Origin of the sequence: Labrys sedimenti (assembly GCF_034424805.1) — a bacterium.
Lineage (GTDB): Bacteria > Pseudomonadota > Alphaproteobacteria > Rhizobiales > Labraceae > Labrys > Labrys sedimenti.
Map to the genome: position 1 here is coordinate 56,776 of NZ_JAXOUF010000018.1, position 46,195 is coordinate 102,970.

General features: G+C 63.4%; 39 protein-coding genes. 18 read left to right on the top strand and 21 right to left on the bottom strand.

The genetic code is table 11. From position 1 onward, the window contains the following. Positions 1 to 49 precede the first annotated feature (49 nt). From U1R88_RS29045 to U1R88_RS29055, 3 genes are all read left to right on the top strand, one after another. The gene (locus U1R88_RS29045; RefSeq protein ID WP_322434410.1) at positions 50 to 1,549 is read left to right on the top strand and encodes an aldehyde dehydrogenase family protein; all 1,500 of its coding nucleotides are present in this window, start codon (positions 50 to 52) and stop codon (positions 1,547 to 1,549) included. Continuing rightward, entirely contained in the window at positions 1,549 to 3,147 is a 1,599-nt protein-coding gene (locus tag U1R88_RS29050) for a GMC family oxidoreductase (protein ID WP_322434411.1), read from the top strand. Before U1R88_RS29045 ends, U1R88_RS29050 begins: the two co-directional genes overlap by 1 nt. A gap of 112 nt (positions 3,148 to 3,259) precedes the next feature. Next, the gene (locus tag U1R88_RS29055) at positions 3,260 to 6,862 is read left to right on the top strand and encodes a DEAD/DEAH box helicase (RefSeq protein ID WP_322434412.1); all 3,603 of its coding nucleotides are present in this window, start codon (positions 3,260 to 3,262) and stop codon (positions 6,860 to 6,862) included. A 17-nt stretch (positions 6,863 to 6,879) separates the two neighbouring features. Here the strand turns inward: U1R88_RS29055 and U1R88_RS29060 are convergent, their stop codons facing one another. Further along, entirely contained in the window at positions 6,880 to 7,698 is an 819-nt protein-coding gene (locus U1R88_RS29060) for an aldo/keto reductase (protein WP_322434413.1), read from the bottom strand. 172 nt (positions 7,699 to 7,870) lie between these two features. Here U1R88_RS29060 and U1R88_RS29065 point away from each other — a divergent pair, with 172 nt between their 5' ends. Together U1R88_RS29065 and U1R88_RS29070 are read left to right on the top strand one after the other, a co-directional pair. Further along, positions 7,871 to 9,463 (top strand): acyl CoA:acetate/3-ketoacid CoA transferase, encoded by a 1,593-nt coding sequence (locus U1R88_RS29065; protein ID WP_322434414.1) that lies wholly within the window; start codon positions 7,871 to 7,873, stop codon positions 9,461 to 9,463. Next, positions 9,463 to 10,233 carry an enoyl-CoA hydratase/isomerase family protein gene (locus tag U1R88_RS29070; RefSeq protein ID WP_322434415.1) on the top strand — a complete coding sequence of 257 codons (771 nt, stop codon included), beginning with the start codon at positions 9,463 to 9,465 and terminating at the stop codon, positions 10,231 to 10,233. Before U1R88_RS29065 ends, U1R88_RS29070 begins: the two co-directional genes overlap by 1 nt. 195 nt (positions 10,234 to 10,428) lie before the next feature. Here the strand turns inward: U1R88_RS29070 and U1R88_RS29075 are convergent, their stop codons facing one another. Then, positions 10,429 to 10,902, bottom strand: a complete 474-nt coding sequence (locus tag U1R88_RS29075; protein ID WP_322434416.1) for a MaoC family dehydratase — start codon at positions 10,900 to 10,902, stop codon at positions 10,429 to 10,431. Continuing rightward, positions 10,899 to 11,915: an aldo/keto reductase gene (locus U1R88_RS29080; protein WP_322434417.1), complete on the bottom strand. Its 1,017-nt coding sequence runs from the start codon at positions 11,913 to 11,915 to the stop codon at positions 10,899 to 10,901. Before U1R88_RS29080 ends, U1R88_RS29075 begins: the two co-directional genes overlap by 4 nt. A gap of 134 nt (positions 11,916 to 12,049) precedes the next feature. Here U1R88_RS29080 and U1R88_RS29085 point away from each other — a divergent pair, with 134 nt between their 5' ends. The 5 genes from U1R88_RS29085 to U1R88_RS29105 all read left to right on the top strand — a co-directional run bounded on the left by U1R88_RS29085 (position 12,050) and on the right by U1R88_RS29105 (position 17,126). Continuing rightward, the gene (locus tag U1R88_RS29085; RefSeq protein ID WP_322434418.1) at positions 12,050 to 13,195 is read left to right on the top strand and encodes an acyl-CoA dehydrogenase family protein; all 1,146 of its coding nucleotides are present in this window, start codon (positions 12,050 to 12,052) and stop codon (positions 13,193 to 13,195) included. Further along, positions 13,192 to 13,974, top strand: a complete 783-nt coding sequence (locus U1R88_RS29090; protein ID WP_322434419.1) for a 3-ketoacyl-ACP reductase — start codon at positions 13,192 to 13,194, stop codon at positions 13,972 to 13,974. Before U1R88_RS29085 ends, U1R88_RS29090 begins: the two co-directional genes overlap by 4 nt. A gap of 10 nt (positions 13,975 to 13,984) precedes the next feature. Further along, positions 13,985 to 15,130, top strand: a complete 1,146-nt coding sequence (locus tag U1R88_RS29095; RefSeq protein ID WP_322434420.1) for a dihydrodipicolinate synthase family protein — start codon at positions 13,985 to 13,987, stop codon at positions 15,128 to 15,130. A gap of 9 nt (positions 15,131 to 15,139) precedes the next feature. After that, a complete protein-coding gene (locus tag U1R88_RS29100) occupies positions 15,140 to 16,000 on the top strand; it encodes a sugar phosphate isomerase/epimerase family protein (RefSeq protein WP_322434421.1) in 861 nt (286 codons plus the stop codon). A 346-nt stretch (positions 16,001 to 16,346) separates the two neighbouring features. Continuing rightward, on the top strand, positions 16,347 to 17,126 hold the full coding sequence (locus U1R88_RS29105) for a tellurite resistance TerB family protein (protein ID WP_336624886.1): 780 nt from the start codon (positions 16,347 to 16,349) through the stop codon (positions 17,124 to 17,126). A 45-nt stretch (positions 17,127 to 17,171) separates the two neighbouring features. On the opposite strand, the gene U1R88_RS29110 is transcribed toward U1R88_RS29105, so the two are convergent. Continuing rightward, positions 17,172 to 18,110, bottom strand: coding sequence for an AEC family transporter (locus U1R88_RS29110; RefSeq protein ID WP_322434445.1), 939 nt, complete (start codon positions 18,108 to 18,110; stop codon positions 17,172 to 17,174). A gap of 93 nt (positions 18,111 to 18,203) precedes the next feature. On the opposite strand from U1R88_RS29110, the gene U1R88_RS29115 reads away from it, so the two are divergent. Continuing rightward, complete coding sequence (locus U1R88_RS29115; protein ID WP_322434423.1) at positions 18,204 to 19,121, top strand: LysR family transcriptional regulator; 918 nt, start codon at positions 18,204 to 18,206, stop codon at positions 19,119 to 19,121. Positions 19,122 to 19,297: 176 nt separating this feature from the next. Here the strand turns inward: U1R88_RS29115 and ureG are convergent, their stop codons facing one another. The 15 genes from ureG to U1R88_RS29190 form a co-directional block, all read right to left on the bottom strand. Further along, complete coding sequence (ureG, locus tag U1R88_RS29120) at positions 19,298 to 19,933, bottom strand: urease accessory protein UreG (protein ID WP_322434424.1); 636 nt, start codon at positions 19,931 to 19,933, stop codon at positions 19,298 to 19,300. Continuing rightward, on the bottom strand, positions 19,930 to 20,589 hold the full coding sequence (locus U1R88_RS29125; protein WP_322434425.1) for an urease accessory protein UreF: 660 nt from the start codon (positions 20,587 to 20,589) through the stop codon (positions 19,930 to 19,932). The genes ureG and U1R88_RS29125 overlap by 4 nt, the downstream gene beginning before the upstream one ends. Beyond that, positions 20,576 to 21,037 (bottom strand): urease accessory protein UreE, encoded by a 462-nt coding sequence (locus U1R88_RS29130; protein ID WP_322434426.1) that lies wholly within the window; start codon positions 21,035 to 21,037, stop codon positions 20,576 to 20,578. Before U1R88_RS29130 ends, U1R88_RS29125 begins: the two co-directional genes overlap by 14 nt. A 2-nt stretch (positions 21,038 to 21,039) precedes the next feature. After that, the gene (gene ureC, locus U1R88_RS29135) at positions 21,040 to 22,752 is read right to left on the bottom strand and encodes an urease subunit alpha (RefSeq protein WP_322434427.1); all 1,713 of its coding nucleotides are present in this window, start codon (positions 22,750 to 22,752) and stop codon (positions 21,040 to 21,042) included. Beyond that, positions 22,752 to 23,057 (bottom strand): urease subunit beta, encoded by a 306-nt coding sequence (locus U1R88_RS29140; RefSeq protein WP_322434428.1) that lies wholly within the window; start codon positions 23,055 to 23,057, stop codon positions 22,752 to 22,754. Before U1R88_RS29140 ends, ureC begins: the two co-directional genes overlap by 1 nt. A gap of 3 nt (positions 23,058 to 23,060) precedes the next feature. After that, positions 23,061 to 23,645, bottom strand: a complete 585-nt coding sequence (locus U1R88_RS29145; protein WP_322434429.1) for a HupE/UreJ family protein — start codon at positions 23,643 to 23,645, stop codon at positions 23,061 to 23,063. Between the two features lie 17 nt (positions 23,646 to 23,662). After that, positions 23,663 to 23,965 (bottom strand): urease subunit gamma, encoded by a 303-nt coding sequence (locus U1R88_RS29150; RefSeq protein ID WP_068281452.1) that lies wholly within the window; start codon positions 23,963 to 23,965, stop codon positions 23,663 to 23,665. A gap of 14 nt (positions 23,966 to 23,979) precedes the next feature. Beyond that, positions 23,980 to 24,822, bottom strand: a complete 843-nt coding sequence (locus U1R88_RS29155; RefSeq protein ID WP_322434430.1) for an urease accessory protein UreD — start codon at positions 24,820 to 24,822, stop codon at positions 23,980 to 23,982. Continuing rightward, positions 24,797 to 25,492 carry an urea ABC transporter ATP-binding subunit UrtE gene (gene urtE / locus U1R88_RS29160; protein ID WP_322434446.1) on the bottom strand — a complete coding sequence of 232 codons (696 nt, stop codon included), beginning with the start codon at positions 25,490 to 25,492 and terminating at the stop codon, positions 24,797 to 24,799. Before urtE ends, U1R88_RS29155 begins: the two co-directional genes overlap by 26 nt. A gap of 8 nt (positions 25,493 to 25,500) precedes the next feature. Further along, a complete protein-coding gene (urtD, locus tag U1R88_RS29165) occupies positions 25,501 to 26,250 on the bottom strand; it encodes an urea ABC transporter ATP-binding protein UrtD (protein WP_322434431.1) in 750 nt (249 codons plus the stop codon). Beyond that, positions 26,247 to 27,410 (bottom strand): urea ABC transporter permease subunit UrtC, encoded by a 1,164-nt coding sequence (urtC, locus tag U1R88_RS29170; protein WP_425545496.1) that lies wholly within the window; start codon positions 27,408 to 27,410, stop codon positions 26,247 to 26,249. Before urtC ends, urtD begins: the two co-directional genes overlap by 4 nt. After that, a complete protein-coding gene (gene urtB / locus U1R88_RS29175) occupies positions 27,410 to 29,026 on the bottom strand; it encodes an urea ABC transporter permease subunit UrtB (RefSeq protein ID WP_322434433.1) in 1,617 nt (538 codons plus the stop codon). The genes urtC and urtB overlap by 1 nt, the downstream gene beginning before the upstream one ends. 177 nt (positions 29,027 to 29,203) lie before the next feature. Next, positions 29,204 to 30,451 carry an urea ABC transporter substrate-binding protein gene (urtA, locus tag U1R88_RS29180; RefSeq protein ID WP_322434447.1) on the bottom strand — a complete coding sequence of 416 codons (1,248 nt, stop codon included), beginning with the start codon at positions 30,449 to 30,451 and terminating at the stop codon, positions 29,204 to 29,206. A gap of 282 nt (positions 30,452 to 30,733) precedes the next feature. Next, positions 30,734 to 33,019, bottom strand: a complete 2,286-nt coding sequence (locus U1R88_RS29185) for a penicillin acylase family protein (protein WP_322434434.1) — start codon at positions 33,017 to 33,019, stop codon at positions 30,734 to 30,736. Between the two features lie 500 nt (positions 33,020 to 33,519). Next, positions 33,520 to 34,776: an ROK family transcriptional regulator gene (locus U1R88_RS29190; RefSeq protein ID WP_322434435.1), complete on the bottom strand. Its 1,257-nt coding sequence runs from the start codon at positions 34,774 to 34,776 to the stop codon at positions 33,520 to 33,522. Positions 34,777 to 35,107: 331 nt separating this feature from the next. On the opposite strand from U1R88_RS29190, the gene U1R88_RS29195 reads away from it, so the two are divergent. The 4 genes from U1R88_RS29195 to edd all read left to right on the top strand — a co-directional run bounded on the left by U1R88_RS29195 (position 35,108) and on the right by edd (position 40,055). Continuing rightward, positions 35,108 to 36,142, top strand: coding sequence for a sugar ABC transporter substrate-binding protein (locus U1R88_RS29195; RefSeq protein WP_068281446.1), 1,035 nt, complete (start codon positions 35,108 to 35,110; stop codon positions 36,140 to 36,142). Positions 36,143 to 36,246: 104 nt separating this feature from the next. Beyond that, the gene (locus U1R88_RS29200; protein WP_322434436.1) at positions 36,247 to 37,329 is read left to right on the top strand and encodes an ABC transporter permease; all 1,083 of its coding nucleotides are present in this window, start codon (positions 36,247 to 36,249) and stop codon (positions 37,327 to 37,329) included. Beyond that, positions 37,329 to 38,111: an ATP-binding cassette domain-containing protein gene (locus U1R88_RS29205; RefSeq protein WP_322434437.1), complete on the top strand. Its 783-nt coding sequence runs from the start codon at positions 37,329 to 37,331 to the stop codon at positions 38,109 to 38,111. Before U1R88_RS29200 ends, U1R88_RS29205 begins: the two co-directional genes overlap by 1 nt. A 132-nt stretch (positions 38,112 to 38,243) precedes the next feature. Next, the gene (gene edd / locus U1R88_RS29210; RefSeq protein WP_322434438.1) at positions 38,244 to 40,055 is read left to right on the top strand and encodes a phosphogluconate dehydratase; all 1,812 of its coding nucleotides are present in this window, start codon (positions 38,244 to 38,246) and stop codon (positions 40,053 to 40,055) included. Between the two features lie 222 nt (positions 40,056 to 40,277). Here the strand turns inward: edd and U1R88_RS29215 are convergent, their stop codons facing one another. Further along, a complete protein-coding gene (locus tag U1R88_RS29215; RefSeq protein WP_322434439.1) occupies positions 40,278 to 41,162 on the bottom strand; it encodes a transporter substrate-binding domain-containing protein in 885 nt (294 codons plus the stop codon). An 80-nt stretch (positions 41,163 to 41,242) separates the two neighbouring features. Then, entirely contained in the window at positions 41,243 to 42,085 is an 843-nt protein-coding gene (locus U1R88_RS29220) for a HalD/BesD family halogenase (protein WP_322434440.1), read from the bottom strand. Positions 42,086 to 42,134: 49 nt separating this feature from the next. Here U1R88_RS29220 and U1R88_RS29225 point away from each other — a divergent pair, with 49 nt between their 5' ends. The 3 genes from U1R88_RS29225 (at position 42,135) to U1R88_RS29235 (ending at position 45,995) form a co-directional block, all read left to right on the top strand. Then, entirely contained in the window at positions 42,135 to 43,031 is an 897-nt protein-coding gene (locus U1R88_RS29225; RefSeq protein ID WP_322434441.1) for a LysR substrate-binding domain-containing protein, read from the top strand. 211 nt (positions 43,032 to 43,242) lie between these two features. After that, positions 43,243 to 44,376, top strand: a complete 1,134-nt coding sequence (locus U1R88_RS29230) for an HlyD family secretion protein (protein WP_322434442.1) — start codon at positions 43,243 to 43,245, stop codon at positions 44,374 to 44,376. After that, positions 44,373 to 45,995, top strand: coding sequence for an MFS transporter (locus U1R88_RS29235; protein ID WP_322434443.1), 1,623 nt, complete (start codon positions 44,373 to 44,375; stop codon positions 45,993 to 45,995). The genes U1R88_RS29230 and U1R88_RS29235 overlap by 4 nt, the downstream gene beginning before the upstream one ends. Positions 45,996 to 46,195: the final 200 nt, after the last annotated feature.

The window sequence follows — 46,195 nt, forward strand, 5'->3', positions numbered from 1 at the left end:
GCGCCCTCGGCGCACCCATAATTGCTCATCAATCAAAAGGATTCACGACATGGATCAGGTCGCCGGTAGACAGTCGCTTCCCGACAGTCCCAGGACGTTCGGCTTTTTTGTCGATGGGAAGCGGATGGAGGCGGGAGACCGGGCCTATTTCGAACGCCGCAGCCCGGGCCACGACGTGCCGGTGACACGCATTCCAAAATGCACCAGGGAAGACCTGGACCTTGCCGTCAAGGCTGCGCGGCGTGCTTTCGAGGACGGGCGCTGGTCGAGGATCCCGGCCGTCGAGCGGGCGAACGTGCTCCTGCGCGCCGCCCAGATCCTGCGCAGCCGTGCCGCGGAACTGGCCTATTGGGAAACCCTGGAGAACGGCAAGCCCATCAGCCAGGCGCGGGCGGAAGTGGATGGCTGCGCCGGTATGTTCGAATATGCGGCCGGTCTCGCCAGGACGCTGCATGGCGATGCCTTCAACAATCTGGGCGACGGCATGTTCGGCCTGGTCACCCGGGAGCCGATCGGCGTGGTCGGCCTGATCACGCCGTGGAACTTCCCCTTCCTGATCCTGTGCGAAAGGGTGCCCTACATCCTCGCGGCTGGCTGCACCATCGTCGCAAAGCCCTCCGAGGTGACGTCGGCCACGACCCTCCTGCTGGCCGAGATCCTGTCGGAAGCGGGGCTCCCTGACGGCTGCTACAATGTCGTCACCGGCTCGGGCAGCGTCATCGGCCAGGCCATGACCGAGCATCTGGATATCGACATGGTGTCCTTCACCGGCTCAACCGCCGTGGGGCGGCGCTGCGTCGAGGCCGCCGGCGGCAATTTCAAGAAGCTCGGCCTGGAACTCGGAGGCAAGAATCCGCAGATCGTCTTCGCGGATGCGGATCTGGAGGATGCCGCCGATGGCGTGGCCTTTGGCATCGGCTTCAACACCGGGCAGTGCTGCGTGAGCGGCAGCCGCCTGATCGTCGAACGCTCGGTAGCGAGCGAGTTCGAGAAGCTGATCGCCGCCAAGCTGGCCAAGGTCAAGGTTGGCGATCCGCTCGATCCGAGCACCCAGATCGGCGCCGTCACGACGACGGCCCAGAACACCACCATTCTCGACTATATTGCCAGGGGCAAGGAGGAAGGCGCGCGCCTGGTCTGCGGCGGCGGTGCGCTTGACTTTGGCCGCGGCCGATATATCGCGCCCACCCTGTTCGGAAATGTTACCGGCGCGATGGCGATCGCCCGCGACGAGATTTTCGGCCCCGTGCTTGCGGTCATGCCCTTCGACAGCGAGGATGAAGCGATCGCCATGGCCAATGACACCGTCTATGGCCTGGCCGCGAGCGTGTGGACCAAGAATATCGACAAGGCCTTGAATGTGACGCGCCGTGTCCGCGCCGGCCGCTTCTGGGTCAACACCACGCTGGCCGGCGGCCCGGAACTTCCCCTCGGAGGGTTCAAGCAGTCGGGCTGGGGACGCGAGGCTGGCTCTTACGGCATCGAGGAGTATACCCAGATCAAGTCCGTCCATATCGAGATTGGCAAGCGCGAGCCTTGGGTGCGCTGATGAAGGAAGTTGGCTACGATTATGTGATCGTCGGCGGCGGCTCGGCGGGCTGCGTGCTCGCGGCGCGCCTCAGCGAGAACCCGGCCGTGCGCGTATTACTGTTGGAGGCCGGCGGCCGCGACAGCAACCCCTACATCCACATGCCGGTCGGCTTCGCCAAGATGACCTCGGGGCCGCTGACCTGGGGCCTCAAGACGGCGCCGCAGCGCCATGCCTGCGGCCGGGAGATCCCCTATGCCCAGGCCAAGGTGATCGGCGGCGGCTCCTCGATCAATGCGGAGATCTACACACGGGGCCACGCCGCCGATTTCGACCGCTGGGCGAGCGAGGAGGGGGCGGCCGGCTGGTCCTTCAAGGAGGTGCTGCCCTATTTCATCCGCTCTGAAGGCAACACCATTCTTTCCGGCGACATGCACGGGGTGGATGGGCCGCTGGGCGTCTCGAACCTGCCCGACCCGCAGCCGATGTCGCGCGCCTTCGTCCAGGCCTGCCAGGAGTTCGGCATGCCCTACAATCCGGATTTCAACGGCAGGGCGCAGGAAGGCGCGGGCATCTACCAGACGACCATCCGCAATGGGCGGCGCTGCTCGGCCGCCGTCGGCTATCTCAGGCCGGCGGCGAAGCGGTCCAATCTCACCGTCGAGACCGGCTGTCTCGTCCGGCGCATCCTGTTCCAGAACGCGCGCGCCATTGGCGTCGAGTTCGTCAGGAATGGCCAGCTCGTCACCGCAAGGGCCGAGAGCGAGGTCCTCGTCACATCAGGCGCGATCGGATCGCCGAAGATCATGATGCTTTCGGGCGTCGGTCCGGCCGATCACCTGAAGAAGCTGGGGATCGACGTGGTCGAGGACCTGCCCGGCGTGGGCGAGAACCTCAACGATCATTTCGGCGTCGATATCGTGGCGGAACTGAAGGGACCGACCAGCCTCGACAAATACAACAAGTGGCATTGGATGCTGTGGGCTGGGCTCCAATACCTGCTCTTCAAGTCCGGGCCGGTGACCTCCAACGTCGTCGAGGGCGGGGCCTTCTGGTATGGCGATGCCGGTGCCACGATACCGGACCTGCAATTCCACTTCCTGGCCGGCGCGGGCGCCGAAGCGGGCGTGCCCACGGTGCCCTCCGGGGCCGGCATCACGCTGAATTCCTACACCCTTCGCCCGAAAAGCCGCGGATCGGTCAGGCTGGCTTCGGCGGACCCGGCCACCAATCCGATCGTCGATCCGAATTTCCTGGCGGAGCCCGACGATGTCCGCGTGTCCGCCGAGGGTGTGCGGATCAGCCGGGAGATCTTCGCCAGGCCCTCCCTGCAGAAGTTCATCAAGCGGCTGCATCTGCCGGGAGACGATATCAGGACCAATGCCCAGTTCGCGGACTATGCGCGCCGCTATGGCAGGACTTCCTATCACCCCAGCGGCACCTGCAAGATGGGCATCGATGCGATGGCCGTGGTCGATCCGCAACTGCGCGTGCGGGGCCTCGAGCGGATCCGCATCTGCGACAGCTCGACCTTCCCCAGCCTCATCGGCTCGAACACCAACGCCGCCGCGATTATGGTCGGCGAGAAAGCAACGGACCTGATCCGCGGGAATATGTAGAGAGGGGAGTACAGACAGCCGTTCGGTTAGCCATTTTACTTGCATAGGAGACAGAAAAGCGAGTTAAATCGTTCGCAACTGTTGAATACAAGAAAGAGTTGTGGCGGAAATCATGAAGCGCCCACTAATTAAGGCTCGCATTACGGATCTCGAAGCATTGTTTGAGCGATCCGGCGCGGATCGTGAGGCACTGGAACAGTTGCTTCATGAGCTCGGATTTCGATCGGTCGATCGGGCGAAGGCCTTGAAGAAGAAAGTGGTTCAGGCACTCGGAGTGTTGCCGAAGGAAAGGAAGGCCCCAAAAGCCGCAAAGCTAGCAAGAACTCAAGCCGCTTCATCCCCCCGACAACAACCCAATAAGCAAACAAAGGAAGTAACGCCGGTAAGGCAAACGGAGCCAGCAAAGGTTGCCGAGACCGGCAGAATGTTGGATGTCGAGCCTGAAGTAATCGTTCGCCCTGCCTTTACACCTGCCCCTCGGGCTCCGCGTCGTCCGGCTGCCGCATATATAGATCAGCCCATCGACATTTTGGCTGCATGGACCGCCCTGGAGGTCCTTTCGCCTTTCACCTACTCCAAGCCATCCGATCTCGTTGAGGGTGATCAGCGACGCGTTGCAGGTTTTGCCGAGCAGCTATTCATGCCTTGGAGCAACGGGGGCGATAAGGCGAAGCCCGGTACCCAGCTCTTCTATCACATCGTGCTCGGTGCGATCCGCATGGAGGAGGCTACCAAAACACTGCTTGAGGTTTACGTCGATGATGAACTCGATCGCCGAACGGAAAGTGGATTCGCAGGTATAGCGACGATAACGATCGACAAGTTTGGCCGTCCCATTCCCGAAAAGGCAGCGGCAGTTTCAAGTTTTGCTTGGGGCTTGCCGCTAGCCTTGCGCGACGGATTGAAGAAGCTCCAGGAATGGCCCACGGTCGAGCGTAAACTCATCGATATGGTCGATGATCAAATCCGTAGGCAAGATTCCGAGGGAAATCTGCTGCCTTTGGATGCCGCTGCGATCGAGCGCGTTTACAAGCTGCTCGTAGAGCGCCTGGAATTACCCGCTCACATGGTGGAGGCGCCCAGTTTTGCTCTGCGTCACTATCACTTTTTTAAGGCGATCGAGCCACCGGATCCTCCTCTCTTGGGCAGCTTCTATCTCGGCGATTTGGCCGCCGCTCGATCGGTCATGGCCGAAAAGAGGCATCGCAATCTCGCCCGTTATCTCGGGCTAGAGAAGCCGTTGACCTGGACCGATATCCTCCGCGACAACAAAGCTCTTGCCGAAGCCGTTACGCCTGGGCGAACACCACTTGGCCGGTGGCCAGGCAACGGTCGCCATTCACTAGCGCTTCTACAGCAAGCGGCTGTCAATCTGGCGGTGTCGAACGATCCGGATGCCACTCTTCTTCCGGTTAATGGCCCTCCAGGTACAGGCAAGACGACATTGCTCAGAGATCTCGTTGCCTCTCTGGTTGTCGGCCGTGCGGAAACGATGTGTGCCTTCGATGATCCCGAGGAGGCATTCTCTCACGTGGGTCAGACAAAGCGCTCCGGCATGGGCTTTAGCCATATATACCAGCCGGACGAGCGGCTTCTCGGCTTTGAGATGCTCGTTGCTTCTTCGAACAACAGGGCCGTCGAAAATGTCAGCAGCGAGTTGCCTCGCCTCAAGGCCATCGCGAAAGATGCGCCCAATCTGCGCTATTTCAAAACCGTCTCCGACAACATCGACGGAAAGGAAGAAACTTGGGGTTTGATCGCGGCGGTACTTGGCAATTCGTCCAACCGCTACAAGTTCAAGGAGGCATTCTGGGGTAATCCCGATCATGGATTTCGTGCCTATCTGCACGAAGCTTCAGGTCAGCCGCAATGGATGGAAGAGGTCGACCCCAAAACGCAGAAGGTTCTGCGCAAGCGTAAGCCCGAAGTTGTTTCCAAGGAGTGCCCACCGACGTCACACGATGCTGCGTTGAAGAAATGGCGCTCAGCTCGCAAGGCGTTCCGGCAAGCACTTGCCGAAGCGCGGGCCTATCGGCTTTTGTTGGAAGAGGCACGGGTAAACGCTGGTTCGATCGAGGCTAAAGCGGCGGCGGTGCGGGGGCGCGAGCAGGACAAGCGCGTCGCGGAACAGGCGGTCGCTGACGCCGAGCGCGAATTCAGTGAGCTTCAGGTCCGAGTCATCTCTGCGCGTGAGGCGGAGCAACGTGCTCGTCAGCAGTCGAACGAGCATCAACGAGCAGCGCCCAACCTTGTGGCTCGGCTGGTAGGCGGAACCACTGCCCGTACCTGGAGTGAGAAGAAGGCGAGTCTCGATCGTGATCTGGACCAGGCCGTTCGACATCAACAGGTGATTTCTGCATCCTTATCCGCAGCTTTTACAAAGCGGGAGGCTGAACGGGAGCGGCTGGTAATCGCTACCACAAGACTGGACGAGGCCACATCGGTATTCACGGCGGCGGAGCAACAAGTTGAGGTCCTGCGAACGCGATGCGGCTCGCGTGCAGTCAATCGTGCTTTCTTCGAGCGCGAGCCTACTGAGATGCATACGACGTCGCCATGGTATGACGATCAAGCTCATCGCGAACGCGACCGTGTTTTTGAATGCGCGATGCAGGTTCACCGGGCCTTCATCGGCGCCGCCGCCAAGCCGATCCGCAATAATCTGGATGTCTTGTTCAAGGCATTTTTCGGCCGCAGCGGCTGGTCCCCTCGCATGGCGCCGTTCATGCCGGGGCTTTGGTCAACGCTGTTTATGGTTGTACCGGTCATATCGACGACCTTCGCATCGATCGAACGCATGATCGGCTACTTGCCTGCGGGGGCGCTCGGCTGGCTACTCATTGACGAGGCGGGGCAGGCCGTTCCGCAGGCGGCGGTCGGCGCCATAATGCGAACCCAGCGCGCGATTGTGGTGGGTGATCCACGTCAAGTTGAGCCTGTAACCAGTCTGCCGACGCAGCTTGCCGAAACGATTTGTGATGAGTTCAGCGTCAATCCCGATAAATGGAACGCGCCTGAAGCCTCTGTTCAAACCGTTGCCGACGCTGCCAGCAGTCGGGGAACCAAGTTTGGCTCGAATGACAACCAGATCAATGTAGGCCTCCCGCTCCTCGTCCACCGCCGTTGCGCCGACCCAATGTTCAGCATTTCTAACGAAATCGCTTACAGCGGATTGATGGTAAAGGCGACGCCAGACAGAGAGTCGGCGATCCGAGATGTCCTCGGCCCATCACATTGGATCGACATTAAACCCGCGAGGACCGAAGATAAATGGAGTGAAGCAGAGGGCCAGGCTGTCATCGACCTCTTAAGGCGGCTTGACAAGGCTGGCGTTCCTGAACTCGATATCTACATTATTTCACCGTTTAGAATCGTTGCTCAGCGGTTGCGAGAACGTATTGGCGTGAGCGGAGTCTTGAAGCCTTGGACGGATAAACCATGGGAGTGGACTCGTGACCGAGTGGGAACCGTCCACACCGTGCAGGGGCGTGAAGCCGACAGTGTGATCTTCGTGTTGGGGGCACCGTTGCCGGCTCAAAATGGTGCGAGGCATTGGGCAGGATCATCGGTGAACTTACTCAATGTCGCGGTTACGCGGGCGCAGGAGAATCTCTACGTTATAGGTGCGCGCTTAGCGTGGACCGATACTGGGTATTTTAGAGCCTTGATATCCAATATCCAACCCGTCCTCCCTACAGCGGGGCGTTCGAACTAGGTGCTTGGGCAGGAGCCTCAATCCCATTCCGGCGCCCAGGGGATGAGGTCACGCCCGACGATGCGCAGGTTCTTCTGCGTTTGTGCGTCGATCCGCGCCATGTCGATGCTCGACAGCGTGAAATCCATGATGTCGAAGTTTGAGCGGATGTTCTCCGGTTTCGTTGACATCGTGTTCAGCGGCACGCCTTTTTGGAGAATCCAGCGCAACACCACCTGTCCCGCCGTCTTCCCGTAGGCTTGGCCGATCTCGGCGAAGAGCGGCTGTTCGAAGACTTTTCCGCGTGCGACCGAGCAATAGGATGAAAGCGGGATGCCGGACTCGTTGGCGGCGGCCAGCAGAATGTCCTGATTGAGGAAGGGGTGAAACTCGACCTGGTTGGTGACAAGCGGCGTGTCGACGATCGATCTCGCCTGCCGCATCATGCGCGCCGTATAGTTCGAGACGCCGATGTGGCGGGCGAGGCCGAGCTCCCGTGCCTTTTGCAGGAGTTCGAGCGAGGGGGCGATATTGCCGTCGGCCGGAGCCCAGTGCAGCAGCAGGACGTCGGCGAAGTCAACTCGAAGGTCCCTCAGGCTTTGTTCGACCGACGGGAGAAAGCGCTCTTCGGAGAAATTGTGGATGCTGACCTTGGTGGTGATGCAAAGCTCGTCCCGCTTCACGCCGCCATTGGCCAGGCTTTCACCGACCTCGGCTTCGTTCTCATACATCTGTGCGGTATCGAAGGCGCGATATCCGGTCGCCAGTGCCGTCTCGATCGCCTGCCGGCAGGTGTCGCCGCGCAGGGGGTAGGTGCCGAAGGAGCGCTGGAACGTTCGCGTGAAATAGATGTTCATCCCTGTCGTTTCCATTTTATCGCACTATCTAGTTACTTATATATCGTGTCCTGGCTGCGGGCAAGCCGCCGAATGCCTCCGGGAGCCGGACGGCGGAGAAAAGGAGTTGAAGGCGCCGACGCTATAAGGTACTAACCATATAGTTACTTATAAAATTCTTCGCGAGGAGACGATGTCCAAAATCAGGAGTGCGCTCGAGGCGGTGCGGCGCATCGGCGACAAGGCGGTGGTTGCCGTGAATTCCTCCAGCGGGCTTTGCTGCCCGGACCTGGTTCTCCAGGCGCTGGGGGAGCGGTATCGCGAAGAGGGGCATCCTCGCCAGCTCACCATGATCCACCCGATTGCCGCAGGCGACATGTTCGGCACTAGGGGTGTCGACCATCTGGCCCAGGACGGCCTCATCGATACGATCATCGGCGGGTCCTATCCGTCGGGACCGTCTTCGGCGGAGCCGCCGCTGATCTGGAAGATGCTCGGCGAGAACAAGATCAGCGCCTACAACGTGCCCAGCGGCATCCTGTTCGACATTCTCCGGGAAGCGGCCGGAAAGCGTCCCGGCGTTCTGACCAAGGTCGGGCTCGACACCTTCGTCGATCCGGCGCTCGATGGCTGCGCCATGAATGATCGCGCCCGCTCCCGGCCGATCGTGCGCAAGATTGAGTTCGAGGGCGACGAATGGCTCTATTTCCCAGCGATCGCACCCGATGTCGCCATCATCCGGGCCTCGACGGCGGATGAACGCGGCAATCTGACCTTCGAGCATGAAGGCGCCTATCTCGGCGCGATGGAGCTGGCGCTGGCTGCGCACAATTCCGGCGGCACCGTCATTGCACAGGTCAAGCGGATCGCCCAAGCGGGTACGCTGCGCCCGCATGACGTCAGGGTGCCCGGCATCCTCGTCGATATCCTCGTCGAGGCGCCGGACCAGTTGCAGACAACGGCAACCGCCTATGACCCGGCGATATCGGGCGAGCTGTTTCGCCCGCTCGATACGTTCACGATCCCTGCCTTCGACGCGGCCAAGGTGATGGCTCGCCGGGTGGCGATGGAACTGGAGAACGGCTGGGCCGTGAATATCGGCTTCGGTATTTCGGCGAACGTTCCACGTATCCTCCTGGAGGAAGGCCGGCATGGCGAGATCACCTGGGTGATCGAGCAGGGCGCCGTCGGCGGCATCCCGCTGCTCGACTTCAAGTTCGGCTGCTCCTCCAACGCCGAGGCGTTCGTGGCCTCGCCGCATCAGTTCACCTATTTCCAGGCCGGCGGCTTCGATGCCTCCCTCCTGTCCTTCCTGCAGATCGGCGAGGATGGTTCCGTCAACGTCTCAAAGCTGGCAGTGCGCCCGCATGTGACGGCCGGCGCCGGAGGCTTTGTCGACATCACCTCGCGCGCCAGGAAGATCGTGTTCTCGGGCTACTTCAACGCCGGCGCGAAATTGTCGGTGGCCGATGGCAAGCTGAGGATCGACAAGGAGGGCAAGGTCGCCAAGCTCGTGCCCGAGGTCGACCAGGTCTCGTTCTCCGGCAAGCGCGCCACGCTGCAGAACCAGGACGTGACCTATGTCACCGAGCGCTGCGTGCTGAAGCTGATCGACGGCCGGCTCACCGTGACGGAGATTGCGCCGGGCGTCGATCTCAAGCGCGATATCCTCGAGCAGGTGGCTTTTCCGCTCGCCGTCGCCGACCCGCTGGTGTCGATGCCGGCAGACCTGTTCGAGCCCGATCGCCGCCGCCGGCAGGCGGTCACCAGAGAGGCGGCCGAGTGATGAGCGGGGATGGTGTTCGGCTGAAGATCGAGGGGCCGGTTGCGAGCATCGTCATCGAACGCGAGGGCAAGCTCAACGCCTTCGATGCTGCCATGGTGGCGGAGCTGCAGCGTCTGTGCGCCCTCATCGAGCACGATACGACCATCCGCGTCGCGATCCTGACGGGGACTGGGACGAGAGCTTTCTCGGCAGGCGGTGACATCGAGGCCTGGAGCCGAGAGACGCCCGAGGATTTCGGCCGGTTCTGGGTGCGCGAGGGGCACGCCGCCTTCGACGCGCTGGCCCGGCTGCGTCAGCCCCTGATCGCCGTGCTGAACGGCCATGCCTTGGGCGGCGGCCTGGAGCTTGCCGCCTGTGCGGACTATCGCATTGCGGAAACCCACGCCAAGATAGGGCAGCCGGAGACCGGGCTCGGCATCATTCCGGGTTGGTCGGGCACCCAGCGCGCGACACGCCGCTTCGGTGCCCAGGCCGTGAGGCGCATGGCGATCTTCGGCGAGATCCTGAGCGCAAAGGATGCACGCGAACTCGGCATCGTGGACGAGGTGGTGGAGAGTGGCCAAGGGCTTGCCCGGGCCATGGAGGTCGCGGGAAAGGTATGCTCGCGTGCGCCCCTGGCAACCGAAATGACGAAGATGCTGGTGAACGCCGCCGAAGCGGAGGAGACGGAACGGGTGTTCGACTGCCTGGCCGGCATGGCCGCCGCGCAGTCGAGTGAACTGCAGGCGGGCCTCGCCGCCTTCCGCGAAAGGCGATCGCCGAAATTCTGACAGCTCGATTTTACCCTCCCCTGGAGGGGGAGGGTCGACGCGAAGCGTCGGGGTGGGTGACGTTCTTGCTGATGACCTCTCTCTTCATCGAGATCTTTGCCGTTTTCACCCTACCCCAGCCGTTCAGGCCGATCCTTCCTCCAGCGGAGGTCAAATCGTGCCGTACTCCGCGAAGAGCGCATCTCCGCGGTAGCCTCAGCGATAGACCATCAGCTGGTTCTCGCCGGACTGGACGATCTCCCCGGTCTGCTTGCGCACGCGAAAGCCCAGTCTGAGAATGCCCCGGTCGAGCCGCGACGTCGTCCGCTTGTCCTTGATGCTCACGTGGGCGGTGATCATGTCGCCGGCCAGGACCGGGCGTTCGAACCGAAAATTCCAGCCCAGCGAGGCCACGGCGAGGAAGCGGGCCTGTGCCTGGTTCTTCAGCCCGTCGACGAGGGACAGGATCAGGAGGCCGTGGGCGACGCGCGAGGGAAAGCCGTGGGCACGCGCCGCGTCGCCATCCATATGGATCTCGAAGCGGTCGCCGGTCAGTTCGGCGAAGGCGTCGATCAGTTCGGTGCCGACATGCCTGGCTGGTGTGTCGAACCAATCCCCGATGGAGACATCGTCATAGCGCAGACCGGTCGCCGCCAGGCGGCGACCGGTGTCGGGTGCGATCTCGTTCATGCCGGCACCGGCGCGTCCTCGCGCAGCAATCGTTTGCTTTTCAGTTCGGCCCAGAAATCCGGCGGAATGGGGTGGCTGAACCATGCCAGGTTCTGGTCGAGTTGCTCCACCGTGCGCGTCCCGGCGCAGAAGGCCGGGATGGCGGGGTGGGCAACCACGAATTGGAGAGCCGCAGCGGCAAGCGGCACCTTGTGGTCCCGGCACACCGCCTCGATCCTGGCGACCTTCTCCATCACCGCGGCCGGGGCGGGGGCGTAGTTGTACTTCGCACCGGGCACCGCGCCGGTTGCCAGGATTCCGGAATTGAAGCCGCCGCCGACCAGCACGGCAGCGCCACGCTCTTGGCAAAGCGGCAGGAAGCCGTCGAGGGCCTCCTGTTCGAGCAGCGTGTAGCGGCCGGCCAGAAGGAAGCAGTCGAAATCGCGCTGCTTGAGCGCCTCATGACAGACTTCCCACTCGTTGACGCCGACACCGATCGCTTTCACTGCGCCTTCCGAGCGCAGGCGCTCCAGGGCGCGCCAGCATCCGTCCATGGCCTGCCTGAAGACCTCCGGCTGGTCGTCGCCGCGGGTGAAACGGTCGATATCGTGAATGAACAGCATGTCGATGCGCTCGAGCGCGAGCCGCTGCAGGGAATCCTCGAACGCCCTCAGCGTGCCGTCATAGCTGTAGTCGAAACTCATCGTGTTGGGGGCCGCATTCACCCAGGGCGAGAAGTCGATTTGGGAGCGCCTGGCCGGGTGCAGGACGCGCCCCACCTTCGAGGCGACCACGAAATCGTCGCGCTTCTTCCAGCGCAGCGCCTGCCCCAGGCGCAGTTCCGAAAGGCCATGACCGTACATCGGTGCGGTGTCGTAGAAGCGCACGCCGGCATTCCAGGCATGCTGTACCATTTCGTCGGCAACCGGTTCGCTGATCTCGCGCAAGAAATTCCCGATCGGCGCCGTACCGAAGGCAAAGGGGGTGACCTCGATGTCGCTGCGGCCGAATTTCCGCTTTTCCGATGGCTTCATGATTTCCTCCGTTGGCATCGCTCTTTGATGGCTTGCCTGACCTGGCCTCGATTCGAGGGGATCGTCAGGCTTGACCCATTTGATCCACGTGCGTTATAGCAGTAACTAGATAGTTACAAAAGGGGAAGAAGCGCATGTACCCAAGCGAAACGCAGATGCAGGTGCGTGACATGGCGCGACAGTTCGCCGACGACGTGATCAAGCCGCTGGCCGAGGAGCTCGATCGCGAGGAGCGCTTCCCTCATGAGATCTATGATCAGATGGGAGAGCTCGGGCTCTTCGGCATCGGCGTTCCCGAAGCCATGGGAGGCCCGGGGTTCGACACGCTGACCTATGCGCTGGTCATGGAAGAGCTTTCGAGAGGCTATGCCTCGGTTGCCGATCAATGCGGCCTGGTGGAACTCATCTGCACGCTGCTGGTGAGGCACGGCACGCCGGCCCAGCGCCAAGCCTGGCTAGCACCGGTGATGCGCGGAACCAAGCGCGTGGCCTATTGCATAACCGAGCCGGAGGCCGGAACGGACGTGTCCGGCATCAGGACCACGGCGGAACGGGACGGAGAAGGTTGGCGTCTCAACGGCGGCAAGATCTGGATCCACAACGCGCCGGTCGCCGATGTCGGTTTCGTCCTGGCCCGGACGGACAAGGATGCAGGCCATCGCGGTATGAGCATCTTCATCGTCGATCTTAACGCCAAGGGCGTCGAGCGCGGCCCCAAGGAGCACAAGATGGGGCAGCGTGCCAGCCAGGTTGGCGCGCTCAATTTCACCGATGTCGTGCTCGGGCCGAATGCGCTGTTGGGAGACCTCGGCAAGGGCTTCCACATGATGATGAGCGTGCTGGACAAGGGCCGCGTCGGCATCGCGGCGCTCGCGGTCGGCATCGGCCAGGCCGGCCTCGAGGCTGCCGTCGACTATGCCCGCCAGCGCAAGCAGTTCGGCAAGGCAATCGCCGAGTTCCAGGGCGTGCAGTGGCTGATTGCCGACATGGCCAAGGATATCGAGGCTGCACGTCTTCTGGTGCACAGCGCGGCTACGAAGATCGATCGCGGGGACAATGCGACCAAGGCCTGTTCGATCGCCAAATGCTTCGCCGGCGACATGGCGGTGACCCGCACGGCCGACGCCGTCCAGGTCTTCGGCGGTTCCGGCTACATCCGCGGCTTCGAGGTCGAGCGCCTGTATCGCGACGCCAAGATCACCCAGATCTATGAAGGCACCAACCAGATCCAGCGCATGATCATCGCCCGCGAGTTGTTCAAGCATGGAGCGCTGGCATGAGTACCCCGATCCGGCAGGCAGCCTTCATCACCGGCTCGAGCCGCGGGATCGGCCTGGCAGCCGCCGTCGAACTGGCCAGGAACGGTTTTGCGATCGCCTTGAACGGACCCGCCGACGATGCGGAGCTGCAGGCGGCCGAGGAACGCGTGCGTGCTCTCGATGTGCCCGTCACCCGCATTGCCGGCGACATAGCCGATATCGGTGCGCATGACGCCATGCTCGACCTGGCCGAAAAGGCTTTGGGCCCACTTTCGACGCTCGTCAACAATGCGGGCGTATCGGTCCTGAGCCGCGGCGATCCTCTCGATGTCAGCGAGGAAAGCTACGATCGTTGCCAGGCGGTCAACGCCAAGGCGCAGTTCTTCCTGTGCCAGAAATGGGCGAGGCGCGTGCTTGCACGCGACCGCAGTGACGGGCGCTTCTATGCCATCGTCAATGTGTCGTCGTCGAATGCCGATGCGGTTGCCGAGCCACGGGCGGAATATTGCGTCTCGAAAGCCGGCTCGGCCATGGTGAGCAAGGTGTTCGCCGTCCGGCTCGGGCGCGAGAACATCGCCGTCTACGATATCAGGCCGGGCCTGATCGAGACCGCCATGACTCAATCGGTGACCGGCCTGTATCAGCGGCGCATCGACGAGGAGGGCCTGACCCTGATGCGGCGCCTGGGCCGGCCGGAGGATGTCGGGGCGGTGATGGCGACGCTCGCCACCGGCAGGCTCCCCTACACGACCGGCCAGGTGATCGCCGTGGATGCCGGCATGCTGGTGCCGAGATTTTGAGGAAACTGCAATGATCCGTCTTCCCGATGTCAACGGCGCTTTCTCCGACTATCGGCTCAGCGGCAAGGTGATCCCGGCCGCCCGCTTGCCTGCCGACGCGGCGCGTGTCGTGTTCTCGGCGGCCCATGTCGTGGCCGATCCGTTCACGGCCAATGATCCTTCCGGCCCGGCCACAGTCGACTGGAAGGCAACGATGGCGTTCCGCCACCATCTGAACGATCTCGGCCTCGGCATTGCCGAGGCGATGGATACAGCCCAGCGCGGCATGGGCCTGGACTGGCCTCGGGCGCTCGAGCTTGTCAGGCGCACCCGCGAGGAGTTGCCGCAGGCGCTGGTCTTCAACGGATGCGGCACAGACCAGCTCGAGCCGAGCCAGGCGAGAGGGCTGGACGACGTTCGTCGCGCTTATTTCGAGCAGGTGGAAGCCATCCAGGCCCTGGGAGGGCGCCTCATCCTGATGGCGAGCCGTGCCCTTGCCGCCGTCGCCGCTTCACCGGAAGACTATGTGAAGGTCTATGGCGATGTGCTGGCGCGTTGCGACCGGCCCGTCATTCTTCACTGGCTCGGCGACATGTTTGACCCGGCGCTGAGGGGTTACTGGGGCAGCGACAGTTTCGAGGCTGCCATGGACGTGGCGCTGCGCGTCATCCAAGAGAACGCGGCGAAAGTCGAGGGCATCAAGATCTCGCTCCTGGACAAGGACAAGGAAATCGCGATGCGGCGTCGTCTTCCCGTCGGCGTCAAGATGTATACGGGCGACGACTTCAACTATCCGGAATTGATCGCCGGCGACGAGGTCGGCTTTTCCCACGCCCTTCTCGGCATTTTTGATCCCCTTGCGCCGTCGGCGGCCTTCGCCATCCAGAAACTGGGGGAGGGTGACATCGGGGCGTTCCATGCGGTGCTGGATCCCACCGTCCCGCTGGCCCGGCTCATCTTCCGCGCGCCCACCCAATTCTACAAGACGGGGATCGTCTTCCTCGCCTGGCTCAATGGCTTCCAGGAGCATTTCGTGATGTTGGGCGGGGCACAGGCCATGCGGCCGCTGCCTTATTTCGTCGAGCTTTTCAAACATGCGGATGCCTGCGGCCTGCTGCGCGACCCGGATCTGGCGGCCGATCGCATGCGCAAGCTGCTTGCCCTCTACGGCGCTTGAGCCGCCACGATGCGCGATTTCTCGACGGATCACTCGGCGCTCGCCCTCAACACCGCGACGCTCGGGCATAATCTGGATGGCCATGGCGCCGGCTGGCCTGTCGAGCGCGTCATCGATGCATGCGCCGAGCGCGGCTTCGGCGGAATCGTGTTCTGGCGCCGGGAAATCGGGGAGCGTGCCGTCGAGATCGGCAACCGGGCCCGCCGGGCGGGCCTCGAAGTGGCGAGCCTATGCCGCAGCCCCTTCCTGGTAGGCCCGATGGCGCCCCGGCCTTTATCCGCTCTTCGAGACGAGTTCCAGGCTTCGATCGACATGGCGGCGGGGCTCGGGACCTCGATCCTCACCATCGTCGTCGGCGGGATCGATCCCGACAGCCTGGGGGTGGAGGAAAGCCTCAAACGCGTGGCCGAACGGGTCGCCGAGGCCGCGCCCTATGCGGCGCAGAGGGGCGTGAGCCTCGCGCTCGAGCCGCTCAACCCGGTCTATGCAGGCAACCGCTCCTGCCTCGCGACGGTGCGGGACGCTGTCGACCTCTGCGACACCGTCGGCGCGGCCAATGTCGGCGTTGCGGTCGATGTCTATCATGTCTGGTGGGACACCTCTCTGGCGCGCGAACTCCGGCGCGCCGGCAAGGACCGTATCCTCGGATATCACCTGTGCGACTGGCTCGCCGAGACAGGCGATGTCCTGCTCGATCGCGGCATGATGGGGGATGGCGTCGCCGATCTCAGATCGTTGCGCGCGGCGGTGGAAGAGGCGGGTTATCGCGGATTTTGCGAAGTCGAAGTCTTTTCGGCCGGGAACTGGTGGAAGCGTGATCCTGCCGAGGTGCTCGACACCTGCGTCGAGCGCTTTCGGTCCGTCTGCTGAAGGTTCCGCCAGTCGGCAATGGCGGCTCGTGGTGCCGTTACATCCCGTCGGCAAGATCGCGCACGAAAAGGCAATTCGCCAACAGGAGGCTCATTTCCAGAAAGCCGGCGATGCGCTGCCCGGATCGTCGCTCGCGCAGGCGGCGATCACACGGCGATGCCTGTCGCCGCAAGAATTTCAGGCAAATCAGCCATTGCTTCGATGGCCGCCCTGTTGACGCTCCTGCTTCGTCTCTTCAAACATCGGATAGCCGCTATCGTCCAGGCCGATGGCTGCGGTCTTTTCTATCCAGGATTGCCGCCGTCTGATCACCTGCCGCCCGGGAGTACGTGTCGAGAGGTCGCCAATGCCCCAGAGAACGGGACCCCCTCGACCGCCTGGACCCTCGCCCGCAAAGGCGGAGCCGCCTTCAGGTGGGGCCGGCGTCAACGGTCTCCTCCTCGTCATCGAATATCAGGACGCGGCTGGCCGCCGACGGTTTCGGCCGGTCACACTCTGGTCGGTCAAGCCGGGGCGCGACGGCGTGCCCCGTCTTCTCGGCTACAGCCACGATCGAGGCGACCTTCGTTCCTTCCGCCTCGACAGGATCCTGTCGATCGCCGACGCCGATGGCGTTCTGCAGGAGCCCCTGGATGAGTTCTATCGGCAGGTGCTCGGCCTGCCCTGGCCACAGGCGCGTGCCGATGCTCCCGTCGGCGAACAGATGGGGCAGCGTTGGGCTGTCATTCGCAGGGTCGCGCGCGAGAGCGGCCTCGTCCTCGCCGTGGCGGTCGCCAGGGCCGACCGGCAAATGTCGGGCGAGGAGGTCAAGGTGATGCTTGATCATGTCGCGGCGGCCTGTGCCGCGGAGGGCATCGACCTGGACCTGGGCGAGATCGAGCGCACCCGCCAATGGATCCGGCGCATGAGGCCATCGACCGACGCGGTGAAGACAAGCTTGCGCGAGCTGGACGCGGCAGCGCCGGCCGTGAAGGCCAGGCTGATCGAAATCTGTCTGGCGGTGGCGGACAGCGATGGTTTTCGTCATCATCGAGAGCTCGCGCTCATCGACGAATTCTCGCGGGCACTTCTCGGCGAAAGCCTGCTTTCGCGCCGCCCGCCGCCGAGCGACGGCAAATCCGGGTGAAACTCGAAATGCCGTCGAGAATCCGGTGCCGGAAGCGCGGCCGGCCTATCGTGAAACCGCAAGATACAAAGAGAGCGTCGCGACGGACAGGATCGTCGTGGCCAGGACGACACGGCTGGTTACCAGGGCCTGGCGTCCATAGAATTCGGCCAGCATGAAGGGGCCCGTCCCGGTTGGCAGGGCTGCGAGCAGGACTGCTATGCGGACCGCCTCCGGCGCCAGGCCGAGGATGGGCGCGGCAATCACCCAGGTCGCGACTGGGTGGGCCACCAGCTTCAGCCCGATCAGCAGAGCTTCGACCTTGCGCCCTGCTTCCGCGGTTTTGCCGGTATTTTCCGCCAGGAAAAGGCCGAGCGCGATGAGCGCGCAGGGTGAGGCGGCGCCGCCGAGCAGTTTGAGAAATCTGTCCAGCGTCTGGGGAAGCGGCCAGCCCGAAATCATCACCACCGCCCCGAGGGCCGGTGCGACCAGCAGGGGATTGCGGATCAAGGCGAGCAGCGTCTTGCGGGCGATATCCCGTCGGCGCGCCTGGGACTGCAGGCTGGCTTCGATCAGGACGATGGCGACGGCAAACAGGACACAGACTGTCACGATGGTCGCGACCAGGGTCGGTGCCATACCGGATTGGCCCACGACTGCGAGGATCAACGGGAAGCCCATGAAGCCGGTATTGGCGTAGCCGGCATTGAGCCCGTCGATGGCCGCATCGGCGAGATGGCTGCCCTGCTTCAAGCGGATCGCCAGCGCCAGGATGAAGATGAGGGCGCAGCCCAGCGCAAAGGCCAGAATGAAGCCGGGCTGCCAGATCCGGGCCGGATTTGCATTGGCCATGATGTCGAACAGCAGCGCCGGCAGCGCCAGATAGACTACCAGCCTGTTCACCTCGCGCGTGGCATGCGGACCAAGAGCGTTGCTGCGCCGCGCGAGCCAGCCCGCGAGGATCAAAGCAAAGACGGGCAGGACGATGAGAAGATTGGAAAGCATGGCACGCCGATTGGGAATGCTGTCTTTCATAGGAGAGATAATCGATATAATCCAATCCAATGGAGAGCCGGTATCAATGCATTGGAGGTATCGATGGATTCGCGCCAGATGCGCTATTTCGTGGCTCTCGCCGAGACACTGCATTTCGGGCGGGCCGCTGCGCGACTGCATATGACCCAACCGCCTTTCAGCCGGCAGATCGCCAATCTCGAGCGCGAACTCGGGGTGCAACTGGTCGAGCGAAACTCGCGCCACGTCATCCTGACCCAGGCTGGGGAGAGGTTCCTGACGGATTCACGCGCGGTCCTTGCCCAGTTCGAGGATGCCTGCCGTGATGCCAGGCTGGTCGCGGAAGGCCAGAAGGGCGAATTGCGCCTGGGCTTCATGATGCATGCCGCCCATCGCATCGTGCCGCAGGTCGTCAGTTGCTATGCCAGGCTGAGACCGGACATTCGCATCGTTCTCCTGGAGACGACGCCGGCCGAGATCGAGCACAGGCTTCTCGGCGGCGAACTCGATGCCGCCATCACCTTTGCCGGCCGGCCATTTCCTCAATTGCGGACGGTACCTGTCATCACGGACCATCTGTGCCTCATCGTTCCGCGCGGGCACCCCTTGGCGGGGAACGAGCTCGTCACCCCTGGCGACCTGGCGACCGAGGAGTTGATCGCGGCGCCCGCAACCGTGGCGCCGACACTGCGCGAGGCTATCGCCGGCTATTTCGAGATGGCCGGCATCGTTCCGCGGTTTCGCTATGAACCCCAGTTGCAGCACACCATCGTCCGCCTCGTGGCTGCACGGCTCGGCGTGGCCCTGGTGCCGGCATCGATATGCGACGGGGCGGTTGTGGATGTCGTGCCGAGAGCGCTCGCGGCGGCGCCGACATTGAAGGTCGTTCTCTCGGTTCCCTGTGAATCCGGCAATCCGGCCGTCGCGCCCTTGATCGACATTGTCCGGGATTGGAAGGAGCCGGCGGCTGCCGAAAGGCCCGTGACCCGGTCGAGGCGCTGAGCTGAATGCCCTATGACGGTAGTCGTCACTACAATTGCGATACCGTTTCCTTCGTCATTGCGAGCGCAGCGAAGCAATCCAGTCTCGGTAAAACGCGCCGCTCGTGGCTTCTGGATTGCTTCGCTGCGCTCGCAATGACTCAAACCCAAGGTCTCCGCCAAGTCACGACTGCAACGCTAGGTCGCCAGCCCGCCTTGTTGCTCGATGAAGGTGATGACATCGGTGAGCCCGACGCGCCGACGCATGTCGGTGAACACGAAGGGTCGCTTGCCGCGTTGCTTCTCGGTATCGGCGCGCATGACATCGAGGTCGGCGCCGACATGGGGAGCCAGATCCATCTTGTTGATGATCAGGAGATCGGAGCGTGTAATGCCGGGGCCGCCCTTGCGCGGGATCTTCTCGCCCGCCGCGACGTCGATGACGTAGAGTGTGATATCGGCGAGGTCCGGCGAGAAGGTTGCCGCCAGATTGTCGCCGCCGGATTCGATGAAGACGACGTCGAGGTCGGGAAAACGCCGGCGCATTTCGGCGATCGCCGCCAGATTGATCGAAGCGTCCTCGCGAATGGCGGTATGGGGGCAGCCACCAGTCTCGACACCGATGATGCGGTCTTGGGGAAGCGCCTGCACCCGGTTGAGGATGAGCTCGTCTTCCTTGGTGAAGATGTCGTTGGTGACGACGGCGACCGAATAGCTCTCGCGCATCGCCTTGCACAGCATTTCGGTCAGGGTGGTCTTGCCGGCGCCGACCGGACCGCCGATGCCTACACGCAAGGGACCGTTGCTGGAATGGGGGCCGTTGGGGGCGTTCATGAGCGGAAGATCCTCGAATATTGGGTTTCGTGCTGCATCGAGACGATGTCGGACATCAGGGTGCAGGCGCCGAGGTCGTCGAGCGCCGCGCGGCAGGCACGCTTTGCCGTAGCCAGCATGATCGGTTCGAGCGCTGCGAGCGCCTGGACCCCGTCGCGCTGCCCGAGCGGAACCAGCCGGATGGCGGCCTGGACCAAATTGGCGGTGAAGGCGTGCAGGAAGCCGGCCAGCGCCTGTTCGAGCCCGATGCCGTGATGCGCGGCAGCCTGGCCGACGGCGATTGGATAGGGCATGGGCTCGATCGCCTCGCCGGTCCAGTGGGAGACGGCTTGCCCGAAGGCCTCGCCCTGCAGCATGGTCTCGTGATGGCGTTCGCGTGTGCCCGCCATGGCCTCGCCAAGCTCCGCGACAGCGGTGCAATCCTCTCCCCGCAAGGCAAGGCGCCAGGCCTCGGCCAGCAGAACGGCATCGTTCCAGCCCGAACCCGACTGGACGATTGCGCTCAGCCAGTCGACCAGCGATGGTCGATCCTCGATCAGGCCATCGTGGACGGCTCGTTCCAGGCCGTGGCTATAGGCGAAAGCGCCGACCGGGAAGGCCGGCGATAGCCAGCTGAGCAATCGCACCAGATGTGCCGTGTCGTCAGTCATGGCCATGCCCGTGATCGTGGCCGTGGGCATGACCGTGATAGGCGCCGTGCACGGGCTGGAAGCCGGCGACCACTTCCTGGATTTCGGCCCCGAGACCCTGCAGCATTGTCCGGATTACGGGATCCCGCTCGATCAGGATGACATCGGTGCCGATCTCGGCGGCAAGATGGCGATTGCCGAGATGCCAGGCCAGATGGGCGAGTGGGCATTGCCGGCCGGCTCGGACCGCGTAGAGTTCCTCGGGCGCTGCGAGGATGGTGAGGGTACGCCCGTCTTTGAGCACGAGGGCATCGCCATCGGCGAGCAGCACGGCTTCGGGCAGGTCGATCATGACGATATCGCCCTGATCGGTGATGAGGCGCTTGCGGCGCAGATGCCGGCCCCTGTGGTCGAGCGTGATCGTGCCCACGGGGAGCCGGCTGTCATGATGGCAATGGGAGGTAGCGTGCAGCATGGTCAGAACAGGAAATAGCGTTGGGCCATCGGCAATTCGGTTGCCGGCGGGCAGGTCAGGAGTTCGCCATCGGCGCGGACTTCATAGGTTTCGGGATCGACCTCCATGCGCGGCAGGGCATCGTTCAGCACCATGGAGTGCTTGGAAATGCCGCCGCGCGTGTTCTCCACCGCCGCCATCGGCTTGGCGACGCCGAGCCGCTCCTTCAGGCCGTTGGCCAGCGCCGCCTGACTGACGAATGTCAGGGAAGAGGCAGCCGGGGCACCGCCGAAGCTACCGAACATCGGGCGGTAATGCATCGGCTGCGGCGTCGGGATCGAGGCGTTGGGATCGCCCATCGGGGCCGCGGCGATCGTACCGCCCACCAGCACCATCTCCGGCTTGACCGCGAAGAAGGCCGGGTTCCACAGGACGAGATCGGCGCGCTTGCCGATTTCGACCGAGCCGACATGGGCCGACAATCCCTGCGCGATGGCGGGGTTGATGGTGTATTTGGCGATATAGCGTCGTACCCTGAGATTGTCGTTGTCGCCGCTCTCGCCGGGCAGGCGCCCGCGCTGCATCTTCATCTTGTGGGCGGTCTGCCAGGTGCGGATCAGGACCTCGCCGACGCGGCCCATGGCCTGGCTGTCGGACGAAATGATCGAGAAGGCGCCGATATCGTGGAGGATGTCCTCCGCCGCGATGGTCTCCTTGCGAATGCGGCTTTCGGCGAAGGCGATGTCCTCGGCGATAGCCGGCGACAGATGATGGCAGACCATCAGCATGTCGAGATGCTCGGCGATGGTGTTCGTGGTGTAGGGCCGGGTCGGGTTGGTCGAGGACGGCAGCACGTTGGGCAGGCCGCAGACCTTGATGATGTCGGGGGCATGGCCGCCACCGGCACCTTCGGTATGAAAGGCATGGATGGTCCGCCCCTTGAAGGCGGCGACCGTGTCCTCCACGAAGCCACTCTCGTTGAGCGTGTCGGTGTGGATCATCACCTGGACGTCGTAGTCGTCGGCGACGCTGAGGCAATTGTCGATGGCTGCCGGCGTCGTCCCCCAGTCCTCATGCAGCTTGAGCGAGCAGGCACCACCCTCGATCATCTCGACCAGCGCCTCCGGCCGGGAGGTATTGCCCTTGCCCGACAACCCCAGGTTGATCGGGAAGGCGTCGAAGGAACGGATCATGCGCGCCAGGTGCCAGGGCCCGGGCGTGCAGGTGGTGGCGAGCGTGCCGTGGGCGGGGCCAGTGCCGCCACCCAGCATGGTGGTGACGCCCGACATCAGGGCTTCCTCGATCTGCTGAGGGCAGATGAAATGGATATGCGCGTCGACGCCGCCGGCCGTGAGGATCTTGCCCTCGCCGGCAATGATCTCCGTGCCGGGACCGATGACGATGGTGACGCCGGGCTGGATGTCGGGATTGCCGGCCTTGCCGATCGCTACGATCAAGCCATCCTTCAGGCCGACATCTGCCTTGACGATACCCCAGTGATCGATGATGAGCGCATTGGTGATGACGGTGTCGACAGCGCCGGCGGCACGGCTCGCCTGGCTCTGGCCCATGCCGTCGCGGATTACCTTGCCGCCGCCGAACTTCACCTCCTCGCCGGGAATGGTGAAGTCCTTTTCGACCTCGATGAAAAGCTCGGTATCGGCAAGCCTGACGCGATCGCCGACGGTCGGCCCATACATCTGGGCATAGGCGGCGCGGGAAAGAGTAGCGGGCATCACAGTGCTCCCATGATCTTGCTCTGAAAGCCGAAGATGACGCGCTTGCCGCCGATCGGGATCAGCCGCACCTGCCGTTGTTGCCCCGGCTCGAAGCGGACGGCCGTGCCGGCGGGAATGTCGAGCCGCATGCCACGCGCCGCCTCCCGGTCGAACAGGAGCGCCGCGTTGACCTCGAAGAAATGATAGTGGGAGCCGACCTGGATCGGCCGATCACCGGAATTGGCGATGACGAGAACGCTCGCCTCCGCGCCGGCGTTCAGCACAATGTCTCCAGCCATCGGCAGGACTTCGCCCGGGATCATGGTCTAGCCTCCCACGATCAGGGCCAAGCCGGCGAGGGCGGTCAGCCCTCCGGCCGAGCGCGTGATGAACCGGCCGGCCTTGTCACCGGCGAGGCGGGCGATCGCGGGCCCAAGCAACACGCCGGCCGCATGCAGCAGGGCCGTCGCCAGGGCAAAGCCGATCAGGAAGGGGGGGGCGCTGGCTTCGCCCAGTTCGCTGCCATGGGCGAAACCATGGAACAGGGCAAAAAACCCCACCACGACCATGCCGATCGGCGTCGGTACCTTGAATGCCATCAGGGCCAGCAAGCCGAGCACCACGACGGAAGCTGCGATCGCCGGCTCGATGAAGGGCAGAGGAATGCCGGTAAGGGACGCGCCGAAGCCTGCCGTCATGACGATGACGAAGGTCGCGGGAACCGCCCAGAGCGCCCGTCCGCCGAGCTGGGCCGCCCACAGGCCGACGGCGACCATCGCCAATATATGGTCCGCGCCCGAAAGGGGGTGCAGGAAGCCCGTGGAGAAGGAGGCATGCTCCGCCGGGTTGATATGGGCCATGGCCGGCGTAGCCATGAGCATGGCGGCGAGAGCGATCAGATATTTCTTCATGGTCTTTCTTCCACAGTCTATCGGATGGGTTCGTGCACGGTGACCAGCTTGGTTCCGTCCGGAAAGGTCGCTTCCACCTGCACGTCGTGGATCATCTCGGCGATGCCGGGCATGACCTGCTCGCGCGTCAGCACATGCGCGCCGGCCTCCATGAGATCGGCGACCGAGCGCCCGTCTCGCGCACCTTCGACCACGAAATCGCTGATGAGGGCGATCGCCTCGGGATGGTTGAGCTTGACGCCGCGTTCGAGGCGCCGGCGCGCCACCATGGCCGCCATGGCTATCAGGAGCTTGTCTTTTTCGCGGGGCGTGAGGTTCATGCGAGTTCCGGTTGTTAGAGCTGCCAAACTTTCGGCAGGGGACGGTCGGCGAGCAGAAAGGACAGGAGGGGCTCGAGGCGATGCCTGAGCGCTAGGCTGTCTTCAGCCAGGAGACGCACCACGAGCTTGCCGCCCCAGGCGCTGGCGCCGCCATGGCTGCCGATGATGTCGCGTACCCGGTCGATCCGCTCCTCCGCTTCCGGGCAGACGGCAAGAACCGTCGCCATGGCCCGGTGCCCTCCCAAAGTCGCGCGGGCGGCAAGGCGACCGGCGATATCGCCCTCCAGGTGGAAATCATCGGCGAAAATCAGTTTTTCGTTGCAGCGGACCCGCCAACGATCCTTCAAGGCGCCACTGCGCACCACTTCGCCCATGGCGGCACGGCCGAAAAGCAGGGCCTCGACGGCAAGCAGTTCAGCGCCTTCGGCCAGGTCGACCTCGAGACGCCGGACGAGGCGGCCACCGTCGAACAGGATGGTTTCCTGCGGCAGCCAGGCGACGCGGGCGCCAGCCTCGGCAGCCAACCGGTTGACGACAACCGTATCCTCGCCTGTCGAGCGGTAGATGCGTTCGCAGGCCTGGGTGGTGATGGTGGCCGAACTCGCCGGCCCCGCCACAACCTCGAAGGTGAGCCTGTCGCCACCAGTCAGACCGCCCGCCGTGTTGATGAGGATAGCCTCCGGCTGCGCTCCAGGCAGTGGCCGCGGCAACCGTACCTTGGCGCATCCTTCCTGATAGAGGGTCGCCAGTCTGGTTGCACCGTCACGCTGGCGAAAGGCCAGGCGGGCGACGCCCTGGGCCCGTTCGAGGCGGAGTGGGGCCTTCCTGACGTCAAAGCAGGAGATGTCGGCGTACATCGGGCTTGTCCAGGTCGGCGGCCTCGCCGGAAAAAACGATCTCGCCGCGATCCATGATGACGACACGATCGGCCAGTTCGCGCGCGAAGTCGAGATATTGCTCGACCAGGAGGATGGTCATGCCCATCTGATCACGCAGGAACGCGATGGCTCGGCCGATATCCTTGATCACGGAAGGCTGGATGCCCTCTGTGGGTTCGTCGAGCAACAGGAGCTTAGGGCGGGTTACTAGCGCCCGGCCGATGGCGAGCTGTTGCTGCTGGCCGCCCGAGAGGTCGCCGCCTCGGCGTTGCAGCATCTGGGCGAGCACGGGGAACAGCTCGAATATATGGCTCGGAATGCTGCGCTCGGCGCGCTTGAGCGGCGCGAACCCGGTCTGCAGGTTTTCCTTCACCGTCAGCAGGGGAAAGATCTCGCGGCCCTGGGGCACGAGGGCGATGCCGAGCCTGGCCCTGTCATGGGCCGGGCTGCGGCCGAGCGGTTTGCCCTCGAAGCTGACGGAGCCGGCGCTCGGTCGGTGCTGGCCGGCGATGGTGCGCATCAGGCTGGTCTTGCCGACCCCGTTGCGCCCGAGGATGCAGGTGACCTTGCCGGTTTCGGCCTGTAGCGACACGCTGCGCAGCGCCTGAGCAGCGCCATAGTGGAGAGTGAGATCACTGACGGACAACATCATGTCCTCTATCTCCCCAGATAGACTTCGACGACCCGTGGGTCGGCCGAGACATGGTCGAACCGCCCCTCGGACAGCACGCTGCCTTCGTGCAGGCAGGTCACCTTCACCCCGAGCTCGCGCACGAAATGCATGTCGTGCTCGACGACGACGACCGAATGCGAACGGGCGATCTGCCGGAGGAGATCGCCGGTCTGTGCTGTCTCGGCATCGGTCATGCCGGCCACGGGCTCGTCGACGAGCAGGAGCTTGGGGTTCTGGGCTAGCAGCATGCCGATCTCCAGCCATTGCTTCTCGCCGTGCGACAGCCCGGCCGCCCTGTCGTCACGCCGCTGTTCGAGACGGACGGTGGCGAGGATCTCGTCGATGCGCTCGCTTTCGGAGCGCGAGCGCTGGTCGAACAGGGCAGCGAAGATGCCGCGCCTGCCCTTGAGGGACAAGGCGATATTGTCCTCGACCGTATGGGTTTCGAATACGGTCGGCTTCTGGAACTTGCGGCCGATGCCGAGATTGGCGATGTCGGTCTCGTCGAGCTTGGTCAAATCATGTTCGCCATCGAAGAAGACCTCGCCGCTATCGGGCCGGGTCTTGCCGGTGATGATGTCCATCATCGTGGTCTTGCCGGCCCCGTTCGGGCCGATGATGGCGCGCATCTCGCCGGGTTCCAGGATGAGCGAGAGATTGTTGATGGCCTTGAAGCCGTCAAAGCTGACGCTGACGCCGTCGAGATAGAGGATGCTCTGCGGTTGCTGGGTCATGAGGCCGCTTCCTCCGCGGTATCGCTTTGGGCGGCCACTAGCGCCTTGCTCGCGGGGACCTTGCGAGGGGACTTGGACCGGCGCCAATGCTCGAAGGCGCCGACCAGGCCCCGCGGCAGCAGCAGCGGCATGGCGACGAAAAGGGCGCCGAGTGCGAACAGCCATAGATCGGGCAAGGCGGCCGTGAACCAGCTCTTCGCCCAGTTGACGCCGATGGCGCCGATCACCGGTCCGATCAGGGTGCCGCGGCCGCCGATGGCGGTCCAGATCACCACCTCGATGGAATTGGCCGGGGAGAACTCGCCGGGATTGATGATGCCCACCTGCGGGACATAGAGCGCGCCGGCGATGCCGGCCATCACCGCCGAGAAGGTGAAGGCGAACAGCTTGATGTTCTCCGGCCGCCAGCCGAGAAAGCGGGAGCGATATTCGGCATCACGAACGGCGACCATCAGCTTGCCGAGCTTGGAGCCGGTGATCATGGCGGCGAGCGCGACGAACAGGGCCAGCATCAGGGCGCTGGCGGCGAACAGACCTGCGCGCGTACCCGGCGCCTGCAGGGAAAAGCCGAGCACATCCTTGAAATCGGTCAGCCCGTTATTGCCGCCGAACCCCATGTCGTTGCGGAAGAAGGCGAGCATGAGCGCATAGGTCATCGCCTGGGTGATGATCGAGAGGTAGACGCCATTGACGCGGCTGCGAAAGGCGAACCAGCCGAAGGCGAAGGCGAGCAGGCCGGGTACGGCCATCGCCATCAGCGCGGCGAACCAGAACTTGTCGAAGCCGTACCAGAACCAGGGCAGTTCCTGCCAGTTCAGGAACACCATGAAGTCGGGCAGGACCGGGTTGCCATAGACGCCGCGATCGCCGATCCCGCGCATCAGATACATGCCCATGGCATAGCCGCCCAGTGCGAAGAAGGCGCCGTGACCGAGCGAGAGAAGCCCGCAATAGCCCCAGACGAGATCGAGCGAGAGGGCGAGCAGGGCATAGGTGAGGTATTTGCCGAGCAACGCCACGAGATAGGCGGGCACATGGAAGGCGCTGTCTGCCGGCACCGCCAGGTGCAGGACCGGCACCAGCACGGCCGCCGCCACGAGAAGCGCCACGAGGATGGACAGGCGGCGGTCGAGGCCGTTCTTGAGGAGGGTTGCGAGGATCATGCTTCCACCGCCCGCCCCTTGGGCGCGAACAGGCCACGGGGGCGCTTCTGGATGAAGAGGATGATGAAGACGAGCACGATGATCTTGCCGAGGACCGCGCCGGCATAGGGTTCGAGGAACTTGTTGGCGATGCCGAGCGTCAATGCGCCCAAGAGCGTGCCCCACAGATTGCCGACGCCGCCGAATACCACGACCATGAAGGAATCGATGATGTAGCCCTGGCCCAGATTGGGCGAGACATTGCCGATCTGGCTAAGGGCGACACCGGCGATGCCGGCGATGCCGGAGCCGAGGCCGAAGGTCAGCGCGTCGACCCTGGGCGTGCGGATGCCCATCGAGGACGCCATGCGCCGGTTCTGGGTCACGGCGCGCATCTGCAAGCCCCAGCGGGTGCGATTGAGGATGAGGCGCAGGGCGATGAACACCGCGATCGAGAAGGCGAAGATCCACAGCCGGTTGGCGGTGATGGTCAGTTCGCCGACGCTGATGCTGCCGGACATCCAGCCAGGATTGGCGACCTCGCGGTTCGTCGGCCCGAAGATCACGCGGATGCTCTGCTGCAGGATCAGCGAGACGCCCCAGGTCGCCAGCAGGGTCTCCAGTGGGCGGTCATAGAGAAAGCGGATGATGCCGCGCTCGATGACGACACCGACGGCGCCCGCAACCAAGAAGGCCAGGGGCAGGGCGATCAGCAGCGACCAGTCGATCAAGCCGGGCGCAGAGGCGCGTATGGCTTCCTGCACGACGAAGGTGGTGTAGGCGCCGATCATCACCATCTCGCCATGCGCCATGTTGATGACGCCGAGCACGCCGAAGGTGATGGCAAGGCCGATGGCGGCCAGCAGCAGCACCGAGGCCAGCGAGACGCCGTACCAGACATTCTGCGCCAGGTCCCACAGCTTCAGGCGCGCATCGATGGTGCGGATGCCGGCGGCGGCCTCATCTTTCAGGGCTCCATCGGCACCGGCTTCGAAACGGCCAAGCAGGGCAGCAGCTTCGCGGGTGCCCAGGGAGGCTACCTGCCCGATGGCCACACTCTTGTCGGCCTGGGGTTTGTCGGAGAACAAGGTCGCGGCAGCCCGCGCCGTCTCCAGCCGGGCCTTGACGGCCGTATCGGTCTCCCTGGCGATGGCGCTGTCGAGAACCGGCAGAGCGCCCGGGTCGGGTGTCTGGGTCAATGTGTCGGCGGCCGCGAGGCGTGCCGCCTTGTCGGGGGAGGCGAGTGTGAGCGAGCCGCTCGCCTCCCTGATCGCCCGCCGGATGGCGTTGTTGACCTTGATCCTGACGAGTTCACTCTTGCCTGCATTTCCCTGCCCGGCGCCGGTGACCGGGTCGGCGACCGTGAGCGGATCGCCGGAACCGGAGGCTATCAGGATCGCCTTGTCGGATTGACGCCAATAGAGATTGCCATCCGCCAGCGCCGCAAGGGGGCGGGCCGCCAGCGCATCCCCGCTCCCGGCCAGTTCACGCACCACCGCCTCGACCTGCTGGAAGTTCGTGGCACCGGCCAGCTTGGCCAGGCCAGCCCTGATGCCGGTTTCATCGGCGTGGCCAAGTCCGGGTATGAGGAGGCAGGCCCACAAGGCCAGGACGAAGAGACGAGACCCGTGCATGACGGAGTGCAACCGGAGGCGGGAATGTTCGCAGGACAGCATATTGGAGCCTTAAACCAAGCTTCGAAAATGCTGAGGCATTCCCGGCTTGAACGCCTGGTGATTTTCGATGCCAAATCAAAGATTTGGCGAAAATCACCAGAAAGGACCAAGAGTCATTGACAATGCTTCTTGGTGTTAGTTCGTGCCCTGGCCGCCGCATTTGCCGGTGACGACGTTGAAATTGCCGCAGGACAGCGGCTTGCGCCAATCGGCGATCAGATCCTTGGAGTCCGGCAGGTAGTCGGACCATTCATCGCCCACCACCAATCCCGAACTCTGCCAGACGGTCTGCATCTGGCCGTCGGCCTGGATTTCGCCGATCAGCACCGGCTTGGTGATGTGATGATTGGGCATCATGGTCGAATAGCTGCCCGAAAGATTGGGCACCGACACCCCGACAATGGCATCGATCACCGCGTCGGGATCGGTGGTGCCGGCCTTCTCCACCGCCTTCACCCACATATTGAAGCCGATGTAATGCGCTTCCATCGGATCGTTGGTGACGCGCTTGTCATTCTTGGTGAAGGCGCGCCAGGTCTTGATGAACTGGGCATTGGCCGGGGTATCGACCGACTGGAAATAGTTCCAGGCCGTGAGGTGGCCGACCAACGGCCCGGTGTCGAGGCCGGCCAGTTCCTCCTCGCCCACCGAGAAGGCGACGACGGGGATGTCCTCGGCCTTGATGCCCTGATTGGCGAGTTCCTTGTAGAAGGGCACGTTGGCGTCGCCATTGATGGTGGAGATGACGGCGGTCTTCTTGCCGGCCGAACCGAATTTCTTGATGTCGGAGACGATGGTCTGCCAGTCGGACTGGCCGAAGGGCGTGTAGTTGACCATGATGTCGTCCTTGGCCACGCCCTTGGATTGGAGATAGGCCTGCAGGATCTTGTTGGTGGTCTGGGGATAGACATAATCGGTCCCCGCCAGCACCCAGCGCTTCACGCCTTCTTGGCTCATCAGATAGTCGACGGCGGGGATGGCCTGCTGGTTCGGCGCCGCGCCGGTATAGAAGACGTTGCGCTCGCTCTCCTGGCCCTCATATTGCACCGGATAGAACAGGAGGCCGTCGAGTTCCTTGAAGACCGGCAGCACGGATTTGCGGCTGACCGAGGTCCAGCAGCCGAACACCGCCGCCACCTTGTCCTTGCCGAGGAGGTCGCGGGCCTTCTCGGCGAAAAGCGGCCAGTTCGAGGCGGGATCGACGACCACGGCCTCCAGCTTGCGCCCGAGCACGCCGCCTTTCTTGTTCTGCTCGTCGATCAGCATGAGCATGGCGTCCTTGAGCGTCGTCTCGGAAATCGCCATCGTGCCGGACAGCGAATGCAGGATGCCGATCTTGATGGTGTTTTCTTCGGCGCTGGCTGCACCGCAGGTGATCAACATCGCGATGATGCCGCCCGACAGGCAATGACCGAGTCTTCCGAGCTTCGACATGACGCCTTCCCTTGCTTCTTGTTGGATCCCGTAGGGCTCCTGCAAGCGGCGTGCCAATCGGGGCGAGGCAGTTCTCGACAGCGCAGAGCCCGCTGGCAGGGGGCCGGGACAGGGCGCTGGAGTGCTTCAAGGGGACGGCAATAATTTAAGCATGCCTAACAATTAGGCGAATTGCTGCCTTTCGGTGCCACCCCGTGGCGCCGAAATGGGTTCGTGGCCTCGTTGCTACCGCTATTTCGCGGGCGTGTAGGTCACGGTTTCGCTCGCCGCATTCTCAATTGCCGGCTTGGAATAGAGCAGGGGCACATATCGCCCGTCGGCCCATAGCGGCGCGAGATCGCGGTAATGCGGGCTGAAGGGATTGCCCGATTGCCCGGGCGTATTGATGGCGCGGCTGGCGTCCCAATTGCCGACATCCAGCACCATCCGGAAGGAAGCCCCGGAGGTCAGGCGGAAGTCCGAGCTGCGATAGCTGGCGGCATGGGGCACGTTGCTGGCGCCGCCAAGCTCGAGCGGGCCGACGCGCATCTGCGCCTGGGTCGAGGGATCGGCCAGAGGCATCAGCGCGTGATCGAATTGGGCATGGTGCAGCCTGCCCCAGCGCCATTGGCCGGCATCCTCGCCGAGAAGCTTGGAAACATCCGCGACCGCGGCGCCGATGCTCCGCAGCAGCAGCGTGTCGCGCGCCTTGGCTGGATCGGGACCAAGCGAGGCGTCCGGCTTTTCCAGAAGCTCGAACATCGCGCCGACACTCGGCTTGGGAATGAGGGCACGAGCGGCTTTAGGCACGCTGGCATTCACCAGGGCCGGGCCGATATGCTTGCTGATCCACACCTCGAACAGAGCAGCGGCCGCGCTGTCGCGGTCGTCGCTCGCATTCCAGTCGTGCAGGAGCTGGAGTCCCTTGGCGATTTGGGGATCGTCTGATTGCAGGGGCTTGAGCAGCGCGATCAGGCGGCGTCCCAGCATGGTGGTGTCGTCGTTCTGCAGGTCCATCGCATCGGCAAGGCTGAATTTCTTCTTGTCCTGCAATACCTCGACGATGCGGTCCCAGCGGGCGGGATTGGCCCAGGAATCGAAGCCGATGCGCCGCTGCTCGATGGGATAGCCGGGGGGCAGGTTCATCTGGTTGGCGGTGGCGAAATAGCCGGTCTTCGGATTGAAGACGCTCGGCAATTCGTCCAGGTGCAAAAAGCCCTGCCATTCATAGCGCCCGTCGCCCGGTACCGGCAGCAGCCCGTCATAGCTGAGGCGGCGCGGCGCCATTCCGCCCGGCTGCCAGCCGATATTGCCCTTGGTGTCGGCATAGATCTGGTTTTCCGAAGGGGTGCCCCAGCGCTTCATGGCAGCCTGGAATTGCGGCCAGTTTTTCGCCGTCATGTAGTCGGAGGAGCCGAAATAGGCCGAGGTTCCCGGCTCGAACCACACGGAGCGAATGGTGAAGGCGAGATTTCGCTTGGTATCGCTGGCAAGCACCGGCCCGTGCCGGGTGAAGCGCATCTCGATATCCTGCGGGGGGCCGCCCTTGATCTCGACCTTTTCGTGCACGATCCGGACCGGTTCCCAGTTCCCGTCGAACTTGACCTGATCGGGATTGCTCGGATTGAGCGCCTCGACATAGAGGTCTTCCTGGTCCATGCCGAAGATCGTCAGGCCGAAGGCGATGCGGCCATTATGGCCGATCGAAATGCCGGGAAGTGCCGGTTCGCCGGCGCCGATCACGTTCATGCCCGGGGCGACGAGGTGAACGATATAGCGCAGGGACGGCACGCTGTGGTCGCGATGCGGATCATTGGCGAGGATCGGCCGCCTAGTTGCCGTGCGCTTGCCGGAGACGACCCAATTGTTGGAGCCGATCGTGTCGACCTTGTCCTGTGCCTGCGCCAGCAGCGTATCGGGATCATACGCCTGTGCCGCCTTCTTGCCCGCACCGAATTTCACCGGATCGGTCGCTAGCGTATAGTCCTTGAGTACGTCCCGCGGGATCGTACAGGGATCCAAGCCGTCGGGAGTCTTGGTCGTCCATGCTGGCTCGAACTGGGCCTGGAGCCTGTCGGCGTCGAGGCCGGCGGCGCAGGCAATTTGCGCGCGCTGCACTTCGAGCTCGACATTGCGCGTCAGGCCATGGCTGCGGATGCGCACGATATCGTCGACATGCCACTGGTCGGGACGCGATCCGGCGATCCTGAATTCCTCCGGCAGGGGCTGGGTGCCGTCCCGTGTTTCCTGGACATAGGCATTGACGCCGGCGATGAAGGCGTTCGCATAGTCCTTTGCATTGGGGCCATAGGACTGCCATTCCTTGTCCATGTCGCCGCGATAGAGGAACAGGCGCGCCGCGCGGTCCTGTTCGACATAGTTCGGCCCGAAATCCCTGGCCAGAAGACCGAGGCCGCGCTTGCGCCACAGATCGATCTGCCACAGGCGGTCGCGCGCGGCATTGTAGCCTTGCATGAAGAACGCGTCGCGCCGGTTGCCGGTATAGAGATGTGCGATGCCCCAATGATCGACGATCATCGTGGCAGGTTGCTGCAAGCCTTGGATATTATGGCTCTGTTGCCGTACCTCTGATGAGATTTCCGCAAGAGCAGGTGAAACCCAGGTGACCAACGCGACGGGGCTCAGAAAGATTGCGAGGCTACGAAGCATATCAATGACCTTATTTTTCTATACGGTACACTTTTTTAAAATTATGATTATTTTTAACGGGACGCGAATAGTGACGTCATTTCTATCGTCAGACAAGAAACTTATCTTCAGCGTCCCAGGAATGTCTGCAGTCATACCGTTGCGTTCTGGCTGACGCCACGTGGACGGTGATAAGCGCGAGGCTGGACCTTCGCCATCCTACATCAATGGTGTTCGCGAGCGCGGCTGGGCCTGGGCATATAGCGCGTAAATTGGCACCAAAAATTTCAAAAAACAATCTATATCAATTGCTTGTTTTTATATCTTAAATCTTCGATTTAGTGTCGCCGCTGTGCGGCGAGATGGTTCATGCCACCTTTCGCGCTGGCTCATCGGCCATGCAGGTCGCCGCTCTTGACCGTGTTGTTCTCCTTGGAACTGTCGGCGAGCAGCAGGAAGCGGGCCGATAGAGGCAGGCTGGCGCCGCCGAGCGCGCGGGCATGGATGCCCACCGTTCCCTCGCGCACATGGGGCGTTCTCAGCCCTTCCACGTCGATCCTGCCGAGTGCTTTGCGTACGGTGCCGACCAGGAGCGCCCGGACATCGGTCGGCATCCAGCCGTCGATGACAGCCGCCTCGAAATCGATCACGGCACAGGAAGAGACGATGGCATAAGCCAGGGCGTCGGCCGCTTGGCCGATCCAGATGTCGACGTCCTCACCCAGGTCGCCCCACGCCTCGGGCGAGGTCCAAAGATGCGCGGCATCGATGCCGCGCGCCTTCAACGCCTTCTCCAGCATGGCGATGGAGGCGACGTCGATGAGCTGCGTCGGCCTGCCGTCGGGGCCGGGAACCGGCATGGAGCCGAGCGCGCCGGCATTGCCGGTCTGTCCGCCGAACAGGCGGCCATTCAGCACGATGCCCCCCCCGGCAAAGGCACCGATATAGAAATAGACGAAGTCGCGCGCGCCCGAGAACTGGCCGAAAACGAGTTCGGCGCCACAGGCGGCGGTGGCATCATTCTCCAGATAGACTGGAAAATCGCAATTCGACTGGAGGTCGGCCTGGATGCTGCGATGGCGCCATTCGTCGAGGACATCGGCTGGGGCGCCCGCCGCATCGGCCCAGTTCCACAATTCGAAGGGCATGGCGATGCCCAGCCCGGCAATACGTCGGTTCGCTGCCGGGCTGAGTGTCGCCCTGATGGATGCGATGCCGTCGAGCGCGAAGCGGATCGTCTCGCCCGGGGCAGGGTAGCGGTAGGATTTGTGCAGCATCGCGCGCACATTGCCCAGAAAATCGATCAGGACCAGATCGGCGCTGCGCCGCCCGATCTTCAGCCCAAGGAAATAGGCGCCTTCCGGATTGAGCGCCATGGGGATCGAGGGCTGGCCAATGCGACCGCGCACCGGCTCCTGGCGCGTCAGCAGGCCCGTTTCCTCCAACTCGCGCATGATCACCGAAACGGTCTGCAGCGACAGGCTGGTCATGCGGGCGATGTCGGATTTGGCCAGGGCGCCATGCTCCCGGACGAGCGAGAGCACGATACGCTCATTGTGGTCGCGCATCCCGCTCTGGTTGGTGCCGCGATGAAAGCGGCTTTCGGCCAGTTCGGACGAACCGGCCTTCTGGGTGCCAGCCTCCATCCCATTTCCTCCCCGTGAGCGGAATTTCTCAATAGTGCCCGCAAACGGGCAAGACCGAGAAATTCTGCAAATGCCTGAAATCCTGCGGCCTCCTCTCGTTCGGGGCCGTGGCTCGAACGAGAGGAGGCCGCATTGGGCGACATTGTTCCTTTCACCCAGAATGGGCGCTTCGTGCAAGGCTGTCAATAAATAACTAAATAAGACTTATTTATTTATTGACAGGGCGACCGGAGATGGTGTTTTTTATATCCAGGCGCCGACACGGCAATGAGGGGCGCCCCGAAAGCGAGGCCCGGCTAGCCGGCCATGCGTTCCAAAAGGGAGGAATATGATGAAGAAACCGGTCCTGAAATCGGCGCTGTTCTGCGCCAGTGTCCTGTCTCTCGGCGCCTTTGCGACCCCAGGCTTGGCAGCCGATGTCGGCGCCTGCCTGATCACAAAGACGGACACCAACCCCTTCTTCGTGAAGATGAAGGAGGGGGCGACCGCCAAGGCCAAGGAGCTGGGCGTCAACCTCAAGGCCTATGCCGGCAAGATCGATGGCGACAATGAGAGCCAGGTGTCGGCCATCGAATCCTGCATCGCCGACGGCGCCAAGGGCATCCTGCTGGTGCCTTCGGACTCCAAGGCCATCGTCGATTCCGTCAAGAAAGCCCGCGCCGCCGGCATCCTGGTCATTGCGCTCGATACGCCGCTGGAGCCGATCGACGCGGCCGACGCCACCTTCGCCACCGACAATTTCAAGGCCGGCGAGCTGATCGGCCAATGGGCCCAGGCGACGCTCGGTGACAAGGCCAAGGAAGCCAAGATCGCCTATCTCGATCTCAATCCGAGCCAACCGACCGTCGACGTCTTGCGCGACCAGGGCTTCATGAGCGGCTTCGGCATTTCCAAGATCGCCAATCCGACCAAGATCCAGGATTGGGGCGATGCCCGCAACGTCTGCCACGACGTGACCAACGGCAATGAAGAGGGCGGCCGGGCCGCCATGGAGAACTGCCTCCAGAAAGACCCGACGATCAATGTCGTCTACACCATCAACGAACCGGCCGCCGCGGGCGCCTATGAGGCGCTCAAGGCCGTCGGCCGCGAGAAGGACGTGCTGCTCGTCTCGGTCGACGGCGGCTGCCCGGGCGTGAAGAACGTCGCGGAGGGCGTCATCGGCGCGACCTCGCAGCAATATCCGCTCAAGATGGCCGCCATGGGCATCGAGGCCATCAAGAAGTTCGCCGATGGCGGCGAAAAGCCCAAGCCCACCGAAGGCAAGGCGTTCTTCGATACCGGCGCCACCCTCGTCACCGACAAGCCGGCCTCCGGCGTCGAATCCATCGATACGAAGAAAGGCAAGGATCTGTGCTGGGGCTGACCTGAGGCCAGCCCGCTAACGTTCGATCTTGTTCTTGCAGGGGAGCGGCCGCCGCGCCGCTCCTTTTACGAGGGGCGACCGCCCCACGGGAGGAGACCAAAGATATGACCGATCCTTCGGCAAATGTCGGGCGTCCGCAGGACTTCGAGAAAGTCCTCTCGGGCAGCGACACAAGCGTAGCCAGCTTCGACGTCCACAACAAATCAGCCCTGGAGAAGGCACAGCACTTCCTGCACGGAAACCCGGCCATGGTGCCGCTGATAGTGCTGGTGCTGTCCACCGCCATCTTCGGCATCCTCCTGGGCAGCAAGTTCTTTTCAGCCTTTTCGCTGACGCTGATCCTGCAGCAGGTGGCCATCACCGGCATCGTCGGCGCAGCCCAGACCCTGGTGATCCTGACGGCCGGCATCGACCTGTCGGTCGGCGCGATCATGGTGCTGTCATCGGTGGTGATGGGGCAGTTCACCTTCCGTTACGGCCTGCCGGCTCCGCTCTCGATCCTGGGCGGCTTCGCCTGCGGCGCGCTCTGCGGCTACATCAACGGGCTGCTCGTCTCCCGCATGAAGCTGCCGCCCTTCATCGTCACGCTGGGCAGTTGGCAGATCATCCTCGCCGCCAATTTCCTCTATTCGGCCAATGAGACGATCCGCAGCCAGGACATCGCGGCCCAGGCCCCGCTGCTGCAGCTCTTCGGCGCCAGCTTCCGCTTTGGCGGCGCGGTCCTGACGGCCGGCGTGATCGCCATGGTGCTGCTGGTCGCGGTGCTATGGTACGTGCTCAACCACACCGCCTGGGGCCGGCACGTCTATGCCGTGGGCGACGACCCCGACGCGGCCGAACTCTCGGGCGTTGGCACCAACAGGATGCTGCTCCAGGTCTACACGCTATCAGGCATCATCTGCGCCTTGGCTGGCTGGGTCTTGATCGGTCGTCTCGGCTCGGTTTCCCCGACCTCCGGCCAATTCGCCAATATCGAGTCGATCACCGCGGTGGTCATCGGCGGCATCTCCCTGTTCGGCGGCCGCGGCTCGATCCTGGGCATGATCTTCGGTGCCCTGATCGTCGGCGTGTTCCAGCTCGGCCTCAGGCTGGTGGGCACCGACCCGCAATGGACCTACCTGCTCATCGGCGTGCTGATCATCGGCGCCGTGACCGTCGACCAGTGGATCAGAAAGGTTGCAGGCTAATGGCACAGGAACCCATTCTCTCAGGGCGTGGTCTGATCAAGCGCTACGGCCGGGTTACCGCTCTCAACAATTGCGACTTCGACCTCTATCCCGGCGAGATCCTTGCCGTGATCGGCGACAACGGCGCCGGCAAATCGTCCCTGATCAAGGCCTTGTCGGGCGCCATCACGCCCGACGAGGGGGAAATCAGGCTCGACGGCAAGGTCGTCAACTTCAAGTCGCCCATCGATGCCCGCGAAGCGGGGATCGAGTGCGTGTACCAGAACCTGGCTCTGTCGCCGGCCCTGTCCATCGCCGACAACATGTTCCTGGGGCGGGAGATCCGCAAACCCGGCATCCTCGGGCAATGGTTCAAGATGCTCGACCGGCCGGCCATGGAAAAGCGGGCTCGCGAGAAGCTGACCGAGCTCGGCCTGATGACCATCCAGAACATCGGCCAGGCGGTCGAGACCCTCTCCGGCGGCCAGCGTCAGGGCGTCGCGGTGGCGCGTGCGGCCGCCTTCGGCTCGAAGGTGGTGATCATGGACGAGCCGACCGCCGCTCTCGGCGTCAAGGAAAGCCGCCGCGTGCTGGAGCTCATCCTCGACGTCAAACGGCGCGGGCTGCCGATCGTGCTGATCTCGCACAACATGCCGCATGTGTTCGAGGTGGCGGACCGCATCCATATCCACCGGCTTGGCCGGCGGCTCTGCGTCATCAATCCGCGTGACTACACGATGTCCGATGCGGTTGCCTTCATGACCGGCGCCAAGGCTCCGCCCGAGGAGCTGGTGGCGGCCTGACGAGACGAAGGCCGGGGGGCGTTGTCCCCTCGGCTGGCGTGTTTCTTGCTTCGTTTCTTTATCGACGAAGCCATCATGAGACGATGCGCCGTACCAACGCCGGCATCGTCTCCCAACCCTAGAAAGGCCACCATGGCGCTGAACCCAACGCTCGCACGGGTCACCGATCGCATCGTGGCGCGGTCCTCCGCCCTTCGCCGTCCCTATCTCGAGCGCATGGCCCGCGCCCGCGCCGCCGGCACCGTGCGCGCCCACCTGTCCTGCGGCAACCAGGCCCATGCCTATGCCGCCATGCCGGTGGACGACAAGGCGGCGCTGGTCAAGGGCGGCGCAGGCAATCTCGGCATCATCACCGCCTATAACGACATGCTCTCGGCCCACCAGCCCTATGAAAGCTACCCCGACCTGATCCGCGCGGCGGCGCGCACGGCCGGCGGCACGGCGCAGGTCGCCGGTGGCGTGCCCGCGATGTGCGACGGCGTCACCCAGGGCCAGGCCGGCATGGAATTGTCGCTGTTCTCGCGCGATGCCATTGCCATGGCGGCCGGCATCGCGCTCAGCCACAACACCTTCGATGCGACCGTCTATCTCGGGGTCTGCGACAAGATCGTGCCGGGCCTCGTCATTGCCGCCGCCGCCTTCGGCCATCTGCCGGCGATCTTCGTGCCCGCCGGGCCGATGACGAGCGGCATCGCCAATGACGAGAAGTCCAAGGTGCGCCAGCTCTTCGCGACAGGCCAATGCGGGCGCGACAAGCTGATGGAAGCGGAGATGGCGGCCTATCACGGGCCGGGCACCTGCACCTTCTACGGCACGGCCAACACCAATCAGATGCTGATGGAGTTCATGGGGCTGCATCTGCCGGGCTCGAGCTTCGTCAACCCCAACACGCCCCTGCGCGATGCGCTCACCGTGGAGGCCGCAAGGCGCGCCTTGGCGATCTCGGCCCTCGGCAATGACTATACGCCAGTTTGCGACGTGCTCGACGAGCGCGCCTTCGTCAATGGCATCGTCGGGCTCAATGCCACCGGTGGTTCCACCAACCTGCTCATCCACATGATCGCCATGGCGCGGGCAGCTGGGATCGTGCTCGACTGGCAAGACTTTGCCGATCTTTCGGACGTGACGCCCCTGATGGCGCGCGTCTATCCGAACGGGCTCGCGGATGTGAACCATTTCCATGCCGCAGGCGGCCTCGGCTTCATGATCGGCGAACTGCTCGAAGCCGGGCTCCTCCACCCCGACACGCGCACAGTGGCCGGGGAGGGGCTGGCCCGCTACACCAGGGAACCCAAGCTCATCCACGGCGCCCTGGTGTGGTCGGAAGGAACGAGCACGTCGCTGAACCCCAAGGTGCTGCGATCGGCCGGCACGCCGTTCCAGCCGACAGGCGGCCTCAAGCGGCTCCGAGGCAATCTCGGCACCGGCGTGATGAAGGTTTCAGCCGTGGCGCCGGAACGCCATGTCGTCGAGGCGCCGGCACGCGTCTTCGCCGATCAGGAGGCGGTCAAGCAGGCTTTCCGTGCCGGCGAGTTCACCGGAGATACCGTGGTGGTGGTGCGTTTCCAGGGGCCGAAGGCCAATGGCATGCCGGAGCTGCATAGCCTGACTCCGATGCTTTCCGTGCTGCAGGACAGGGGGCTGAAGGTCGCCCTGGTCACGGACGGGCGGATGTCGGGCGCTTCCGGCAAGGTGCCCGCGGCGATCCATGTCAGCCCGGAGGCACTCGACGGAGGACCGCTTGCCAGGCTCCGGGACGGCGACCTCGTGCGCGTCGACGCTGTCGCGGGCACGATCGACGTGCTGACGGCGGGAGCGCTCGAGCGGGCGAACATCCAGCCGGATCTCGTCGACAACGAATTCGGCGTCGGCCGCGAGCTCTTCGGCCTGTTTCGCCGGCAGATTTCGGCTGCGGAACATGGCGCCTCGCCCTTGTTTGGATGACTTGCTTCTGAGCCGATTCCTCGCTCCCACCGAGGGGATCAAAAGGCCTGTCATACGCTACCAGCAGGGAACGGCGGTTTTCCACCGGTTGGATGCATGACTCGCCGGGCGCCTGCGAAGCCCCCCGGCACATTGGATTTTGATCGCGGTTTCGAGGCTAACGGAATGCCCGCGTTTGCCGGCACCAGCTTTCGAAAGGCCGGTACCTCGAACGCGGTCGCTTCAGCCCTTGGGCATCGATGTCTCGGGCGTGACGAACGCTGCGGGCGTGATGTCGATCTTGAACCATTTGATGCTCAGATCCTTGGCTGTCCCGTCGGCAATGGCAGAGGCGAGGGCTTTGTCGAACATCGCTCGCAGGTCAGCATCGTCTTTGCGAAAACCCGCGGCTTCTCCTTCCCCCCAGATCGCCCCGGAAATCTGAGGCCCGACAATCATCATCTGGGCGTTCTCGGGGCGGGAGAGAGCCGAGAGGAGATAGGTGACGTCATCGAAGACAACGTCGATCCGTCCGGCGATGAGGTCGAGATCGTGCTCCGAGGCCGTCTTGTATTCCGTGATGCTGGCAATGTCCGAGAAATTGTCCTCGACGAATTTCGTGAAGGCGGTGGAGGTTTGAATGCCGATGTTCTTGCCCTGCAGCGCCGTGCGAAGGCCGTCCAAGGTCGGCTTGTCGTGCGCCGTGTCCCCGGTCAGGATCGCCGTTGAGCCCGTGCCGGCCAGCGTCGCAAGTGGGCCACCCTTGAGACCGGCGAATGCGCCAGGCGTCGAGGCATAGGGTTTGGAGAAATCGATCACCTTCCGTCGCTCATCCGTGATGGCCACGCCGTCCATGATGAGATCGAATTTTCCGGCGTTCAGGCCGGCGATCATACCATCCCAGTCCTGGGCCACAAATTGGCATGTGACCTGCATGCGAGCGCACAAATCCTTGCCGAGTTCGATTTCAAAGCCATCGAGGGAACCGTCGGGCCTGGTGAGGTTCCAGGGCGCGTAGGCACCCTCTGTGGCAATGGTCACCGTCTTCCACTCCCTGGCGTGCGGGGTGGCGGTGGTTGCAATCAAAATCGAGGCCGCGATCGCGGCTTGGCAGATCCGTACTTTCATGGCGGGATGTTCCGGTCGAGCGATGGCAGGGGATCGTGCGCCCGCAAGAGCGAGCGCACCGGACGAGGCAGGGCTTGGGATCAGGCGGCTCGGCCATAAAACCCTATTCTTTCCTCGGTGCTGAACTGAACCCCGGGTCTTTCGTAGTAGGAGAAAACCGCAATCATCCGGTCTCGTTGGCCGCGGACGGGCGTGACGCGGTGCGCCGTATTCTTCCCGCGGAAGACGTTCAAGGTGCCGGCCTTGAGCTTGAGAACTTGAACATTGGGGTCGCGCCCCTCCAGCAGGTTGGCGACACCTTGATAGTTGGGGTCGCCGTCGCGGCGAAGATCCGTTCGGTATTCGAAATCCCCACCCTCGTCGGGCGCCTGCAAAAGCAAGGTCGTGGTGAATTCCGAACGATCGAAATGCCAGTTCAGGGCCTCGCCGTCGCGATAGGCCATGACATTGGCTCGGGCCAGGGGATCAGCCATGACGTGCAGAGCAGGCTTGTCCATGGTGGCTGCCAGGAAAGTCACGAGGGGCCCATACTCATAGATGGCCAGAACGGTACTTCCAGCAATCTGGTCCGCGCAGATGGTGTGACTGACCGTTTCGACCTTGCGAAGGGCGGGGTGATCGGCCGCGAGTTCGGGAATTTCGGGCTTGAAATAGATATTGTGCAGCCTTTTGTGAGTATGGGACTTGCTGTCCATCACAGGCTGCACTTCGGCTGCCGCTTTTTGTGCAATGCCGGGAAGCAGCAATCCTTCCAGATTGAACATGCCGTTGGCGACCAGGCCCGCCTTCGAGCTTTCGACCAAAGCCAGCCATTCCGGGCTGCCTTGCCGGTCGAGGGGATAACGGTCGAGATCAAGAATATGGCGCATGGGGTTCTCCGTGATGCAGGCAGCGGAAGCAGGCCCCAAAAAAATCTTTTTCACAACGCAGGAAATTATTATCCTTGCCTAAGAAAATCTTTCGGAGGCAGCTATGCTGCGATTGCCGCCACTCAATGCCGTCAGAGTCTTTGAGGTGGCCGCCCGTACAGGGCAGTTCACCTTGGCTGCGATCGAACTCGGCGTCTCCTCCGCGGCCGTGAGCCAGCAGATCCGAAATCTGGAGGCGCATTTCGGCAAGCAGCTATTCATGCGCAACGGCAACCGCATCACGCTGACGGATGCAGGGCACGCCATCTATCCCCAAATGTCCCGAGCCCTCGGCGACATCGCGGCGGTAACGGCGCGTCTGCTGGAGGGAGAACTGCGCAGGAGATTGACGGTGAGCGTACCGTTCTCCCTGGCCGAATGCTGGCTTGCCCCCAGGCTGGCCGAGATGGTCGATCAATTCCCCCGCTTGGCGATCGACATTCGTGTCGAGGATGATCCGGTCGACCTCGCTCGGCAGCATATCGATTTGCGGATCAGCTATGGGGATTACCATTATCCGGGCCTGGCTGTGGCGCAACTCGTGCACGACGATGTGGTGCCCGTATGTTCGCCCGCATTCTGGGAGCAGCATGGCCGGGACATTGCCGGGCTGGAGGCGATCCATGACAGCTGCTTCATTCACACCAATTGGGGCCCTAACTATGCTTCGCATCCGACCTGGTCGGATTGGTTTGCGCTACGCGGCAGTTCTCGTCGGCCGGACCCGTCGCTCGGTAGACGGGTCGGGTTGTCGAGCCTCGCCATCACCACCGCGAGGCTTGGGCTGGGTGTCGCACTTGGGCAGCGAGCCTTGTCCCGGGCCGACCTGGAAGCGGGGCGTCTCATGATGTTGTCAGCGGAGTCGGTGCGTCTGGGCTATCCCTATTGCGCTTTCATGCTTCCGGCCAAGGCGAACCGGCAGGACGTTGCCGCGTTGGTCCACCTGCTCAGTAAAACCTGATGGATCCGGGCGCGATCAAGCTCGACAAGACGGGTGTGGGTATTGGAATATTTTGGTATCGCCGTTCATGATCTCTCGTCACGATCAGTAGCGCTCCAGAGCATTTTCCAGAAAGGTCAGTAGACTTTTCGATTGAGAGAATGTTTCAGAACAAGGAGTTAGAGAAAAGTGCGATTCGAAGAAATCGCGCCTTGTCGAGTGTGAGGCACAGATGTCGGATGCCACGGAAAAGTCGACCGTATCCGAAACGCCGCAGCCCGCGCGCAGCCTGCGGTCGCGCTGGCTCTATCCGGCCTTGCGCGTCGGCTTTCTTCTGCTCGCCGCCTGGCTGGTCTGGTATGTCGCCGGCAATTGGAACCGCTGGACCGGTGCGGCCCGCCTCGCGGAGACCGACAATGCCTTCATTGTGGGCGATGTCACGCCCTTGTCGGCCCGTGTCTCCGGCTACATCAAGGAGGTCCCGATCCATGACTACCAGGCGGTGGAGACCGGCGACCTGATCGCCGAGATCGAGCCGTCCGACTATCAGGCCCAGCTCGCGCTGGCGCAGGCCAATCTTGCCGCGGCCGAAGCCAGTCTCGCCAATGTCGCCAATCAGAAGAACGTGCAGAATGCCCTGATCCGTCAGGCCGGTGCCAATATCGATGCGGGCAGCGCGGATGTGCGGCGCTACCAGCTCGAAGCCACGCGCCAGCGCGACCTGCTCAAGACCGGCACGGCCGGCACCCAGCAATCGGTCGAGCAGGCCGATGCCAATGCCCAGCGCGCCCTGGCCCAGAAAGCGCTCTACGAGGCCCAGCTCGACCAGCAGAAGGCCTTGCTTGCCGGGCTCGACGTGCAGGAGCAGCAGGTCAGGGCGCAGATCAAGGCCGCCGAGGCCCAGGTCACCCTCGCCACCAACAATCTGGGCTACACCAAGATCCGTTCGCCGGCGAAAGGGCTCGTCGGCCAGCGCCAGGTTCGCCCAGGCCAGTTCGTCAATGTCGGCACGCAGGTCATCGCCGTGGTGCCGCTGCCCAATATCTGGGTGGTGGCGAACTACAAGGAAACGCAGATGACCAATATCCGTCTTGGTCAGCCCGCCCGTGTCACCGTCGATGCCTTTCCCGATCTGGTCCTGACCGGCCGTGTCGAAGCCTGGTCTCCCGGCACTGGCAGTACCTTCGCGCTGCTGCCTCCCGACAACGCCACCGGCAATTTCACCAAGGTCGTCCAGCGTATTCCGGTGAAGATCGCCCTCGATCCCAATCCGGCGCTGGGAACCCTGATCCGGCCGGGCATGTCGGTGGTCGCTACCGTCGATACAGGCGACAGGTCAGGCGCTGCCGCGGCAGCGTCGCCATGACGACGGTAGCCTCGAGCGCGACAGCCGCACCCCTGACGGCCGCCGGCGCGGCCCTCGAACCCGCGACGCATGCACCGCCGCGGTTCCGGGCCGATACGCTGCTTCCCTATATCGGCATCCTCGGCGTGCTGCTCGGCTCCATCATGTCGACGCTCGGCAGCCGCGTCACCAGCTTCGGCCTTGCCGATTTGCGCGGAGGGCTGCATCTGGGCTTTGACGAAGGGGCGTGGATGACCACCACCTTCGCCGTCGGCCAGATGCTGGTCGGGGTGGCCTGCCCCTATCTCGGCGCGATTTTCGGGGTGCGGCGCATGCTGCTGCTGGGCATCACCCTGCTCTTCGTCGCCAGCCTGCTTGCGCCCCTCTCTCCCAATCTCGGGGCCTTCCTGGCCGCCCAGTTCCTGGCGGGGGTCGGGTCGGGGACGTTCATTCCGCTGACCATCAGCTTCATCGCCCGCAGCCTGCCGCCGCGCCTGATCATCTACGGCATCGCGGTCTATGCCATGAATTCGGAACTCTCGCAGAATGTCGCGGCCTCGCTCGAAGGCTGGTACGCGGACAATCTGTCCTGGCGCTGGATCAGCTGGCAATATTGCGGCCTGCTGCCGCTGATGTTCACCTGCGTATGGTTCGGCATTCCGCGCGAGGATGTGAAGACCGAGCTCCTGCACCATTTCGACTGGCCAGGCCTGGTCTATGCCGGCGCGGGCTTCAGCCTGCTCTATGCAGGGCTCGACCAGGGCAACCGCCTCGACTGGACCAATAGCGGCCTGGTCAACGGCCTGCTGATCGCCGGCGGCCTGGTGACGGCGGCTTTCGTCGTGCGCGAGCTGTGGGTCAGCCGCAGGCCCTTCCTCAACCTGCGGCTTCTGATGCAGCATCATCTCCTGCTGTTGCTGATGCTGCTGGCAGGCTTTCGCTTCATCATCCTGTCGACCGCCTACATCATTCCCAACTATCTGCAGTCGGTGCAGAACTTCAGGGAATTGCAGGTCGGCGCGGTGCTTTTGTGGATCGCCTTGCCCCAGCTCATCATCGTGGTGCCGCTCGGCTATGTCCTCAAGCGCGTCGACGGACGATGGGTGCTGGCTGCCGGCACGGCCCTGGTCGGCATCGCCTGCCTGATGGCGGCGCAGCTCACCAGCGCCTGGGCCACCGACGATTTCCTGCAATCCCAGATCCTGCAGGCCCTCGGCCAGTCCTTCGCCCTCACAGCACTCGTCGTCCTGGCGGTGCAGTCGATCAATCCGGCCGACGCGCTGACGATCGGCGCCCTGCTGCAGATCAGCCGCATGTTCGGCGGCGAGATCGGCACGGCCTTCATGCAGACCTTCGTGCGTGTGCGTGAACAGGTCCATTCCAATCTCATCGGCCTGCATGTCGACAGCCTTGCCGGTGCAACGGTCGACCGCCTCGCGGCCTATCGCAATGCCGTCAGTGCCCATACGGCTGATGTGGCGATCGCCAGCGCCCGGGCGACGAGCCTGTTGTCCTCCGCGATCGCCAAGCAGGCGGCAGTTTTGTCCTATATCGACGGTTTCCTGGCCGCTGCCGGCGGCGCCTTCGTCTGTCTCCTACTGATCGCGCTGCTGCCCCGGCCAAACCGTCTTCCTATCTAGAGGAAGGAAAGGTTTTCCTAGATTTCTACCTGGCTTATCCGAATATCCTGACCTTTTCTGTTAACGGCTTTTTCTTCCCGATCAGAACCTCCAGACGAAATTGCCCCTGACGCTCTGGTCGACGGCCTTTTCGCCGAATTGTCCGCTGTAGGATACGCCGAGGCTGGCCGTGTGCGACAGCGCCACGCTGATGCCGGTGT

Excerpts from the sequence above, each read along its gene's own strand:
- U1R88_RS29045 (WP_322434410.1), top strand. The coding sequence starts at position 50 with ATGGATCAGGTCGCCGGTAGACAGTCGCTTCCCGACAGTCCCAGGACG.
- U1R88_RS29050 (WP_322434411.1), top strand. The coding sequence starts at position 1,549 with ATGAAGGAAGTTGGCTACGATTATGTGATCGTCGGCGGCGGCTCGGCG.
- U1R88_RS29055 (WP_322434412.1), top strand. The coding sequence starts at position 3,260 with ATGAAGCGCCCACTAATTAAGGCTCGCATTACGGATCTCGAAGCATTG.
- U1R88_RS29060 (WP_322434413.1), bottom strand. The coding sequence starts at position 7,698 with ATGAACATCTATTTCACGCGAACGTTCCAGCGCTCCTTCGGCACCTAC.
- U1R88_RS29065 (WP_322434414.1), top strand. The coding sequence starts at position 7,871 with ATGTCCAAAATCAGGAGTGCGCTCGAGGCGGTGCGGCGCATCGGCGAC.
- U1R88_RS29070 (WP_322434415.1), top strand. The coding sequence starts at position 9,463 with ATGAGCGGGGATGGTGTTCGGCTGAAGATCGAGGGGCCGGTTGCGAGC.
- U1R88_RS29075 (WP_322434416.1), bottom strand. The coding sequence starts at position 10,902 with ATGAACGAGATCGCACCCGACACCGGTCGCCGCCTGGCGGCGACCGGT.
- U1R88_RS29080 (WP_322434417.1), bottom strand. The coding sequence starts at position 11,915 with ATGAAGCCATCGGAAAAGCGGAAATTCGGCCGCAGCGACATCGAGGTC.
- U1R88_RS29085 (WP_322434418.1), top strand. The coding sequence starts at position 12,050 with ATGTACCCAAGCGAAACGCAGATGCAGGTGCGTGACATGGCGCGACAG.
- U1R88_RS29090 (WP_322434419.1), top strand. The coding sequence starts at position 13,192 with ATGAGTACCCCGATCCGGCAGGCAGCCTTCATCACCGGCTCGAGCCGC.
- U1R88_RS29095 (WP_322434420.1), top strand. The coding sequence starts at position 13,985 with ATGATCCGTCTTCCCGATGTCAACGGCGCTTTCTCCGACTATCGGCTC.
- U1R88_RS29100 (WP_322434421.1), top strand. The coding sequence starts at position 15,140 with ATGCGCGATTTCTCGACGGATCACTCGGCGCTCGCCCTCAACACCGCG.
- U1R88_RS29105 (WP_336624886.1), top strand. The coding sequence starts at position 16,347 with ATGCCCCAGAGAACGGGACCCCCTCGACCGCCTGGACCCTCGCCCGCA.
- U1R88_RS29110 (WP_322434445.1), bottom strand. The coding sequence starts at position 18,110 with ATGCTTTCCAATCTTCTCATCGTCCTGCCCGTCTTTGCTTTGATCCTC.
- U1R88_RS29115 (WP_322434423.1), top strand. The coding sequence starts at position 18,204 with ATGGATTCGCGCCAGATGCGCTATTTCGTGGCTCTCGCCGAGACACTG.
- ureG (WP_322434424.1), bottom strand. The coding sequence starts at position 19,933 with ATGAACGCCCCCAACGGCCCCCATTCCAGCAACGGTCCCTTGCGTGTA.
- U1R88_RS29125 (WP_322434425.1), bottom strand. The coding sequence starts at position 20,589 with ATGGCCATGACTGACGACACGGCACATCTGGTGCGATTGCTCAGCTGG.
- U1R88_RS29130 (WP_322434426.1), bottom strand. The coding sequence starts at position 21,037 with ATGCTGCACGCTACCTCCCATTGCCATCATGACAGCCGGCTCCCCGTG.
- ureC (WP_322434427.1), bottom strand. The coding sequence starts at position 22,752 with ATGCCCGCTACTCTTTCCCGCGCCGCCTATGCCCAGATGTATGGGCCG.
- U1R88_RS29140 (WP_322434428.1), bottom strand. The coding sequence starts at position 23,057 with ATGATCCCGGGCGAAGTCCTGCCGATGGCTGGAGACATTGTGCTGAAC.
- U1R88_RS29145 (WP_322434429.1), bottom strand. The coding sequence starts at position 23,645 with ATGAAGAAATATCTGATCGCTCTCGCCGCCATGCTCATGGCTACGCCG.
- U1R88_RS29150 (WP_068281452.1), bottom strand. The coding sequence starts at position 23,965 with ATGAACCTCACGCCCCGCGAAAAAGACAAGCTCCTGATAGCCATGGCG.
- U1R88_RS29155 (WP_322434430.1), bottom strand. The coding sequence starts at position 24,822 with ATGTACGCCGACATCTCCTGCTTTGACGTCAGGAAGGCCCCACTCCGC.
- urtE (WP_322434446.1), bottom strand. The coding sequence starts at position 25,492 with ATGTTGTCCGTCAGTGATCTCACTCTCCACTATGGCGCTGCTCAGGCG.
- urtD (WP_322434431.1), bottom strand. The coding sequence starts at position 26,250 with ATGACCCAGCAACCGCAGAGCATCCTCTATCTCGACGGCGTCAGCGTC.
- urtB (WP_322434433.1), bottom strand. The coding sequence starts at position 29,026 with ATGCACGGGTCTCGTCTCTTCGTCCTGGCCTTGTGGGCCTGCCTCCTC.
- urtA (WP_322434447.1), bottom strand. The coding sequence starts at position 30,451 with ATGTTGATCACCTGCGGTGCAGCCAGCGCCGAAGAAAACACCATCAAG.
- U1R88_RS29185 (WP_322434434.1), bottom strand. The coding sequence starts at position 33,019 with ATGATCGTCGATCATTGGGGCATCGCACATCTCTATACCGGCAACCGG.
- U1R88_RS29190 (WP_322434435.1), bottom strand. The coding sequence starts at position 34,776 with ATGGAGGCTGGCACCCAGAAGGCCGGTTCGTCCGAACTGGCCGAAAGC.
- U1R88_RS29195 (WP_068281446.1), top strand. The coding sequence starts at position 35,108 with ATGAAGAAACCGGTCCTGAAATCGGCGCTGTTCTGCGCCAGTGTCCTG.
- U1R88_RS29200 (WP_322434436.1), top strand. The coding sequence starts at position 36,247 with ATGACCGATCCTTCGGCAAATGTCGGGCGTCCGCAGGACTTCGAGAAA.
- U1R88_RS29205 (WP_322434437.1), top strand. The coding sequence starts at position 37,329 with ATGGCACAGGAACCCATTCTCTCAGGGCGTGGTCTGATCAAGCGCTAC.
- edd (WP_322434438.1), top strand. The coding sequence starts at position 38,244 with ATGGCGCTGAACCCAACGCTCGCACGGGTCACCGATCGCATCGTGGCG.
- U1R88_RS29215 (WP_322434439.1), bottom strand. The coding sequence starts at position 41,162 with ATGAAAGTACGGATCTGCCAAGCCGCGATCGCGGCCTCGATTTTGATT.
- U1R88_RS29225 (WP_322434441.1), top strand. The coding sequence starts at position 42,135 with ATGCTGCGATTGCCGCCACTCAATGCCGTCAGAGTCTTTGAGGTGGCC.
- U1R88_RS29230 (WP_322434442.1), top strand. The coding sequence starts at position 43,243 with ATGTCGGATGCCACGGAAAAGTCGACCGTATCCGAAACGCCGCAGCCC.
- U1R88_RS29235 (WP_322434443.1), top strand. The coding sequence starts at position 44,373 with ATGACGACGGTAGCCTCGAGCGCGACAGCCGCACCCCTGACGGCCGCC.